General features: G+C 49.2%; 33 protein-coding genes (1 of these 33 running past the window's edge). 31 read left to right on the plus strand and 2 right to left on the minus strand.

The features are described from left to right. On the minus strand, positions 1 to 26 hold the 5' end (the start) of the coding sequence (locus tag ACYVF1_RS01860; protein WP_461075032.1) for a hypothetical protein. Its footprint begins 148 nt before the window's first position; 26 of the gene's 174 nt are visible here — the first part of the coding sequence; the start codon lies at positions 24 to 26; the stop codon falls past the left edge of the window. Positions 27 to 109: 83 nt separating this feature from the next. Here ACYVF1_RS01860 and ACYVF1_RS01865 point away from each other — a divergent pair, with 83 nt between their 5' ends. The 6 genes from ACYVF1_RS01865 (at position 110) to ACYVF1_RS01890 (ending at position 10,691) form a co-directional block, all read left to right on the plus strand. Then, on the plus strand, positions 110 to 1,471 hold the full coding sequence (locus tag ACYVF1_RS01865; protein WP_461075034.1) for an SWIM zinc finger family protein: 1,362 nt from the start codon (positions 110 to 112) through the stop codon (positions 1,469 to 1,471). Positions 1,472 to 1,482: 11 nt separating this feature from the next. Next, on the plus strand, positions 1,483 to 3,051 hold the full coding sequence (locus ACYVF1_RS01870; RefSeq protein WP_461075036.1) for a DUF5691 domain-containing protein: 1,569 nt from the start codon (positions 1,483 to 1,485) through the stop codon (positions 3,049 to 3,051). Positions 3,052 to 3,082: 31 nt separating this feature from the next. Continuing rightward, positions 3,083 to 4,162: an ATP-binding protein gene (locus ACYVF1_RS01875; protein ID WP_461075038.1), complete on the plus strand. Its 1,080-nt coding sequence runs from the start codon at positions 3,083 to 3,085 to the stop codon at positions 4,160 to 4,162. Continuing rightward, entirely contained in the window at positions 4,159 to 6,456 is a 2,298-nt protein-coding gene (locus ACYVF1_RS01880) for a DUF5682 family protein (protein ID WP_461075040.1), read from the plus strand. Before ACYVF1_RS01875 ends, ACYVF1_RS01880 begins: the two co-directional genes overlap by 4 nt. Before the next feature lie 78 nt (positions 6,457 to 6,534). After that, positions 6,535 to 9,513 (plus strand): DUF4132 domain-containing protein, encoded by a 2,979-nt coding sequence (locus ACYVF1_RS01885; protein WP_461075042.1) that lies wholly within the window; start codon positions 6,535 to 6,537, stop codon positions 9,511 to 9,513. Then, positions 9,510 to 10,691, plus strand: a complete 1,182-nt coding sequence (locus ACYVF1_RS01890; RefSeq protein ID WP_461075044.1) for a VWA domain-containing protein — start codon at positions 9,510 to 9,512, stop codon at positions 10,689 to 10,691. Before ACYVF1_RS01885 ends, ACYVF1_RS01890 begins: the two co-directional genes overlap by 4 nt. 126 nt (positions 10,692 to 10,817) lie before the next feature. Here the strand turns inward: ACYVF1_RS01890 and ACYVF1_RS01895 are convergent, their stop codons facing one another. Continuing rightward, positions 10,818 to 12,365, minus strand: coding sequence for an alpha-N-arabinofuranosidase (locus tag ACYVF1_RS01895; protein WP_461075046.1), 1,548 nt, complete (start codon positions 12,363 to 12,365; stop codon positions 10,818 to 10,820). 583 nt (positions 12,366 to 12,948) lie between these two features. Between ACYVF1_RS01895 and ACYVF1_RS01900 the strand changes: the two genes are divergently transcribed. From ACYVF1_RS01900 to ACYVF1_RS02020, 25 genes are all read left to right on the plus strand, one after another. Further along, complete coding sequence (locus ACYVF1_RS01900; protein ID WP_461075048.1) at positions 12,949 to 17,013, plus strand: hybrid sensor histidine kinase/response regulator transcription factor; 4,065 nt, start codon at positions 12,949 to 12,951, stop codon at positions 17,011 to 17,013. Between the two features lie 54 nt (positions 17,014 to 17,067). Then, on the plus strand, positions 17,068 to 19,524 hold the full coding sequence (locus ACYVF1_RS01905) for a glycoside hydrolase family 95 protein (RefSeq protein ID WP_461075050.1): 2,457 nt from the start codon (positions 17,068 to 17,070) through the stop codon (positions 19,522 to 19,524). 44 nt (positions 19,525 to 19,568) lie between these two features. Further along, positions 19,569 to 21,248, plus strand: coding sequence for a glycoside hydrolase family 43 protein (locus ACYVF1_RS01910; protein ID WP_461075052.1), 1,680 nt, complete (start codon positions 19,569 to 19,571; stop codon positions 21,246 to 21,248). Next, positions 21,245 to 23,527, plus strand: coding sequence for a glycoside hydrolase family 127 protein (locus ACYVF1_RS01915; RefSeq protein ID WP_461075054.1), 2,283 nt, complete (start codon positions 21,245 to 21,247; stop codon positions 23,525 to 23,527). Before ACYVF1_RS01910 ends, ACYVF1_RS01915 begins: the two co-directional genes overlap by 4 nt. Before the next feature lie 18 nt (positions 23,528 to 23,545). After that, complete coding sequence (locus ACYVF1_RS01920) at positions 23,546 to 24,079, plus strand: VOC family protein (RefSeq protein ID WP_461075056.1); 534 nt, start codon at positions 23,546 to 23,548, stop codon at positions 24,077 to 24,079. Between the two features lie 14 nt (positions 24,080 to 24,093). Then, positions 24,094 to 25,677, plus strand: coding sequence for a glycoside hydrolase family 43 protein (locus ACYVF1_RS01925; RefSeq protein WP_461075058.1), 1,584 nt, complete (start codon positions 24,094 to 24,096; stop codon positions 25,675 to 25,677). A 30-nt stretch (positions 25,678 to 25,707) separates the two neighbouring features. Then, positions 25,708 to 26,562, plus strand: a complete 855-nt coding sequence (locus ACYVF1_RS01930; protein WP_461075060.1) for a sialate O-acetylesterase — start codon at positions 25,708 to 25,710, stop codon at positions 26,560 to 26,562. 48 nt (positions 26,563 to 26,610) lie between these two features. Beyond that, positions 26,611 to 27,771 carry an alpha/beta hydrolase-fold protein gene (locus ACYVF1_RS01935; RefSeq protein WP_461075062.1) on the plus strand — a complete coding sequence of 387 codons (1,161 nt, stop codon included), beginning with the start codon at positions 26,611 to 26,613 and terminating at the stop codon, positions 27,769 to 27,771. A 12-nt stretch (positions 27,772 to 27,783) separates the two neighbouring features. Beyond that, complete coding sequence (locus ACYVF1_RS01940) at positions 27,784 to 28,863, plus strand: alpha/beta hydrolase (protein WP_461075064.1); 1,080 nt, start codon at positions 27,784 to 27,786, stop codon at positions 28,861 to 28,863. A 33-nt stretch (positions 28,864 to 28,896) separates the two neighbouring features. Next, a complete protein-coding gene (locus ACYVF1_RS01945) occupies positions 28,897 to 30,015 on the plus strand; it encodes an alpha/beta hydrolase-fold protein (RefSeq protein WP_461075066.1) in 1,119 nt (372 codons plus the stop codon). A 76-nt stretch (positions 30,016 to 30,091) separates the two neighbouring features. Beyond that, on the plus strand, positions 30,092 to 31,975 hold the full coding sequence (locus ACYVF1_RS01950) for an alpha/beta hydrolase-fold protein (RefSeq protein WP_461077785.1): 1,884 nt from the start codon (positions 30,092 to 30,094) through the stop codon (positions 31,973 to 31,975). 26 nt (positions 31,976 to 32,001) lie between these two features. After that, entirely contained in the window at positions 32,002 to 33,642 is a 1,641-nt protein-coding gene (locus tag ACYVF1_RS01955; RefSeq protein ID WP_461075068.1) for a sodium:solute symporter, read from the plus strand. A 21-nt stretch (positions 33,643 to 33,663) separates the two neighbouring features. Then, positions 33,664 to 34,716 (plus strand): glycoside hydrolase family 43 protein, encoded by a 1,053-nt coding sequence (locus ACYVF1_RS01960; RefSeq protein ID WP_461075070.1) that lies wholly within the window; start codon positions 33,664 to 33,666, stop codon positions 34,714 to 34,716. 23 nt (positions 34,717 to 34,739) lie between these two features. After that, on the plus strand, positions 34,740 to 35,801 hold the full coding sequence (locus ACYVF1_RS01965) for an endo-1,4-beta-xylanase (RefSeq protein ID WP_461075072.1): 1,062 nt from the start codon (positions 34,740 to 34,742) through the stop codon (positions 35,799 to 35,801). Between the two features lie 869 nt (positions 35,802 to 36,670). Next, positions 36,671 to 39,805, plus strand: a complete 3,135-nt coding sequence (locus ACYVF1_RS01970; RefSeq protein WP_461075074.1) for a SusC/RagA family TonB-linked outer membrane protein — start codon at positions 36,671 to 36,673, stop codon at positions 39,803 to 39,805. Between the two features lie 33 nt (positions 39,806 to 39,838). Continuing rightward, positions 39,839 to 41,377, plus strand: coding sequence for a RagB/SusD family nutrient uptake outer membrane protein (locus ACYVF1_RS01975; RefSeq protein ID WP_461075076.1), 1,539 nt, complete (start codon positions 39,839 to 39,841; stop codon positions 41,375 to 41,377). An 87-nt stretch (positions 41,378 to 41,464) separates the two neighbouring features. Beyond that, positions 41,465 to 44,908 (plus strand): VCBS repeat-containing protein, encoded by a 3,444-nt coding sequence (locus ACYVF1_RS01980; protein ID WP_461075078.1) that lies wholly within the window; start codon positions 41,465 to 41,467, stop codon positions 44,906 to 44,908. Positions 44,909 to 45,047: 139 nt separating this feature from the next. Then, positions 45,048 to 46,049, plus strand: coding sequence for an FHA domain-containing protein (locus ACYVF1_RS01985; RefSeq protein WP_461075080.1), 1,002 nt, complete (start codon positions 45,048 to 45,050; stop codon positions 46,047 to 46,049). Positions 46,050 to 46,195: 146 nt separating this feature from the next. Then, a complete protein-coding gene (locus ACYVF1_RS01990) occupies positions 46,196 to 47,641 on the plus strand; it encodes a PP2C family protein-serine/threonine phosphatase (protein WP_461075082.1) in 1,446 nt (481 codons plus the stop codon). Continuing rightward, entirely contained in the window at positions 47,641 to 49,194 is a 1,554-nt protein-coding gene (locus ACYVF1_RS01995; protein ID WP_461075084.1) for a serine/threonine protein kinase, read from the plus strand. The genes ACYVF1_RS01990 and ACYVF1_RS01995 overlap by 1 nt, the downstream gene beginning before the upstream one ends. 7 nt (positions 49,195 to 49,201) lie before the next feature. After that, positions 49,202 to 50,482 carry a serine/threonine-protein kinase gene (locus ACYVF1_RS02000; protein WP_461075086.1) on the plus strand — a complete coding sequence of 427 codons (1,281 nt, stop codon included), beginning with the start codon at positions 49,202 to 49,204 and terminating at the stop codon, positions 50,480 to 50,482. Positions 50,483 to 50,580: 98 nt separating this feature from the next. Next, entirely contained in the window at positions 50,581 to 54,561 is a 3,981-nt protein-coding gene (locus ACYVF1_RS02005) for an FtsW/RodA/SpoVE family cell cycle protein (protein ID WP_461075088.1), read from the plus strand. Positions 54,562 to 54,577: 16 nt separating this feature from the next. After that, positions 54,578 to 55,462 carry an FHA domain-containing protein gene (locus tag ACYVF1_RS02010; protein WP_461075090.1) on the plus strand — a complete coding sequence of 295 codons (885 nt, stop codon included), beginning with the start codon at positions 54,578 to 54,580 and terminating at the stop codon, positions 55,460 to 55,462. Positions 55,463 to 55,567: 105 nt separating this feature from the next. Further along, the gene (locus tag ACYVF1_RS02015; RefSeq protein ID WP_461075092.1) at positions 55,568 to 57,223 is read left to right on the plus strand and encodes an SMP-30/gluconolactonase/LRE family protein; all 1,656 of its coding nucleotides are present in this window, start codon (positions 55,568 to 55,570) and stop codon (positions 57,221 to 57,223) included. Positions 57,224 to 57,332: 109 nt separating this feature from the next. After that, complete coding sequence (locus ACYVF1_RS02020) at positions 57,333 to 57,557, plus strand: hypothetical protein (protein WP_461075094.1); 225 nt, start codon at positions 57,333 to 57,335, stop codon at positions 57,555 to 57,557. Positions 57,558 to 57,671: the final 114 nt, after the last annotated feature.

Here is a 57,671-nt window from a genome sequence, read left to right on the forward strand (position 1 = left end):
TTTCCCGTAAAGTTTTCGATACTCATACATTGCGCCTTTGATCATTTTTCTGTTGGCAGCAGCTCTCAATCGTGTAATTTTGTAGCACTTAGCGTAATCAGTACAATTCGTGGTTCATTTCACCGAAGAGCAAATTCAGTCGCTGGCTCCAGATGCGGCCTCGCTTAAGGCTGGTAAGGGTCTTGTCAATCCACGAAAATGGCCTACACGCGCTGTTTCTGACCGGGTGCTTTGGGGCGAAGTGCAGGGCAGCGGCAAAGACCCGTATCGCACACAGGTTGACCTTACCAACATTGCCTTTAAATGTTCCTGCCCCAGTCGTAAGTTTCCCTGCAAACATGGCCTGGGTTTATTACTGCTTTACACACACGAACCCGATTCGTTTACACAAACACCCTCCGAACCGACCTGGGTAAGCGAATGGATGGATAAGCGGGTCGTAAAAGGGAATAAGCTTGCTGAAACACCCAACGAAAATGATCCGGAAACCAAACTCGTTAAAACGAAAAGCCAGCAAAAGCGTGCCAGCGATCGACTAGAGAGCGTCAGGGCCGGTGTATCTGAATTAGCTCGCTGGACGGAAGATCTGATCAGAACCGGATTGTTGGGCCTTCCAGATAAAGGATCTGCGTTCTGGCAACAAACGGCGGCTCGCATGGTTGATGCCAAAGCCCCCGGGCTAGCTACGCGAGTAAAACAACTTGGCAGCCTTCCTTTTTTTGACGGTAACGGCTGGCAGGGCGAAGCGCTTCAGCAGTTTGGCCGGTTATACTTACTTATACAAGCCTTTACTCGACTCGATCAGTTACCGACCGATTTACAGGATGACGTAAAATCCTTAATTGGCGTCACTATCAATCAGAAAGAGTTGCTCGAATTAGCTGATGCAGATTCGGTAACGGATCGCTTTTGGGTGCTGGCGCGTCAAACTTCGGTTGAAGATGATTTGACCATCCAGCGGAATTATCTGTACGGGCAACGCTCCAGGCGGTTCGCATTCATCCTGAATTTTGCATTTAAAAATACACCAATGCAAACGATGCTTGCGCCAGGAACTGCTGTTGATGCAACTGTGGTCTTTTATCCTGGACGCTGGCCTTATCGTGCTGTATTGAAGGAGCAAAGCACTACCCAAAAAAGCACCGGCAATCAACTGCCGACCGAATACGCCAACTGGTCGATTGCTCAGCAGGTGCTAACGGACATCGTAAGCCAGTCTCCCTGGTTTGACGAGATTCCTCAAATCGTTGGGCCCCTGACGTTGTTAACCGACAATGGTCGCCATTATCTGCGAGATGTTAATGGCCTTAGCCAGCCAGTTAATCCCAACTGGCCCCAGGAGTCTTTCTACAAATGGTTGGCACTGAGTGGTGGGCATCCTGTATTAGCCTTTGTGTTGCGAACCAAAGTCTGTGTTCTGCCCCTGGGTATCTGGGTGAACGATTCCATTACTTCTTATTATACCCTTTAAAATAGACGGCCATGACAACTCCAGACTGGTGGCAAGCTTTGGTCGAAACGGCACTTCTGGGTACAGAACGAAAGTCTTTTGATCCGGCTCAGTTGCCGGTAGAATTACAATCCAGTAAGGCAACGTCCTCCCCCGAACAGGCACTGTTGCAGACGGCGGCTTTGGCAACCAATTACCTTTGGGCAGGCTATGAACCAGCGGATTTAGCCTTGCCGGATATGCCTATCTGTGAACCGGAAACGCATCCTTATGCGCCAAAAGAAGCCATGCAAATACTCGCCAAACTTGTGGACGAACCAGCCCCCAACCGGCGCTTATTGAAAAAATGGGTTGATAGGTGTCAGAATCGAAACTGGATTCTTCCCCCTGATTCGCTATGCAATCTATTGGCCAGACATAAAAACGGTACAATAGAAGTTGATCCAGATGCACTCTATCACATAATTGGTAATCGAGGTAAATGGCTCGGACAAATCAACACCGATTGGTCGTATGAAGCCCCTAAAACTCCAGAGGAAACATGGGAAGAGCAGAATGGCTCACAGGCTCTTGCGCTTTATGAAATACGATTGGCGCAGCCGACTAAAGCCCGAGTTTTACTGGAAGAAAAATGGGATCAGCAGCCTCTGAAAGAGAAGAAATTATTACTAAGTGCGCTAAATCCAGGGTTGTCGTTGGAAGATGAACCTTTCCTGGAAAAGCTTAGAATCGATTTACTGTCTGTTAAGAAGCCCAAAACTGTCCAGATTGAGCATTTTCAACTCGTAAGTGAACTGTTATTGGCTATACCCGGCAGTGCTTTATTTCAGGAAGTGGTTGGTCAACTAAGGCCCTACTTTAAGGCGAATAAAGGTATATTCCAACGCTTGGTTGGTAAGTCTGAAACGGCCCTGGTCTTACCAATCCACTTCGACGATTTCTTCAATGAAGCAAGTATGAAGAAACTGGGCGTTGAAATAAATGCTGACTTATCGGAGCAATTGCTCATTCTTAGTTGGTTTGCTACTCTTTTAATAAAAGTGCACCCCGACTGCTGGGCAATTATACTGAATGATAAAAAGCTACGTCCTGTCCCTTTTTTCATGCGACAATCCTGGCCTGAGGGCGAGCGAGATGCTATTGCCCAGGTGCTTGCCCAGATGGTTCGGAGATTTAAACGTACGGACTGGGTCGCTGATCTTCTCCCGCATAAATCAGCCATAACGGAGTGGCCTGCCTTGCTGGCACTACTATCGCCCGACGAACAACAACGACTTATTCCTATAGAATTCGATTTAACCAACGTATACGGTAACTATCAGTTTTTGACGGACGAAGAGGCTACTCAATGGTCTCTTGCCTTTAGCGAGTACGTATGGGAAGCCATTGTAAAAACGTGGATTAAAACTCCTTATCTGCAAGGTGCTGAACGGCAATTTGTTCGAGATGCGGTTGCCGTCATTCATCCCGATATATTGACAAATGCGCAAGCTGCTGCAGACCGATATCTCTCAGGGCATCAGCAATATACATTCAACGAACAAGTGCTTACGCCACTCAACCGGTGGCTCAACCTACGACGACGTATCAACGAATTGTAACCAAACCACTGACAACCCACAAATCGACCTTATGAACGTACTACGCCAACACGCTGAGCAACAATTCGCCGAGGAGCTAACCGAACTCGCCAAACAGGATAGCGCCCAGCGGCCACCCAACTGGCTTCTGTCGCCCAATGCGGTCGTTACGTATCTGGTGGGAGGTACCCTGAAAAACGGCTTTATTGTCTCACCGAAATATATTGGTAGCCGCCGTCTCATGGAGATTGCCGTGGCGACGCTGACAACCGATCGGGCCCTGTTGCTGTACGGGCTACCCGGTACGGCTAAATCGTGGGTTGCCGAACACCTGGCCGCTGCCATTTCGGGCAATTCTACGTTGCTGATTCAGGGAACGGCCGGCACCAGCGAAGAAGCCATTCGCTACGGTTGGAACTATGCCCGATTATTAGCCGAAGGTCCTTCGGAACGAGCGCTCGTCACAACGCCCATGATGACCGCCATGCAATCGGGTAAAATTGCACGAATCGAGGAATTAACGCGTATTTCGGCTGATGTACAGGATACGCTCATCACGATTTTGTCGGAGAAAGTATTACCTATTCCTGAACTGAATTCCGAAATCCAGGCCGTGAAAGGTTTTAATGTTATTGCCACGGCCAACAACCGCGACAAAGGCGTTAATGAATTATCAGGCGCGTTAAAACGCCGTTTCAACACAGTAATCCTGCCCGTTCCGTCAAGCATGGACGAAGAGGTCGATATTGTTCAACGACGGGTAACCAGTTTGGTCCGTACGCTGGAACTACCTGCCGAAGCGCCATCGGTACACGAACTTCGTCGGGTCGTCAGCATCTTCCGTGAATTAAGATCAGGTCTTACCAACGATGGGAAGACCAAGTTAAAAACGCCTTCTGGCACGATGAGCACAGCCGAGGCCATATCTGTCGTCAACAGCGGTCTGGCTCTGGCGGCTCATTTTGGCGATGGTCAATTACGGGCAGACGACGTAGCGGCTGGTTTGGTCGGCGCCATTGTTAAAGATCCTGTACAGGACAAAGTTGTCTGGAACGAATACCTGGAAACCGTCCTTAAAACCCGCGAAGACTGGCGCGACATGTACCGGGCCTGTAAGGAGATTAGTTTATGAAGCTGACCCTCCTCGGCATTCGTCATCATGGAGTAGGCTCGGCCCGCTACGTGCAGGAAGCGTTGAGTCAGATTCGGCCTGACCTTCTTCTCGTTGAAGGTCCACCAGAACTAGATACGGTACTGACTCATCTGGCTAGTAATGAGCTACAGCCGCCTGTCGCTGTTCTTGCTTATAATCCAGACGATCTGAAACAGGCGGTTTATTATCCCTTTGCTACGTTCTCCCCAGAATGGCAGGCGCTTACATGGGCTGTTCAGCAAGACGTACCGACTCGAATGATCGACTTGCCGGTAAGTCATTCGTTCGGAATCGAACAGCGAAAAAAGGCAGTTGCTGAAAATACTGAGGATCGAAAAGTAGGTGAAACGCCCGAAACAACAGAGACAACAACACTTGATGAACCTTCGGATAAATCGAGTCAAACTACGTCTTTGCTAAGTCTGGCCCAAGCCGATGGATATGATGATAGCGAAGCCTGGTGGGAGCAGCATGTGGAGCAACGATACGTTAAAGAGTATGCCCTCGACCATTTCGACGCCGTTCAACAGGCCATGACGGCCTTGCGGGAGTATGCAGCCCCCAACGCAGAGAATGATCTGCGGGAAGCGTATATGCGGCAGCTGATTAGACAGGCTGAAACCGATGGCTTTGGCAACGTAGTGGTTGTATGCGGAGCCTGGCACGTACCGGGGTTAACTACCTGGTCAACCACAAAAAAAGAAGATACTCGGTTGCTGAAAGGATTGCCTAAAACGACTGTCCGCGCCACCTGGATTCCGTGGACGTATGACCGATTGGGGTGGCGTAGCGGCTATGGGGCTGGTATTACGTCGCCCGGTTGGTACGACCACAACTGGAATCATCCCGACGATACCGGCATCCGTTGGCTGACCCACGTAGCGCGGTTGTTCCGTAAAAACAAAATGGATACGTCCACAGCCCACGTGATCGAAGCCTACCGATTAGCCGAAACGCTGGCTGGTTTACGTAATCTGCCGAGGGCTGGTCTGTCGGAATTAAATGAAGCTACGACAACCGTGCTTTGCTTCGGCGATAGCATTTTGCTGAAGCTGGTAGAAGAGGAATTGATTGTTGGTAAAAAGATGGGGCAAGTCCCCGCCGATACGCCTAAATTACCATTACAGGCCGATTTCGAGGAACTTACCCGAAAAATCCGGTTGCCACAAAGCGCCGAACGAAAGGACTACGAACTCGATTTACGGAAAGACCTTGACCTGAATCGGAGCCGGTTACTCCATCGTCTTACAATCCTTGAGGTCACCTGGGGCACACGGGGTGCTGCACGTACTAAAGGTACTTTTAAGGAAGTGTGGACATTAAGGTGGCAACCCGACATGGTGTTGCAGCTTATTGAAAAGGCGATTTTTGGTAATAACGTCGAGAATGCAGCTACGGCTTTCCTATTAGATAAAAGCGGGCGAACGAATCGCATCGGCGATCTGGCCCAATTGATGCAGCAGGCTATTCCGGCTGAACTGTTCGGTGCAATTGAGCAGCTACTGGCCCGCATTGGCGAACTTGCTACCGTTTCGGCCGACGTATTAGAATTGATGCAGGCTTTTACGCCACTGGTTGATGTGAGTCGATACGGTAACGTGCGCAACACCGACCTAACGGTTATTCACCAACTTATCGAAGGGCTCATAACGCGGGTGTGTATTGGCTTGCCCAATGCTTGTTATGGCCTCGATAACGACAGTGCAGCCTTAATGCTTAAGCAGATACGGCTCGTCAATGAGGCTACTCGCTTGCTCGAAAACGAATCGTTACGTATCCTGTGGAACACTACGCTGCATCAACTACTGCTCAAAGCAGAGCACTTGAATACTGATACGTCGGCACCGGGAATTAACCCACTGATTACGGGTGGACTTTGCCGTATCCTGTTCGATGGGCAGCTTCTTAGTCTATCCGAAACAACGACCGCTTTTGGGCTGGCACTCTCGGCAAGCCAACCCGCAACGGCCTCAGCAGCCTGGCTTGAAGGTTTTTTGTCGGGAAGCGGGCTGATTCTATTGTATGATCAGGTACTCTGGAACCTGCTTTATAAATGGGTTGCCGATCTGCCAGCGGAGCATTTTTCTGAATTGCTCCCCATCCTGCGCCGAACGTTCGCTCGTTTCGAACCCGCTGATCGCCGACAGCTCGGTACTAAAGCCCGTCAGGGAATTTCGGCATCGGTCGTTACATCCAGCAAGGAGGTCACTGCATTCAATACCGAGCGGGCCAGTCAGGTATTGGGCGTAATGAACGAATTATTAGGTCTATAAATCCAGATCGATATGGGGCTGAAACAAACGTTACTCAACTTATTCACAAACTCGGATTCTCAACCTGACAAACTTTCTATGCTAACGCCACCAATTGACCGCGAGCCATTGTTGCAGAAGTTTAGCGATGAAACCCGAAACCTCGCTTATTATGAAGCCCACAAAGCCGATTACAGCCAATTAATCGAATACTTACGCGATGGCCGTGTTGCCTATCCAGTTATTCAATTTGGTTTTTACGGCCATACCCTCTACGCTGCTTATTGGGCTATGCTTTCTCCGAATCCTCAGCAATGGGATGCATTTGATCTTCGACTGATAGCGTTTGCAGTAGGGCAGGGGACAAATCGCTACAATTATTTATACGAGGATTTCTACGAAAACTGGTTGGCCGAACGGGTCAACGGTTCGTTCGGTGCAGAAACGATTCATTCACTGGTTCAGCATATGGCCCGATATGGTGTATCAGAAGGGGATTTCTGGTTTGCCGTACTGAAATATATTGAGCTAGCTGATTCTGATTTTCCATTAATTCACTGGATGATAGCGCGGCTCGATCAGTATCATGCGTTATCCTGGCCCAACTTATACGGGCACCAGCGAATAAATTACCTGAAACTGATTTTAAAATGGAAGCCCGACTTTGTCAAAGCGCATGTGTCCGATTTCCTTCAGTTGGGCAGCTACAATGATCGGTTGGGATTAGATACTGACCTTGTTCATGAATTGTTGGCGTACGATGCTACGTATTTTGGTCCTTTTGTTGCCGACGTTCAGCGATACGTTACCGATCCGGGAACGTATCGTAGCCTACAGAAATTATTGGCGCAGTACGTACCGAATCAGTACGAGTCAGAAACGCTGTCCGCTGCATACGATTATCTGGAGTTAGTACGGCGCGAGATGACTGCTACGTCACCCAAAAACTATTTTCTCAGTAGCGAACGTACCGATCCAAAAGGGCCATATGAACTGAGTGTCAAGGTACTTTTCGACCGGATTTTCAGCCAGGAGGAACCAGCCAAAGCCAGAGAATACGTCTACAACTGGCTGCGGGTCTGTCCGGCACCGGATATACAATTGTTCGAATTTCTGTCTGGGCGACTTGGTCAGGAAAGTGTTCCCTTCCTGATTTTAGGCTTGCAGGTAGATTCCAAAGGCTTGTATTTCGATGAGATTCGACTAGCCAAGGATAGTTTAAAGCTCCTTGCACAGTATGATTACACTGACTATTATCCGCAAATCTGGGCGCTGACCCGTCATAAGTCGAAGCAAATGCGGGAAATAGCGGCTGTCACCCTCGCTAAACTTGGCGAAATAGCCATTCCCGAAGCTGAAAAATTACTCCGCCACAAAAAGGCCGATTTTCGGCAGACGGGCGCTTTACTCCTTTCGCTGATCCGTACTGACCGGGCGCAGTCGTTATTGATGGATGCGCTCAATACCGAAAAGAACGACGATACGCGCGATGTGATGCTGGAGAGTCTGGCCGGATTATTACCTGCTCCGACAACTCAGGATGAGGTTGCGGCCGTTGTAGAAAAAGCCCGCCAACGTAGTAAACTAGACGTTCCGGTAGCGCCTTATCTTGTTGAGACCAATTTGCCCGAACTCTATTGGCAGAGCTCGGGCGAACCATTAAACCAGGATACTATTCGGTTTTTGTTGTATCGGCAGAATCGCTCAAAAGATATCCGGCCCGATAGCGAAGCTCGACCACTCTACACGCTTATCGATCGGCAACGTAGTGGTCCGTTTGCTCACACGGTGCTGAAAGCTTATCTGGAAGCCGGGGCCGATCCGAAAGGAAAAGGCTGTCTGACCGTGGCGGCTATGCTGGGTAATGACGAGGAAGTTGATCTGCTAAAGACAAAAGTGAATCAGTGGGCCGAAGCCGGACGCGGCAAAATGGCCGAATATGCCGTACAGGCACTGGCACTCATTGGCTCTAATAAGGCGCTACGTGCCGTCGAATTTTACGCCCGAAAGTACAAGAACAAGAATAAAAATATCGGCGCTGCGGCCAACGAAGCCTTTACGATTGCCGCCGATACGCTTGGCATTTCGCCCTACGATTTGGCCGATTCCATTATTCCTGATTTTGGTTTCGAGGGTTTATTTCGACCGTTTGAAGCTGGCAATGAGACGTACCGGGCCTTCGTTGGAACCGATTTTAAATTGGCATTTCTCAACGAAGACAACAAACTGAGCAAGACATTACCTAAAGCGGCTTCCGCGGATTTAAAAGAAGAATTTAAGGAGATCAGTAAGGAAATTCGGGATATTGTGAAAGCCCAGTCGGGACGGCTGGAACAGTATTTGGTCATTCAGCGCAAATGGCCGAGCGATAATTGGCAACAGTTCTTTCTGGGCAATCCGGTTATGTTTGCTTATGCTATTCGATTGATCTGGGGCGTCTTCGATCACCAGCAAATCCTGCTTTTTACGTTCCAGTGCCAGGAAGATCAGACGTTGCTCAACGAAGCGGGCGACGAGATTGAACTACCCGATGATACGTTAATCGGAATGGTGCATCCGCTAGCCTTAACCGACGGACAACGTACTCACTGGTCGCAGCAACTCACTGATGCCAACATAGAACCAATCTTTCCGCAACTGGCTCGTCAGGTCGTTCCGCTTCCTGAGTCGGACTCCGATTTGACCATAGATCGGCAGTTTGAAGGCATCGAGTATGGCGGGTATGGTTTTGTCAGCAAAATGGAAAAATTAGGCTGGTTTCGGGGATCGGTGCAGGACGCCGGCTGGATTGCTAGTTACTACAAAGATTTCACGGATCTGAGTATCACGGCCATTCTGACTCAGCAGGGCAATATCTGTGTTGGCTATTACGATGAAAATGCGGCCTTAGGTGATATTATGTTTGCTCGTGCGCAGAGTGTCCGGTTCGGGAGTTACATGTACGATGAACCCAGTAAGGATACTGATCCGCGGCTAATTCGATTCGGGAACGTTCCTCCCATCGTTTATTCGGAAGTGATGGCCGACATGTTATTTTTTAAAGAGAACGACGCTCGTTCAAAAGACAATCCATTATGAGTGACCCACTAATTCGATGGCGGCTTATTCTCGGCGGCAATGAAGCCGATGGAACGGGTGCTACGTTGACCGGCCAGGACGCCCAGATTGATGCTGCGTTAGCGGCATTGTACGAATTTGAACGACGAGGCCAGTTTGATTACGGGTCTACCGATGCGTCTCGAAAAGGAGGTTCAGGGGCGTCGCAGCCGAACGTAGCGCGGTGGCTGGGCGATATCCGGCAGTTTTTTAAGCAGTCGGTGGTGCAGGTTATGCAGAACGATGCCCTGAAACAGGATGAATTGAAGCGAAAATTAATGTTTGAGCCAGAAATTCTGGAGCAGGCAACGCCCGATGTTCATTTAGTGGCCACACTGATGGAGCTAGGTAAACTGATACCCTCGAAAACCAAGGATACTGCCCGTCGCGTTGTGCAGAACGTAGTGGATGAGCTTCTGCAAAAAGTCGAACAAAAAACGATTCAGGCTATCACAGGAGCCATTAATCGTGCCGCTCGTAACCGGCGCCCGCGCCATAACGAAATGGACTGGAATTCGACCATTCGAAAAAACCTGAAACACTATCAGCCTGATTACAAAACGATTATTCCAGAGATACGGATTGGGTACGGGCGAAAATCGAAACGATCGCTGAAAGACATTGTCCTTTGCCTGGACCAAAGCGGTTCGATGGGGCAGTCGGTGGTTTATTCAGGGATTTTCGGTGCCGTAATGGCCAGCATACCGACGGTAACAACCCGGATGGTTGTATTTGATACGGAAGTAGCCGACCTGACTGAAGACCTTAAAGATCCGGTCGATTTGCTGTTTGGTGTTCAACTCGGCGGTGGAACCGACATTAACCGAGCCCTAACGTATTGTCAGCAACTGATTACCAAGCCCGACGACACCATTCTGGTACTGATTACTGATTTATACGAAGGAGGTAATTCAGAAAACATGCGTCGGCGAATGGCTGAGTTGGTCGCTTCTGGTGTTCAGTTGATTACATTGCTGGCTCTCGACGACAGCGGAGCCCCATCATTTGACCATCAGCATGCCCGTTATTTATCTGGATTGGGCGTACCCGTTTTTGCCTGTACACCTGACCTATTTCCAGATCTGATGGCAGCCGCCATCAACAAACAGGATTTAACCCAATGGGCCGGTGACAACGATGTAGTTTTGAAAGGAAGGTAATCGAAAACCACTCCAGAAAATACCATCATCAATCTGTATAATCAACTTCACTGATTCAACGAGAAGAATGAATCATTTACGTATTGCTGGCGCATGCTCTTCGACAGCCCATGCGCCAGAAGTGCGTTAATTGGTCAGCTCTAGAACCACTACGGATACGGGCGGCAACGTAACGGTCAGATTATCACCGTTCATTTTGGACCCCGTGAAAGGGACTGGTTTTACTTTCGTGGTATTTTCGAACGTATTGTGATCCTGTACTTTGGCCGAGGTAAGAATACGTCCCGTCATAGCAGCTGCTTTAAATCCCTTTACGTTTACCGTAACTTCCTGCGGCTTACCGGCATCAATATTGACCAGCGAAATGTGCGTTTTGCCCGCCTTGTCCCGCGACGCAGACACCGATACGGCCGGTAGCTTATAATCTCCCACTTTATAGTCTTCCGTTTTTACGTCAACGGGAAGCATGGTCGCATCCTGGTGTACATTGTACATTTCCAGAACGTGGTACGTAGGAGTCAGCAGCATCTTGTCGCCCTTGGTCAGAATCACAGCCTGGAGCACGTTAACAGCCTGCGCCAGATTCGCCATCCGGACCCGGTCGGCGTGGTTGTGGAAGATATTGAGCGTAGCACCCGCTAAAATAGCGTCTCGCATGGTGTTCTGCTGATACAGGAAGCCCGGGTTTGTATTTGGCTCTACTTCGTACCAGCCTCCCCATTCATCGACCACTAAAGCTATCTTCTTCTGCGGATCGTACTTGTCCATAATTTCCGAATGCTTTTGCACAAACTCATCCATTTTCAGGGCTTCGTTCATGGTATGGGCGTAGTCGGTTTCCGTAAATTCGGTGGCGGAACCTTTCTCCTTTGGTCCCCAGCCGAACACCGAATAATGGTGCAGGGCTACCCCTTCAACCATTTTGCCAGGAATGTTTTTCATAAGGGTTTCGGTCCAGTTGAAATCATTGGAACTGGCCCCTGATGCGATGCGGAAAATAGTTTCTTTCCCCACCTGTGGCGCCATAAACGTAGCATACTGGCGGTAGATGTTTGCGTAGTAATCAGCCGTCATATTCCCTCCGCAACCCCAGGCTTCGTTCCCAACGCCCCAATAACGTACGTTCCAGGGCGCTTGCCGACCGTTTTGCTGCCGAAGATTTGACATGGGGCTATTTTTAGGGAAATTAACGTATTGAACCCAATCGCTCAAGTCCTGTACCGTCCCGCTCCCTACATTTCCGGCCAGATACGGCTCAGTGTTCAGCAGCTCGCACATGTTCAGAAAATCGTGCGTGCCGAAGCTATTATCTTCCGTGACGCCCCCCCACCAGGTATTCACAATTTTGGGCCGTTTGGCTTTTGGGCCAATGCCATCTTTCCAGTGATACGTATCGGCGAAGCATCCTCCCGGCCAGCGCAGGTTCGGAATTTTCATTTTTTTCAGGGCTTCCACTACGTCCAGCCGAACGCCATTTTTATTCGGAATTTTGGTATTGCCTTCACCAACGTAGAACCCATCGTAAATACACCGGCCCAGGTGTTCCGCAAAATGACCATAAATGTGCCGGCTGATAATTGTTTTCCCTTGGTCAGCATTAATCGTAACCCGATTCTGAGCTATAGCGCCCAAACTGAACGTAGCGAGCAGAATTGGGGTAAGTTGTTTCTTCATAAATTTATGTTGCACTATTAGTAGTTTATAAAACAAGTCTAAGATGATAAATCTTTAACGTAGCACTTTTTACCAAGCTGGTAAAAACTCAAAATCATTAAGCCCAAACGGCTCCCAAGATCGAAAATTTTAGGCAGGATCGCCTTTCTCACGTAGTCTGAGTCGAAGAATCTGAAGGCTTTTATCGAGGCAACAGTAGCGGTCGTTAAAGAGAAATAGGTTTTCAGTTTCGCGACTCATTTTCATTTTATCAAAAGTATAGTCAAAAATGATTGGGCTATTTAAAATGTAACATAGCCAAAGAATCGTGTAACATATCTTGGTGACTTTTGGATTATGGCAATATACTTTTGCTCATAATTGCTATTACTCAATTTAACGTAGCAGAAAAGTTACTCGCGGTGAAAAAAATGTTACAGCCAATCTCAGAGAAGATAGATGTAAGTATGGCTGTTCACAACCAGGCTTTATTCCCTGACCGGACGTAACGTACCGGTGCGAAACTGCTCTGACAAAGCCAACTTAGTTGCTAAGCCTTTTAGTCGGTGAAGATGGGTTGGTGGCGAAGCAAAAAGTACAATAGATGAATTCCAGAATCGCTTTACTTATTTTTTTGCTGTGGTATCCTCTTACCGCGCGAACCCAATCCGGCAAATTGTTTACGGCCGAGAACGGTTTGTCGGGTAGCGTAGTCAGCGATATCCATCAGGATCGGAGTGGTTTTTTGTGGATTGCCACCGAAGACGGCTTGAACCGGTTTGATGGAATAACGTTTACCGTATACAGGCACGACAGAAAAAATGACACGGGAATTCTGAGTAATCTGCTTCAGGACTTGTATGAGGACAAGGCTGGTCGAATGTATGTCGGTTCAATCGAAGGATTACAGTATTACAATTCGGCCAGTGACTCCTTCCACAAAATACCCCTTAAACTAGACGATGGAACTGTTGTTAGTACGCGGGTAGTGAGTGTCTGTGAACGAAAAAACGGAGATATTCTGATCGGCACTTCAGGGCGCGGCTTGTTTAAACTAGTGAAAAAAGGCGGTCAGCTTTGGGGCCAAAAAATCCATTTGCCCGTTCCCAGTGAGTTGATTATCAGTCTTTTTGAGGATACCGATCAGAACTTATGGGTGTCTACAGAAGATAAAGGGCTGTTCCGACTAGACAGACACACCACCAAATCATTTTTTGATACTAAAAAAGTGCAGAATAATGTGGTGAGAAGTATCTGCCAGGATCGGTACGGACGTCTGTTTGTCGGCAACATGAATAGTGGATTGTTTCGATACGACCCTGTTAATCAAAGCTTTATTGCCATTCCCTATAATGGCCGGACTGACCTTCCGGTCGATGAACTACTGGTCAATCGGAACAACCAGATCCTGATGGCCACCAGTGGGAAAGGATTGAAATATTTCGATCCGGCTACCAACAAAATTCAGGATCTGAACACGAATGTGACCAGCTTTGACCTGTCTAAATCCAAGGTACATTCGGTTTTTGAAGACAAGGCTGGTAATATCTGGGTTGGCATTTTTCAGAAAGGGTTGCTGCTACTGGCCGGCAATCCAAATCGGTTCGGTTATATAGGCTATAAGTCAGTAAACAGCAATTTCATTGGCTCGAGCACCGTCATGTCATTGTTTCAGGATTCGGATAAAACAGTCTGGGTCGGCACCGACAATGACGGATTATATGCGCTTTCGCCGGGCGCTGCCAGCGGTGTCCACTACAAGCCCGACACTGAACATGGACCGGTGCCATCCAATATCATGACTATTTATGAGGATTCAAGAAAAAACATCTGGCTTGGGTCCTATTTAAGTGGTCTGGTTCAATTCGATCCGAAAACGGGAAGAACCAGCGCTAGCAGTAAGATTATCGACAAAAACGGGGACAACGTTCAGCGGGTGTTCAGTATCAAAGAGGATTCCAGCCAGAGGCTCTGGGTTGCTACGATGGGTTCTGGCTTATTCTCACTGGACCTTCGTTCGGGAGCCGTCAAAAATTTTGAAGCGCCACCCAGTAAACTAAATCGACTCACCAACAACCTTATTCCCAATAACTGGATTAACTGTCTGCTCATTTCTAAAGACAACAAGCTATTTATTGGTACGTTCGACGGACTGGCCTGTCTGGACCTGGAAACGGAAAATTTCGTCTCCACTTTGGGCAGAAATAGCCTTCTGAGCGGCATCGTAATCTACGCGCTATTTGACGATAACAAAGGCAATCTATGGCTGGGGACCTCTCAGGGACTGAAAAAATTGAATCGTTCGACTAAAGCGATTACTTCGTTTGATACAGACAATGGCCTGCCAAGTAGTATGATCAGCGCCATCCGGGGCGATAACGACGGGCATCTATGGATAAGTACCAACCGGGGTTTGTCGAGGATGGATCTGGAAACCAATACGTTTGTCAATTTCTATTCGGCCGATGGGCTCCAGGGCAATGAATTTAGCCAGGGAGCCGCCATAGAAGCTGACAACGGCGAGTTGTATTTCGGCGGAGTAAACGGCATCACTCATTTTAAACCCGATGCGATACGTATTGCCAGTAAACGGCTGGCGGTACAAATTGTCGACCTGTATATTCACGATAAGCCGGTCAGAAAGGGGACAACATCTGGTACGTATCAAGTTGTCGATACAACCGTCAATAGTGCCCGGGAATTTAACTTGTCTCATCAGGATAACTCATTCACGCTGGAGTTTTCGACGATGGATTTTATTGATGCCGAGCGGGTTTCCTATTTGTATTCCATCAATGACAACAACTGGGTTGAATTGCGTCCGGGTTCTAACCGATTAACCTTCGATAACCTGGCTCCTGGTACCTACACATTTCGCTTAAAGGCAAAAGCCAACAAAGCCATTTCCGACCAGCATCAGGTAACCATCTTCATACACCCGGCCTGGTACTTATCGCTTTGGGCGAAGCTTATTTATGGCTTATTAATCCTGATTCTGTCGGGTCTGGTTTACAGAACGATCCGGAATCGGCGACGTATCAAAGAGGAACGGCTGGCTCACCAACGGCTGGAAGAGGTAAATGAAGCCAAACTCCAGTTTTTTATCAACATTGCCCATGAGATACGTACCCCTCTAACGTTGGTTGTCAGTCCGTTACAAAAGCTGATTAGTCACGATCAGGATAAAGAGCGCCGGCACCTGTACAACATCATGGGCCGGAACACAAAACGTTTACTGGATCTGGTTAATCAGTTGATGGACATCCGCAAAATTGAAAAAGGGCAGATGGCCTTGCAGTTGGCCCGAGTCGATATGGTGCAGTTTACGGGCGAAATCTGTCAGTTATTTGAAGAGCAGGTCCACGCCAAACAGATTCACTTTGTCATGGATTTTCCGGCGGATCGTGTCTTTGCCCGCATCGACCCGTTGAATTTCGATAAAGTGCTCATCAATATCCTTTCCAACGCATTCAAATTCACGCCCAACGGCGGAACAATTCGGGTAGCTCTGACCCTAAAACCTTCTGGCCTGACATCGGATCGGAACCAGCAGGATTTAGTGATAACGATTGAAGATTCCGGCCAGTTTATTAACGAGAACGAGACAGAACGGATATTCGAATGCTTTTATCAATCGCCCGACCACCGCGATTATAACCAATATGGCACAGGCATCGGTCTTCATTTGGTAAAACAACTGGTAGAACTGCACAACGGCACCATAAAAGTAGAAAATAAGGATTCTATCGGCTGCTGCTTTTCCATAACGCTGGCCGTCGATGAAGTTATTTCCGCTGAAACCCCGGCAATAGTGCCAGTAACACTTGCCACCCAGCGTTTACCAGAACCCGAAGAGCCCTCAAAAACACGACTCAAGCGAAAATCGAGGTGTGTCGTTATTGTTGACGATGACCGGGAGATATGCGACTACCTTGTTGACGAATTATCGGACGAATACAGTGTGTTTGCCTATGCCAATGGCGAAGAGGCTTATAAAGGGATCGTGAAAGAGAAACCTGATCTGGTTGTCAGCGATGTTATGATGCCCGTGATGGATGGCATGGCGCTTTGCCGTAAACTGAGAGCCAACCCTCTGGTGAACCATATACCGATCGTTTTATTGACGGCCAAAACCGAAGAATCGACTAATGTTCAGGCGCTTGAGCTGGGCGCCGACGCTTACATCACCAAACCATTCAACATCGACATCTTGTTGAAAACCGTTGATGGCCTGATCAAAAACAGACAACTCCTGAAAAATAATGAGCACGAACAGCAATATCAGGATGAGTTCATTTCGAAAATCAGCCTCAAAGCGGCTGAGGAAAGATTGCTGGAAAAAGTTCACCTGGTAATCAATCAGAACCTGTCCAATCCCGAGTTAAGCGTCGAGATGATTGCGGGCGAAATTGGTATCAGTCGCGTGCATCTGCATCGTAAATTAAAAGAGCTGACCAACGTAACAACCCGAGATCTTATCCGAACGATACGAATGAAACAGGCCGCGAATCTGCTAACAACCAAAGGGTTAAGCGTTTCAGAGGTATCGTTTGCGGTAGGCTATCCGAACGTAAACAATTTTTCGGTTGCCTTTAAGGAATTATACGGCGTGTCGCCCACGGGCTATTCGGCGCAACACATGACAAAAGTTAAGCCAGTGCCCTTGTAAAACAACAGTTTACCCCATTTGTAGCCTTTACTAGTTGACGATTCGCTTACACTGATGAGACTATTTTATTGCCTGTTTTTATTAATCGTTTCGACGGTTTGTTTTTCCCAGAACAAACCTGCATTGAAACTCTGGTACAACAGACCTTCCGGCCAAACCTGGGAAAATGCTCTGCCCGTCGGAAATGGTCGGCTGGGGGCGATGGTGTACGGAAACGTAGCAAAGGAAATTATTCAACTCAATGAACATACGGTCTGGAGCGGCAGCCCGAACCGAAACGACAACCCAGATGCGCTGGCCGCCCTGCCCGAAATCCGGCAGTTGATTTTCGACGGTAAACAGAAAGAGGCTGAGCAGCTTGCCAATAAATCCATCATTACCAAAAAATCGCATGGGCAGATGTTTCAGCCCGTGGGCAACCTGCACCTTGCTTTCGACGGTTCCGACAACGTAACGAATTATTACCGCGAACTGGACATAGAACGAGCCGTTGCGAAAACATCCTACACCATCGGCGACGTAACGTACACGCGGGAAATTCTGGCCTCTTTTCCCGACAACGTAGTGGTCATGCATTTAACCGCCAGCAAGCCTGGCAAGCTGTCGTTTTCCGCTTCTTTTTCCACCCAGCACAAATCATTCGAACGTAACACCACACCAGCCAACGAACTCACGCTGTCTGGCACTACAGCCGATCATGAAGGTGTAAAAGGCATGGTGAAATTCAAAACCATTGCCCGAATCAAAACAGCGGGCGGTACAGTTGCGGCCAACGATACGTCGCTCATCGTAAAAGGGGCGAACGTAGCAACGATTTACGTAGCGATTGCCACCAATTTTAACAATTACAAAGACATCAGCGGAGATGAAAACGCCCGTGCTACGTCATTTTTGAACAAGGCTTATCCAAAGTCTTTCCCGGCCATCCTGAATCCGCATGTTGCTACGTATCAGAAGCTTTTCAACCGTGTTAAGCTTGATTTAGGCATTACGGAGGCTGGAAAATTGCCCACCGACGAACGGCTAAGCAATTTTCGCTCGGTCAACGACCCGCAACTTGTTACGTTGTATTATCAATACGGGCGTTATTTGCTGATTTCTTCTTCGCAGCCCGGAAGTCAACCCGCCAATTTACAGGGTATCTGGAACAACAAAATGCGTCCGCCCTGGGACAGCAAATACACCATCAACATCAACGCCCAGATGAATTACTGGCCAGCCGAAAAAACCAATCTCGCCGAGCTTCATGAGCCGTTTTTACGAATGGTTCGGGAACTGGCCGAAACGGGGCAGGAAACGGCTAAGGTTATGTACGGCGCTGGTGGCTGGATGGCGCATCACAACACGGATATCTGGCGGATCAACGGGCCGGTAGATGGGGCGTTTTGGGGCATGTGGGTAGCCGGTGGCGGATGGACCAGCCAGCATTTGTGGGAACATTATCTCTACAATGGCGATCAGGCATATCTGGCATCGATTTACCCAGTATTGAAGGGGGCTGCCCAGTTTTATGCCGACTTCCTAGTTGAACATCCGAAGTATCACTGGCTCGTAGTCAATCCCGGTACCTCGCCCGAAAACGCACCGAAAGCGCATGGCGGCTCATCGCTGGATGCCGGTACGACGATGGACAATCAGATTGTGTTCGACGTATTCAGTACGGCGATACGTGCTGCCGAGCTGCTGAAAAAAGATTCGGATTTCGTCGCGCTGCTGAAACAGAAACGTAGCAAACTGCCGCCCATGCACATCGGGCAATATGGTCAGTTGCAGGAATGGCTCGACGACGTTGATGACCCTAACGACAAGCATCGGCACGTATCACATTTATATGGCCTGTTTCCGTCCAATCAAATTTCGGCCTACCGCACACCTGACCTGTTCAGTGCCGCTAAAACGACGTTGACGCATCGGGGCGACGTATCGACCGGCTGGAGCATGGGCTGGAAAGTGAACTGGTGGGCCAAACTTCAGGACGGCAACCATGCTTACGCGCTGATTCAGAATCAACTGACCCCGTTAGGCGTCACCAAAGATGGGGGCGGTACTTACAACAACCTGTTCGATGCGCACCCGCCATTTCAGATCGATGGCAATTTTGGCTGTACGTCGGGCATCACCGAAATGCTCATGCAAAGCAGTGATGGCAGCCTACAATTACTGCCCGCCCTGCCTGATGTGTGGCCAACGGGTAGCATTAGCGGCCTACGGGCGCGCGGTGGGTTTGAGGTCGTGAGTCTGGATTGGAAAGACGGTAAAGTCACGAAAGTAGCCGTAAAGTCGAATCTGGGCGGGAACCTTCGTCTGCGGGCGCCGAACGCGATGAAGGCAAATGGTGCTACGTTGGCGAAAGCATCAGGCACAAATACGAATCCGTTTTACCTGATGGAAGAAACTCCGGCAGCAATCAAATCTCCCCAGGCCAACGTAACGTCTTTATCACTAAAAGAAACGCTTGTGTATGATTTGCCAACTCAGCGTGGGAAAGTATATACGCTGGTAATGGAATAGTAAATAAGCTAATAACAAGGAATTCTCTAATAAGTAACTTATTCATGAAAAACCGCCTTTTTTCGGTTCTTTTTATAGTACTTGGTTTGGTGTTGAGCCAACTGGTTTCGGCCCAAACCACGTTGGTCAACCCAATTCTGACAGGGTTTTATCCTGATCCGAGCATCGTGAAAGTTGGGCCGGATTATTACCTGGTTAACTCGACGTTTTCGTACTTCCCCGGCCTTCCAATCATGCACAGCAAAGACCTGAAAAACTGGAAGCAAATTGGCAACGTCATCGACCGGCCTGAACAAATGGATTTCATGGGCGAACGGCTGACGCGCGGCCTTTTCGCACCCGGTATTAGTTATAATAAAGGAACATACTATGTTACCTGTACCGATATCGACCACGACGGCAACTTTGTTGTGACGGCCAAAAATCCGGCTGGTCCCTGGAGCAATCCTGTTAAAATTCCGCAGGTACGCGGCATCGACCCATCCATTTATTTTGATGAAAGTACCGACAAAGCCTACATCATCTACAACAGTGATGCGCCCGATCGTAAGCCGCTGTATTCCGGTCACCGGACGATACGTATGTACGAGTTTGATCCGGTGAATCTGAAAGTTGTCGGCGAAGAAAAGCAGCTTGTCAACGGTGGGGTGGATTTATCGAGAAAGCCGGTCTGGATTGAAGGACCGCACATTTTGAAACGTAACGGCTGGTATTACCTCTACGCGGCCGAGGGTGGTACGTCGGTCAATCACTCCGAAGTGGTGCTACGTAGCAAAGATGTCTGGGGACCATACGTACCGTTTGAAGGAAATCCAATCCTGACGCAGCGCGAGTTGCCAGCCGATCGGAAAGACGCCATTACGTCGGCCGGGCACGCGCAATTTGTGGAAGGGCCGGATGGCCAATGGTATTCAATTTTTCTGGCGGTACGTCCTTACGAAGGCGATTATTACAACACCGGTCGCGAAACCTTCATTGCGCCGTTGTCCTGGAAAGACGACTGGCCGATGATCGAACACGGCGAAAAGGTCATCGCTTATAGTTATCCAGTTAACTACAAAGAAGTTAAGCAAAAGGGAACCCCGCCCCAATCAGGCAATTTTGCGTACACAATCTCTTTTGACAAAGAACTTGATCCATCGCTTTTATTTCTGCGGACTCATGATAAAAGTTCCTACTCCCTGTCGAAAAAGGAAGGGCTGACGCTGAAACTTAAGCCCGAAACGGTGATGGAAATGGGTAATCCTGCCTTCATCGGAAAACGCCAGCAACACCTTTACAGCACTGCTGAAACTGAGCTGACGTTTATGCCAAAATCAGACAAAGAAAAAGCCGGTCTGACCATTTTACAGGATGAGAGCCATTTTTATTTCCTGTGTAAATCCCAGTCGCAGGGTAAGGATGTCCTTCAACTCTACAAAGGCGTTCCCCGGTCAAAGGAGATGGAACTGCTGACGGAAACGCCACTGAATTCGAAAGTCGAAAAAGTCGGGCTACGCATTACGTCGCAAGGCGATACGTATAGTTTCTACACCTCAACCGATGCCAAAAACTGGACGTTGATGAAAGATAAAGTTGACGGTAAATTTCTGAGTACAAAAGTTTCCGGTGGCTTCATTGGTTGTGTGTATGGCCTGTACGCTACGTCGTCGGGTGAGCCAACGACGAATACCGCTTCGTTCCAGTTTCTGAAATACAAAGGAGACGACCCAATGTATAAATGAAAACCAACGTATTACATATCGCTATCTTGTTGATGGTCAGCGTTTCGGCGCTGGCGCAAATTCAATCCTTTGCTTTGCAGGACGTGAAGCTGACGGGGGGTGCATTCAAGAATGCGCAGGATATTGACCTCAAATATATGTTGGCGCTCGACCCTGATAAACTTCTGGCGCCTTACCAGATCGACGCTGGTTTGCCGCTGAAAGCGCAACGTTATGGGAATTGGGAAAGCTCGGGTTTAGATGGACATATTGGTGGGCATTATTTGTCGGCCTTAGCCATGATGTATGCCTCCACAGGCAATACTGAACTGAAAAAACGGCTCGACTACATGGTTGCCGAACTGGCCCGCTGTCAGGCAAAAAATGGGAATGGCTACGTGGGTGGTATTCCGCAGGGAAAACTATTCTGGGAACGGATTCATAAAGGCGATATCGACGGGAGCAGCTTCGGACTGAATAATACGTGGGTGCCGCTCTACAACATCCACAAGTTGTTTGCAGGCTTGTACGATTCTTATCAATATGCTGATAGTCAGCAGGCTAAGGTCGTATTGATTGGCCTGGGTGATTGGTTTATCGAACTCATTAAACCGCTTTCCGATGATCAGATTCAGCAGGTGCTACGTACCGAGCATGGCGGCATTAACGAATCATTCGCCGACCTGTACATCCTGACCAAGGACAAAAGATACCTCGAAACCGCTCAGCGAATTTCACATCGTGCGCTGCTGAATCCATTGCTGGAAAAACAGGATAAGCTGACAGGGCTGCACGCCAACACCCAGATTCCGAAAGTGATTGGATACGAGAAAATTGCCATGCTGACGAACAAGGCGGACTGGTCGGATGCGGCTCAGTTTTTCTGGCAGGATGTTTCTCAGACACGTAGCGTCGCCTTTGGTGGAAACAGTGTACGAGAGCATTTCAACCCCACAACCGATTTCAGCCAGATGGTGAAATCGAATCAGGGCCCCGAAACCTGCAATTCCTATAATATGCTGCGGCTGAGTAAAGCGTTGTTTCTGGACAAGGCCGATCCCAGCTACCTGGATTTCTACGAGCGGGCGCTCTACAACCATATTCTGTCGAGCCAACATCCCACTAAAGGTGGATTTGTCTATTTCACGCCCATCCGCCCCAATCACTACCGTGTGTATTCGCAACCCGAAACCAGTATGTGGTGCTGCGTAGGATCGGGGCTGGAAAACCACACGAAATACGGGGAGCTGATCTACAGCCATTCGGGACAGGATCTGTTTGTTAATCTGTTGATTCCATCCGAATTAAATTGGCCGGAAAAGGGACTCAAGCTTAGTCAAACTACTACGTTCCCGTACAAAAACGAATCGGAACTGGCTCTGCAACTGACGAAACCGCAGGTTTTTGCCGTAAATATCCGCTACCCGAAGTGGGCTGAGAATCTGGAGGTTCTGGTCAATGGCAAGGCGCAGAAAACTGACGGACAGCCTTCGCGCTACGTAGCCATCAACCGAAAATGGCAAAAGGGTGATGTAATTACTGTACACTTCAAAACGACTACGAAGCTGGAGTATCTGCCCGATGGGTCTAACTGGGGGGCTTTCGTACACGGTCCTGTCGTATTGGCCGCAAAAACGTCTACAGAAGACCTGGCGGGTCTTTTCGCCGACGATAGCCGCATGGGGCATGAAACAAAAGGTAAGTTATATCCGATCACCAATGCGTACGCGCTCGTCGGTAATCCAGACCAGTACGTTTCCCGAGTAAAAGCTATTGGAAATCTGAAGTTTAGTCTGGATTCGTTGACGCTGCAACCGTTTTACGAAATACACAATGCACGGTATCAGATGTATTTCCAGACATTTTCCCAGTCGGCCTTTGACGAGCAGAAAGCGAAGCTAAAACAACAGGAGATCGAAGCGCTTGCACTGGAAGCAAAAACGGTCGATAAAGTGAATTGTGGTGAACAACAGCCCGAGGTAGACCACGCTTTCAAAGGCGAAAAGACGCAGGCAGGGTATGACGATGAGCGTTTCTGGCGCAATACTCGCTCGTATATTTCGTATGAGTTGCAGAATAAAAATCGAGAATCTAAAGTGCTTATTATAAATGCTTTGGATTCTATAAAGACAGACGACGTCAGTTTCCTTCTTAATGACAAACCTGCCGAAATAACTTCTGGCGAGGATAAAACTGTCCGAATAAAAGCAATTGACGATGAAGTCATTACGCTGAAAATCATAGCCAAAAACGGCAAAAGCACACCTCGCTTCAATCAAATCAGAATTTTAACAAAATAACAAATGATTTTTTTCAACATGAATAGAAAGGCGGTGATTGTTCGTAAATGTGTCAAAACAACACTATTGGTGTTTGGGTGTGTACTGAGTTCCTTCGCCCAATCCAACTTCACCAGTAAAGTCATTGGCGTAGGGGTAGTGGTGGCGGATCTGGATCGCTCGCTGGACTTTTATGTAAATGGCATTGGCATGGTCAAAACGGGCAGTTTTACGATCAATGAAGATTTCGGCAAACGCTCGGGCCTGACGAATGGCGTGTCGGTAGGGGTTACCATCCTGAAACTCGAAAACAGCCCCGAAGCCACCGATTGGAAACTGATGAGCTTTGGTAAAAAAGCCGGCCATTCAAAGCCCAAATTCATTCAGGATGATACAGGTATGCAGTATATCACTATCCAAGTAAAAGCCCTGAAGCCCATCATTGACCGACTGACCCGTATGAACGTACCGTTTCTGGGAAGCACTCCGACGGTCCTGAATGAGAAATCGCACTTTGTCTTCGTACAAGACCCCGACGGTACGTTCATTGAGCTAATTGGCCCGATGCAGTAAGCCTGAAAATCGACATGGAAAACAGGATATTCCGCTACGTTCTGCTGACAACTGGTTTGTTGATCGGGTACGTAGCAGCGGTGGCGCAAAACGCCCAGAACCCGATCATCTTCGCTGACGTACCTGACTTGAGCATGATTCGGGTGGGTACTACGTACTACATGAGCAGTACGACTATGCACCTAAGTCCAGGACTGCCCATTATGAAGTCGACCGATTTGGTGAACTGGCAATTAGTCGGGTATGCGTACGATACGTTGGCGAGTATGGACGCCCTGAATCTGACGAATGGAAAAAGCACCTATGGACGAGGTTCGTGGGCTAGTAGCCTGCGTTATCAAAAGGGCACTTACTACGTTACCACCTTCGCACAGACCACCGGTAAAACGTATATCTACACCACAAAAAATATTGAGAAAGGTCCCTGGAAAGAAACTTCGTTCAAACCTTCCTACCACGATCACAGCTTATTTTTCGATGACGACGGCCGAACGTATCTGATTTATGGCGCGGGAAAACTCAAAATACTTGAGCTCAACGCCGATGCTTCCGGGGTAAAACCGGGTACTACAGAGCAAACATTAATTGAAAACGCAAGTACGCCGTCGGGAACAGGCGGAGGTTTACCGGCCGAAGGTTCTCAACTGTTTAAAGTGAACGGAAAATACTATCTGTTCAACATTACGTGGCCACGTGGGGGCATGCGTACCGTAGTGATTCATCGGGCCGATAAACTAACGGGTCCCTGGGAGGGAAAAGTAGCCTTGCAGGATTTAGGCGTTGCGCAGGGCGGACTTATCGATACACCCGATGGAAAATGGTACGCCTATCTATTCCGCGATTTTGGTGGCGTTGGCCGTATTCCGTATCTGGTGCCGGTCAAGTGGGAAGATGGCTGGCCTGTATTGGGTGTTGATGGCAAAGTACCCCAAACGCTTGATTTGCCCGCCAACAAAAGTCTGGTTCCGGGAATTGTAGCTTCCGACGAATTTACCCGCAAAAAAGGCGAACCGGCCTTGCCGCTAGTCTGGCAGTGGAACCATAATCCCGACAACACACTCTGGTCGGTCAATACCCGAAACGGCTATTTGCGACTGAAAACGGGACGTATCGATACGTCGTTTGTAATGGTCCGAAATACGCTTACCCAACGTACCATTGGCCCGGAGTGCAGCGGGTCAACTGCTCTCGACGTATCAAATCTGAAAGACGGTGACTTTGCGGGATTATGTCTGTTACAGAAGAATTACGGACTGGTTGGGGTGAAGCGGGAGAATGGGCAGAATGCTATCGTCATGGTGAGTGTAGCTTCAAGTAAACCGGTTGAAATACAACGGGTTCCATTATCCCGAAAAACGGTTTACCTGAAAGCGGAGTGTGATTTCAAAGACCGTAAAGACACGGCGAATTTCTTTTACAGCCTGGATGGCAAAACGTGGACGCGCATCGGAGAGTCGCTGAAAATGCCTTATACCATCCCACACTTTATGGGCTATCGGTTCGGCCTGTTCAATTACGCAACCCAGCAAACGGGTGGCTATGCCGATTTCGATTATTTCCGAATCACCAACACGATAGCGCAGCCAACAAAAAACTAACGCTCAACCCAATCCTTTATCCGGCTCCTCATGAAAAAGACGTTTTCAACTGCTACGCTTCTCTTGGGCTTTCTGTTTATGAGCTTGAACGGTTTCGCTCAGGATAAGAACTTTTACATTTTTCTGTGTTTCGGGCAATCCAATATGGAGGGAAACGCCAAAATAGAACCGCAGGATACGGTCAATGTAGACAGCCGCTTTCAGGTGCTGGAGGCCGTAGACTGTCCAAGTCTGAACCGGAAAATGGGCCAATGGTATACCGCCGTTCCGCCCCTGTGCCGCTGCCGAACCGGGCTTACACCCGCCGATTATTTTGGCCGGGAGCTATTGGCAAATCTGCCTGAAAAAGCGCGCGTAGGGGTCATCAACGTAGCGGTAGGCGGCTGCAAAATTGAATTGTTCGATAAAGATCAGTACGAATCGTACGTCACGACGGTGCCGGGCTGGATGAAAAATTTCATTCAGGAATACGGAGGCAATCCATACGGCCGACTGGTCGAGATGGCGAAACTGGCCCAGAAAGATGGTGTTATCAAGGGTATTTTGCTGCATCAGGGCGAGTCGAATACCAACGATTCGCTGTGGACGAAAAAAGTTAAAGTCGTTTACGATAACCTGATGCACGACCTGAAGCTGAAACCCAGAAAAGTACCGCTGCTGGCGGGCGAAACGGTCAATGCAGATCAGGGCGGCATTTGTGCCAGTATGAACCGAATTATTGCTACGCTCCCGCAAACGATCAAAAACGCCCACGTAATTTCCTCAGCTGGCTGTACCGACGCAGCTGATAACCTGCACTTTAATGCCGCTGGCTACCGGGAGTTAGGAAAACGCTACGCCCGACAAATGCTGTCGTTACTGGGCTATACAATGAAAGTAGAGTAATATCCCGTTCTGTTCAATCGTCCTCAAAACCCTTAAATTAACAAGAAGATGCGTCAACCCTTAACCCTTCATTTTCGTCTCCTGTGGACCTTTCTCTGCCTTTCTGGTCTGGCTTTGGGCCAGCCGCCCAGGGGACCATTGGTCGTGTCTCCGCAGGTGAACGCCGACAAATCCGTTACGTTCCGTTATCTCGCTCCACAGGCAAAGGAGGTCAGGCTAAGTGCGCAGTTTGAGAAGGCGCCCGTCGCCATGACCAAAGGCGAGCAGGGCATCTGGAGCGTAACGACTAGCCCCATCAAACCCGACATTTATCCCTACAGCTTCCAAGTTGATGGCGTAACGGTGATGGACCCGGCCAACGTAGCGTTTTTCCCGAACGAGCGGTTCAAAGCTAGTCTGGTGGACGTACCGGGTGATACGCCCCTGATTCACGCCATGCGGGACGTACCACATGGCTCGGTTAATTACGAATACTACCCGTCTGCTGAAGGGACTACTGGTTCGCTGGTTGTGTACACACCGCCGGGTTACGATAAAAATACGTCGCAAAAATACCCGGTTTATTACCTCATCAGCGGCACGACCGATACCGAAGAAACCTTTTTTAAAGTGGGCAAAACCAATTGGATTCTGGACAATCTGATTGCCGAAGGAAAAGCCAAACCGATGATTATCGTCATGCCGTACGGGAACATTGCGGCACGTATCACGGAGCAAAAAGGAGGAGCTAAACCCGCCGACCCGACAGTGCGTGATGGTGACGATGCCGTAAAACGGGCCAATGCGTTCGGTGACGATCTAGTCGGTAACGTAATTCCCTACGTCGAGAAAAATTACCGCACGATCAGCAACCGGGAAAATCGGGCTATCGGTGGGTTCTCGCGCGGGGGTGGGCAAACGCTCCGAACGGGTTTCGGCCATATGGACAAGTTTGCGTGGGTGTGTGCCTACAGTTCGTATCTGTCGCCCCAGGAAATGGAAAGAAGCTTTCCGCAGATAATCAGTAAGCCCAATGACACTAACAAACAATTGAAACTGCTCTGGGTGAGCGTGGGGAGCGACGATTTTCTCTACAAAGGCACCGTCGAATTTATGGATTACCTAAAGGCGAAGCAGGTGAACTTCAAAAGCCTGATCACCGACGGCGGCCACACCTGGATGAATGTCAAACACTACGTTGCCGAAACCACCCCTTTATTATTCCGCTAACCCCCTGTCTTCATGAAACGCATTTTCTATTTATTTCAACTTCTGCTGGTTGTGTCGGTAACGGTTTTCGCCCAGCAGCGGCCCCCGTCGATCAGCTCGCCTGACGTACATCCTGACCATAGCATTACGTTCCGGTATTTCTCGAAAAAAGCCAGCAAAGTAATGGTGAGCGGTGAGTTTCTGAAAGCGCCCGTCGCCCTGACCAAAGATACGTCCGGCATCTGGAGCGTAACGGTTCCGCCTGTCAAGCCTGATATTTACCCGTACAGTTTCACTGTCGATAGTGTGCAGCTTGCTGATCCAAACAATACGTACATTTTTGCTAATGAGCGCTTCAAACGTAGCATTGTCGACGTACCGGGCGATCAGCCGTTGATTCATTCGCTACAGAACGTACCGCACGGAAAGATCAGCTATCGGTATTACAAATCGGGTACGTTGAGAACGACCCGGCAGTTGCTGGTCTATACCCCACCCGGCTTCAATCCGAACGGAAAGACCAAATATCCAGTCCTGTACCTGATTCACGGTGGTTCCGACACCGAAGAAACCTGGACCAAAGTGGGCCGCGCCAACCTGATTGCCGACAACCTGATTGCGCAGGGCAAAGCCAAACCCATGCTAATTGTGATGCCCTACGGAAATGTTCGTCCCGCGCCCATGCCTGACTTTACCAAAGACATGGTAGCTGACATCGTTCCATTTGTGGAGGCTAACTACCCGGTCGACAAAGACAGCAAAAGCCGGGCGGTGGCTGGGTTTTCGGTCGGTGGTGGACAAACGCTGAACATCGGCCTGACCAATACCGATAAGTTCGCCTATATCTGTTCGTATGCACCGTACACGGCCACCGAAGAATTTCAGAAAAACTTTGCCAACTGGTCGCCCGACGCGAATAAAATCAACAGTCAGTTGAAATTATTTACCGTCAGCGTAGGCACCGAGGATTTTCTCTACGAGCCGGTGAAAAAGAACATTGCCATGTTCGAAGAGAAAAAAATCCGGACGAAAAGCTACATCGTTCCCGGCGGTCATACCTGGATGAACTGTAAACAATACCTGGCTACTACGTTGCAAGAGCTGTTTAAATAACCTATACATTTTATTTCTTAAACCAACAAACCAATGATACGTATCTCGTTAGCTACTTTGTTTGCCGTGGCCGTAGCCAGTACAAACAGTTTTGCCCAGACAGGCCAATCGGCCATCGCTGAGGATTTCAAACCTTCCACCCTGAACCAGCCGGGGCAGGAATACCCACAAGTGAACTCGCAGGGTTACGCCCGATTCAAGATCAAGGCTCCTAAAGCCGATAGTGTTCGGGTGAGCTTGGGGTTAGGGGGAAAAGGCGGTACTATTCTCGCTAAAGGCGAAGACGGCTTCTGGACCGGCACGACGGCAGGGCCGTTGGATGAGGGATTCCATTATTATAACGTAACGATCGACGGCGGAAAATTTAACGACCCCGGCGCGTTGAATTATTACGGTTCGGTCCGGTGGGAGAGCGGCATTGAGATTCCCGCTCATGATCAGGCCTTTTACGCCCTGAAGGATGTCCCTCATGGAAATGTACAGCAGGTCCTTTTTCCTTCTAAAAGCACCAATACGTCGCGTAGGGCTTTCGTCTATACGCCACCGGGCTATGAGAAAGAAAAATCGAAAAAATATCCAGTGCTGTACCTGCAACATGGCTGGGGAGAAGACGAAACGGCCTGGAGTAATCAGGGACACGCCAATCTGATTATGGACAATCTGATCGCCGAAGGTAAAAGCAAGCCATTCATCATCGTGATGACCTACGGCATGACCAACGAAGTAAAGTTTGGGAAGATCAGAGAGTTCAAAATCGACCCATTTCAGACTGTCTTGGTTGATGAATTGATTCCGTATGTAGATGCGAACTTTCGTACCCTCAGCAACCGCGACAATCGGGCGATGGCGGGCTTGTCGATGGGTGGTATGGAAACCAAAATGATTACGCTCAATAAGCCAGAGATGTTTGGGTATTACGGCCTGCTTAGTGGGGGCGTCTATGCACCCGAAGACCTCAAAGACAAGGCGAAACCAAAGCTTGTTTTTATTAGCTGCGGCAGCAAGGAACGGCCCGACGGCGTAACAAAATCGGTAACGGATCTGAAAGGGGCGGGGTATAACGCCGTTTCGTATATCTCCGACAAAACGGCCCACGAATTTCTGACGTGGCGTCGGAGCCTGCACGAGCTTGCCCCGTTGCTGTTTAACTAGTACGTTCGGCTTATCTACCTAAACCATGAAAACTACTTTATTGCTGAAAAGGACGTACTTGGTCATTGCTACGTTAATGGGATCAGCGGCCTACTCGCAAACCATCGAAAAAGAAGCGCCCAAAGGCTTTGACCAGTTACGAACTGGCATCGCTACGGGCAAAATCGATACGATTCAATACGTATCAAAAACGGTAGGAACTTCTCGCAAAGCGTTGGTTTACACCCCGCCCGGCTACAATAAAAAGACGAAATATCCGGTGCTGTATCTCCTGCACGGCATTGGTGGGGATGAGAAAGAATGGCTTCGGGGCGGCACACCGCAAATTGTTCTCGACAATTTGTACGCAGACAATAAACTCCAGCCCATGATTGTGGTGATGCCCAACGGACGCGCCATGAAAGACGACCGGGCGGTTGGGAATATTTTCGACAAAGACAAAGTCGAAGCGTTTGCTACGTTCGAAAAAGATTTGCTGACCGATCTGATTCCGTTTATCGAGAAAAAATACCCGACCCTGACCGACCGCGAACACCGGGCTATTGCCGGGCTCTCGATGGGGGGCGGCCAATCGCTGAATTTCGGTCTGGGTAATCTGGATAAGTTTGCCTGGGTGGGCGGATTTTCGTCGGCCCCGAACACAAAACCTCCTCAGGAGTTGGTGCCAAATCCGGCAGAAGCCAAGAAGAAACTGAAGCTGCTCTGGATTTCGTGCGGTGATAATGATGGGCTTATTACGTTCAGCAAACGCACCCACGACTACCTCTACCAGAACGACGTACCGCACATCTACTACGTTGAACCGGGCGTCCATGATTTTAAAGTCTGGAAAAACGGCCTATATATGTTCTCCCAGTTTCTGTTCAAACCGGTCGATACGTCCACGTTTACGAAATATACCGTTTTAGGATCACCAGCGTCTACCAATACCCGCTCTGCTAAATACCCGCAGATTTTGCCTGATAATCGCGTCGTGTTTCGGGTGAAAGCGCCGGATGCGAAGAAAGTGCAGATCGATCTGGGCAAAAAATACGACATGGTGAAAGATACCGCTGGATTCTGGAACATAACGACCGATTCCATCAGCCGGGGCTTTCATTATTATTCGCTGCTGGTCGATGGATTACCCGTCGCCGATCCGGCCAGTGAATCTTTTTATGGCATGAGCCGTATGGCCAGTGGCATCGAAATTCCAGATAGAGACGGCGGTTTTTATGCTATGAAAGACGTAGCGCACGGCGACATACGTATCAAACGCTACCTGTCAAAAGCTACGAATTCCTGGCGCGAAATGTACGTCTATACCCCACCCGGCTATGACAAATCGAGTGAAAAATACCCGGTATTGTATCTCCTGCACGGAGGGGGCGAAGATCAGCGCGGATGGGCTACGCAGGGCAAAACGGACTTGATTCTGGACAATCTGATTGCCGAAGGAAAGGCCAAATCGATGCTGATCGTGATGCTCGACGGCAACGTGAGTAACGCTGGTCTGGCGGGCTTCAACGAGAACGTATTACGGGCATTTGAAAACGAACTGAAGCAGGGAGCAATTCCATTCGTCGAAAGTAATTACCGGGTAGAGACTGACGCGAAAAACCGGGCGTTGGCGGGCTTGTCGATGGGCGGTTTGCAGACGTTGTACGCGGGCATTAAAAACACCAATCTGTTTTCGTCGCTCGGTGTCTTTAGTTCGGGCTGGTTTGCTAATAATCCGAAACTGTCTGATCCTCAGTATGAATTCATGAAGGATAATGCTAGCGCCATCAACAGCAATCTGAAAAATCTGTGGATTTCGATGGGTGGCAAAGAAGACATCGCTTACCAGAACTGCCAGGTTATGATGAAAAAGTTCGATGAAATGGGCGTCAAATATACATACAGCGAATACGCGGGCGGACACACGTGGCCTGTCTGGCGGCACGATCTGTTTATGTTTGCACCCCTGTTATTTAAGTAATCGACTAATCTTTAAAACTAACCCAAATGAGTTTAGATTTTAGCTTGCTTGATTACAGCATTATTGGGGCCTATTTCCTGATTGTCTTTGCGATTGGCTACTATTTTTCCCGGCAGGAACGTAGCAGCACCGAATACTTTCTGGCGGGGCGACATGTCGGCTGGTTTGCTGTTGGTGCTTCATTATTTGCCTCTAACATTTCGACCGAGCACTTCATCGGATTGTCGGGAACGGGCTATATGTCGGGGCTGGCCACAGGAAATTTCGAATGGTCGGCTTCGATTTGTCTGCTCATTCTGGGCTGGGTGTTCGTGCCATTCTACCTTAAATCGGGCGTGTTTACCATGCCGGAGTTTCTGGAACGGCGCTATAGCTCGGCCAGCCGCTGGTATCTCAGTTCGGTGTCAATCATTGCCTATATTCTGACCAAGATTTCGGTTCACCTGTTTGCCGCCGGGATTTTGCTCAAACAGGTGATGGGATGGGATATTTATACCTCTTCCATTCTGTTGGTGGTTGTTACTGGCATTTACACTATTGCCGGAGGAATGGCCGCTGTGATCTATACTGAACTGATTCAGACGTTTATCCTGCTGGCTGGAGCGATTGCTCTGACCTGGATTGGCCTCGACAAAGTCGGTGGATGGAATGAGCTGGTGGCGAACGTACCAACCGGCCACATGGATATGTTTCGCCCGATGAGTGACCCAGAGTTTCCCTGGACGGGCGTTATTCTGGGGCCGTATATCGTTGGTATCTGGTACTGGTGTACCGATCAGAGTATTGTTCAGCGCGTACTGGCTGCCAAAAACATCGACCACGCTAAATCGGGCACCATCATGGCTGGTTTTCTGAAAATTCTGCCCGTATTCATTCTCGTCCTTCCCGGTCTGATTGCTTACGCCCTTCACCAGAAAGGCCTGCTGTTGCCGGGCCAGAAGCTCAGCCCAAACGACGTATATCCAGTGATGGTGAAGGAGCTGTTGCCAAGCGGTTTTCGGGGGCTGGTCGTTGCTTCGCTGCTGGCGGCTTTGATGGCATCACTGGCAGCTTGTTTCAATTCGGCTTCAACGCTGATGACCATCGACGTATACCAGAAATTCCGTCCGCAAGCTTCTGAAAAGCAACTAGTCAATTTCGGACGTATTTCAACGGTGGTACTGGTAGCCGTGAGTTTGTTGTGGGTGCCGCTGGTTACGGTGCTGTCCGATCAATTATACGTGTATCTGCAATCAGTACAGAGTTACATCAGTCCGCCCATTGCTTGTGTGTTTCTGGTAGGTTTGTTATGGCCACGCGCCAACGCGACCGGTTCGAAAGTCGTGCTTTGGACGGGCCTGGCCCTGGGAATGCTGCGGTTTGTACTGGAAGTTATTCATAAGAATTCGCCGTTCTCCAATCCGGTGCTGAAACCTCTGATTGAGATGAACTTCATGCACTTCGCCATTCTCTTGTTTATCATTTCCGTATTACTGCTCATCGTCGTTAGTCTGGCTACCCCCGCACCTGCACAGGACAAGCTGAATGGCCTTACGTTCCGATACGCTGGTGAGGTTAAACTGGACGAAGACTATAAAATCGAAAATCCCGTCCGCCGTCGGCAGAATGTTACGGCTTCCATTATTCTACTAGTCATGTTGCTGGTACTGTGGATCTTATTCTTTTAACTGTATAGAAATTAAAATCGAATGCAACGAATTTTCGCTACATCGGCCCTGATCGCCTTAATCGGGTGCTCACTGACCGCCCTTGCGCAGAATAACGGAAACAAAACTCCGAAAGACGCGCCCCTGGTGTCCCACATTTACACCGCCGACCCTTCGGTCCACGTTTTTAACGGCAAAATTTACATTTATCCTTCGCACGACATTGATGCCAAAGATGTCAAAGAGGATGATGAAGGGGGCCATTTCGCCATGCGCGACTACCACGTTCTGTCGATGGATAAGATCGGCGGTCCGGTGAAAGACAACGGGGTAGCTCTCGATATTAAGGACATTCCGTGGGCGGGGCGTCAACTGTGGGCACCCGATGCTACGTATAAAAACGGTACGTACTACCTCTATTTCCCGGTGAAGGATAAACAGGATGTGTTCCGAATCGGCGTAGCAACTAGCAAGAGTCCCACAGGGCCGTTCAAACCAGAAGCGGAACCCATCAAAGGCAGTTACAGCATCGATCCCACTGTTTTTCAGGACGCTGATGGTAAGGCGTATCTCTACTTTGGAGGCATCTGGGGTGGGCAGTTGCAGCGCTGGGAGGGTAACAACTATGATCCAAAAGGGGCTTTAAAGCAGAAAGACGAAGTGGCCTACCTCCCACGAGTTGCCCGGCTAAGTGCCGACATGAAATCCTTCGCCGAGCCGGTTCGGGAGGTGCAATTGCTCGATAAGAACGGAAAACCGTTTCTGGAAAAAGATAACGACAAACGCTTTTTCGAAGCGGCCTGGCTTCACAAATACAACGGGAAATATTACTTCTCCTATTCTACCGGCGATACCCACAACCTCTGTTACGCCATCGGCGACAATCCATACGGACCGTTTACGTACCAGGGCGTAGTTCTTAAACCTGTTCTCGGCTGGACGAATCACCATTCTATCGTACAGATCGGACAAAAATGGTATCTATTCTACCACGACGTCCAGCTTTCGGGCAAGACCCACCTGCGTAACGTGAAAGTAACTGAGTTGACTTACAATCCAGACGGTACGATTAAAACCATTGATGCCTATAAATAATACGTATCTAAACACTCTTCATTATGCATAAACTCAGCTCCTACGCCCTGATAGCCCTGACCGTCGCTTTTGTAGCGCCCGAAAAAGGACTGAAAGATTATTACAAAGATTACTTTCCCATTGGCGTGGCCGTAAACCCACGCATGGTACAGCCCGGCCCGGACGCCGAACTGATCAAAGCCCAGTTTAACAGCATGACGCCCGAAAATGCCATGAAAATGGGGCCGATTCATCCAGAAGAGAACCGTTATAACTGGAAAGATGCCGACGCCATTGCCGATTTTGCCCAGCAGAACAATATTAAGTTACGTGGTCACACGCTTTGCTGGCACAATCAGACTCCACGCTGGCTTTTCACCGATTCTACTGGTAAAACCGTGAGCCGGGACGTACTACTCGCCCGCCTGAAGCAGCATATTACTGACGTAATGGGTCGGTATAAAGGTAAAATCTACGCCTGGGACGTAGTGAATGAAGCTGTTCCGGATACAGGAACGAGCCTTTACCGCAAATCGAAATTTTACGAAATTATTGGCGAGGATTATATCGAAAAAGCATTTCAGTATGCACACGAAGTTGACCCGTCTGCGCAACTGTTCTATAACGATTATAACACAGAAAATGCCTCAAAGCGGGAACGTATCTTCCAACTGCTCAAGAAGTTGAAGGACAAAAAAGTGCCTGTCAATGGAGTTGGTCTACAGGCGCATTGGTCTATTTACGAACCTACGAAGCAGGAACTGGAAGAGTCGATCAACAAATTCGCTGGTCTGGGGCTCAAGGTGCAGTTTACAGAGGTGGACGTATCAGTGTATCCCAAAGAGCACGAGCGTCGGCAGCGTCGCGATACGGATAAGAGTGAGTTTACTCCAGAGATGGCCGACAAACAGGCGGCTCATTACAAAATGTTATTCGAGGTATTCCGTAAGCACCGCGACAAAATCACTGGTGTTACGTTTTGGAATCTGACAGATCGCTATTCCTGGCTGGATAATTTTCCTGTTCCGGGCCGCAAAGATTATCCCTTATTATTCGATCAGAATGGTCAGCCTAAAAAGGCCTATGAGAGCGTAGTGAAATTCTAAAAAGCTGTTTCAGATAACTTAAGTGACAGCTCAGCTAACGTATTGCTGCCACCAAGGGTTTCGATAGGCTCAGCCGGACAAACAAGCTTGAGTCAAAATTCAGCTGACTGCTAGGCTGAGCCTGTCGAAATCCGTAGCAACAGCCACAAATAGCTAACGGGTTAGTTCATTGATGAACAATTCATAACTCGCGTTGAATAGGTTTAATAACGTAGTAAAAAAAGAGTTGAGCTTGTGCTGTTTAAAAATGCCCACTCAAATCCGGTTATAATACTTGTTCCTGAAACATTCATTTACTGGTATTACAAGAATGATCCGGTCAATTAGTTACGTTCAGGTTTATTTTTCAAGAATGTAACATAGCCAAAGAATTGTGTAACATATTTATGGCGTATCTTGCACTATATCAATATAATTTTGTTTCCAACGGATATTGATTGATTCGTTTTAAAACGAAAAGAAACAAACGGTCACAAGTTGTTGCCGGAATTTTATAGAAAACCGATATGAAGTTTTTGGCTACTTACTTAATGGATAATTCGAGTAGAACATATGTTGGCAAGACTTCTCCATAAGAAATATAAGTTGACTGGTAAGGAATTTTAGATAACATGGTTGATCGTAAAAAAATTAAGCTGTAAGCCCGCCAAACCAAAAGTAAGTATTCTTTTAAGTAAACGGATTATTAAATGTATGATTACTAAAACTCCTCATGTAGCCTATGCATAGACAAGCATACATACAATAAAAAAGTCAGTAATGCGCCAACATTACTGACTGGTAAGTACCCCCATTTTTCGGCGAGAAAAATCATCCAAATTGGATGCAGGGATTTTTTTGTCTTTGTGAAAAAACAAACCCTTAAAATTATGATAAATCAATTACAAATTCATGCTTTATCGCTAAAACACATACGGCCGTGGCTCAACCTGCTTCTGGTGTTTTATTGCCTGATCACAACTGCCAGGGCTAACGTTGCCGATCAATCTGTTACAGGTACAGTGCTGGATGAAAAAGGAACCCCACTAGTAGGCGTAAATATTCAAATTAAAGGTACCACCAGAGGCACTGCCAGTGACGCAAAGGGATCCTACCGAATTGACGTACCGAATGGTACTTCCGTGTTGGTGTTCAGTTATATTGGTTACAGAAGACAGGAAATTACGGTGGGCAATCAGTCGATTATCAACGTATCGATGGAGGCTGATGCCGGAGCGCTGGAAGAAGTTGTTGTGGTTGGATATGGTACTCAAAAACGATCCTCGTTAACAGGCGCTGTATCGACCGTTACACCCAAAGAAATAACGGCGCTTCCGGTGCCGAACGTAGCATCGGCGCTTCAGGGGCGCGTTCCAGGGGTATCAGTAGTAAATAACGGCGGCCCAGGTTCATCACCCATCGTGCAGATACGTGGAATTGGGTCAATTAGCTATGGATCAGGACCATTGTATGTTATTGACGGTGTGCCAACCGGCGATCTGAACAGCTTTAATACCAATGATATTGAATCACTAGAGGTGCTGAAAGATGCCAGTTCGGCCGCTATTTATGGCTCACGGGCAGCTAATGGGGTTATTCTGATTACGACCAAAAAAGGGGGGCGGAATAATAAAATTCAGGTAACCCTCGATTCGTACGTTGGTACGCAGAGCGCTACTCATAAAATCGATGTATTAAATCGCGATCAATACGTCCAATATGCTAAAGCGCTGACTTCTAATGCGGGTATTGCGTTGCCCTCGCGTTTAAGCAACCTCAATACGCCCATTTATGACGGGGCGACACAAACTTTTGCGCAGACCGAAACCAACTGGCAGAATGAGCTTTTCCACAACGCGCCTATCGCTCAGCACCAGCTTTCATTGTCGGGTGGAAATACCGTGTCCCGGTTTTTTGCCTCGGGCAGCTATTTCAAACAGGATGGTATTATGCGGGGAACGGATTTCGAACGGGGCTCGCTACGTATAAACTCAGATCACCAGGTCGCAAAATTTCTGTCGGTTGGGCAGACGCTGACAGCAGCGTACAGCAACCAGCGAGGTGAAACAACGGGCGACCGATCACAGCTGATGCACGCCATCCGGATGATGCCGTACTGGCCAACTATGGACCCGACGAAAGTGGGTGGATTCAGTGCCCCGACAGCCGCCGACGGGTCTGATCCGGAGAACCCGCTACGTGCTCCGGCAATGGACGTAACACGAACGAAGTTTCTAAAAGCTTTTGCTACGGTTTACGCCGATGTTCGATTGACCAGTTACCTGAAATACCGCTTCAATTACGGAGTTGATCTGGGCTTTTCGAACGGTAGTACGTTTAATCCGATTTACAACGATGGTTACGTACAGCGCAGTTCAGCCACTGTTTCCCAGACACGTAACACCAACATTGCGCAGACCATAACAAACCAACTGTCGTTCGATAAGTCGTTTGGCAAGCACAATCTGAGCGTATTGGCCGTCGCCGAAACCCAAAAAGTTCTCTCAACGGGATTGACCGGATCAGGAACCCGGCCTAACAACGATCTGGACGTGATTCAGGGAGTAAGCAACCCGGCGATCACCAGCACCCGTGGCGAAACGGATCTGATCTCTTACGTCGGTCGTATCAATTATGATTTCGACGGGAAGTATCTGTTAAGTGCCTCGATTCGGCGGGATGGTTCATCATTATTTGCGCCGGGTAATAAGTGGGGTAACTTCCCATCGGCATCGGTGGGCTGGCGTATCAACCAGGAAAGTTTCATGAAAGGGTTGCCAAATATTTCTGAACTGAAACTGCGGGCCAGCTACGGGAAGACGGGCTTTAACGGAATAGCCAACTACGCCTGGCAATCGCTTGTGTCGGCAGATGCGACGGCCTACCCATTCGGGTCGGCCAATAGCCTGGGTTCGTATTTTAACTCGCTGGGAAACACCGAGCTGAAGTGGGAAACTACAGACATGGTTAATGGAGGCATTGATCTTGGTCTGTTTAATAACAAAATCACGTTTACGGCCGAAGTTTATAACCGGTTTACCGACGGCCTGATTCTGGGGGTTCCCATTCCTAATTCGATCGGTTACAGTAATGCGCCCGTTGCCAACATCGGCAGTATGAAAAACTGGGGTTATGAATTCCAGGCGGGGTATAATTACGCAAAAGGCGATTTTCGGTGGAATCTCTCGGCCAACGTCGGTATTACGCGTAACCGGGTCCTGAGTCTGGCCACACCTACGGCTTCGATCTATGCCGGTTCAAATGCGGATTATGGCGGGGCCGACATCACCAAAACCGAAACGGGTCAACCGATTCAGTCGTTCTATGGCTACGTAGTGGAGGGCATTTTTAAGTCAGTTGACGAAGTATACAGCGCTCCTGTTCAAAACCGCCCCGCAACGCGTGACGCCGATAATCCCGCCAAAAACACGTCGGCTGGCGATATTCGCTTCAAAGACCTGAATGGCGATGGTAAGATTGATGCCAATGACCGGACGTACCTCGGAAGCTACCTGCCGAAATTTAATTATGGCGCCAATTTTAGCGGCAGCTACAAAAATTTCGACTTTACCCTGTATTTGCAGGGCACCTATGGTAACAAAATTTACAATGGTACAAAAGTGGTTACGCAAGGTATGCTACGTCTGTTTAATGCTGGCCCCGCCGTGCTAAATGCCTGGACGCCAACCAATATGAATACCGATGTGCCACGGGCAATTGCGGGCGATCCGAACAATAACAGCCGTACGTCAGACCGTTTTATCGAAGATGGATCGTACATGCGTGTTAAAAACCTGACCATCGGCTATTCAATCCCGACCAAAGTGCTGGGTGGATTGACCAATAACGTAGTGAATAAAGTACGGGTATACGTATCGAGCCAGAACTTGCTGACTTTGACCAAATACACGGGCTATGATCCGGAAATTGGTTCTCGCAACGGAACGCTGCTCCGGAGTGGAATCGATTACGCCAACTATCCACAGGCACGCACGTTACTAGCTGGTCTTCAGATTACGTTCTAATTGACTTTAACGAACCTAAAAGCATACTTTTTTATGAAAAGGCACTATTTCTCAACTGGCGTTCTGCTGCTTGGCCTGGCCGTTGGGTGTAACGAAAAAGCCCTCGATCAACTGAACCCAAACGCGGTTACCACCGACAGCTATTTTCAAACCGATATACAGATCAAGAGCGCAATTAATGGAGTTTATGCGGCTCTTCAGTCTACGAACCTGGTTGCCCGCGAGTGGTTCTTTACGCACGATCTGCGTTCTGACGACGTAGCGGCCGGTGGCGGACAACTGGAAACACCCCGAAATCAGCTATTACTGGGCGTTCATAGTACAGATAATGGGCTGGTCAGCTCTGTCTGGACCGGCGCTTATCGGGTTATTCACCGCGCCAACGTAGTGATCGACAAGGCATCGGCTTCCAAATCCTTGTCGACGGCAGTGGCGACCCAGTCCGTTGGCGAAGCCAAGTTTTTACGAGCCTGGTCCTATTTCGAATTGGTGAGTATGTGGGGCGGTGTTCCGCTCTACAAAACCTACGTTACGTCGGTAGCCGGGTCGTTACCTCGCTCGTCCGAAGCCGATGTGTATGCCTTTATTGTTGCCGATCTGAAAGCGGCTCAGGATGCGCTTCCTGCTACGTATGATGCGGCTAATCAAGGCCGTGCTACCAAAGGAGCGGCTCAGATGCTGCTGGCTCGTGTCTATCTGCAACAGGGTGATTATGCTAATGCGAAGACAGAACTTCAGAAAATTATCAGCTCTGGAAATTATGCTCTGGTAGATGAATACAACGATAATTTCATCGAAGAGACCGAGTTCAATAAGGAGTCGATCTGGGAAGTTAACTTTTTGCCGTCGGGTGGTACGTTCAACTGGAATGGTGATGCCGATGGCGCGTCGGCGGGAGAAGAAACGGTTCGGACGCAGGAGTACTCGGGTATTGGCTGGCGGAACATTATTCCCTCGAACAGTTTATTAGCTGAGTTTGAGAAGACCAGTAAAGGCGATGCCAAGACCGATCCCCGGTATGCAAAATCGTTTTATACGACCGGCGATAAATACAATAAGGACCAAACCGTACTGACCGACGAGGTGCAGAACGGCAATAGCTCAACTGTGGATGGCAAAGTGCAGAAAGTAAGCTGGCGGAAGTTTACCCTGATGTACAAAGCGGGTGTGTCGACCACGGGCGGCATTAACCAACGCATCATGCGTTACGCCGAAACGCTGCTGTCTATGGCCGAATGCGAAAACGAACTGGGTAACCTCGCCAGTGCCGTTACGTATCTGAACATGATTCGCAATCGGCCCAGCGTAGCGATGCCGACGTACCCAACGACCAAATATCCAGTGTCGACAAAAGATCAGGTATTTGATGCGATCGTACACGAGCGCCGGGTTGAGTTGAATGGCGAAGAGATTCGCAATCGGGATATCCTGCGCTGGCGGAAGCTGGGTAAGCTAAAAACGGAACCGCTTTCGTATTTTCAGAAAGGAAAACACGAGCTATTGCCTATACCGCAGCAGGAAATTGACAATAATCCGAACGTCGGCGTAAAAGGACAGAATCCTGGGTATTAAGTAGTTTAAACGTGTGATTTTCTCAGGCAATGACACCGGAGTTTCCGGTGTCATTGTTCTATTACTGGATAGTAACAGACGATTTCTATGAGACGGTTATGGTCAGGCATGATCTGGATGGGTTTGATAACAAGCCTGTTGATGGGTTGTCAACAGACAGGGTCAACCCGGTTTGAGCGCCTTTCCAGCGACCATACGCACGTAACGTTCAACAATGCCTTAACACCCACCGAAGGATTAAATGGCTTTACGTTCACCAATTTTTACAACGGTGGGGGTGTGGGCGTTGGTGATGTCAACAACGATGGCTTAACCGATCTGTTTTTTACGGGGAATCAGGTGAGTTGCCGGCTTTACCTGAATCGGGGTGGACAAGATAAGGACGCCTTTCAATTTGAGGACATAACCCAATCGGCCGGGCTAACCACTGATCGTTGGTGCTCAGGTGTTACGTTGGTCGATGTTAATCAGGACGGTTGGCTGGATATCTATCTGTCGGTGGCGAGTCACCCTGCCTTGAAGCATACTGAAAATCTGCTGTTTATCAATCAGGGCGTAAAAACCGGTAAGCCTGTTTTTAAAGAGATGGCGACCGAGTACGGTTTGGCCGATCCTGCCTTCACGACCCAATCCGCCTTTTTTGATTACGATCTGGACGGTGATCTGGACGTGTTTTTGCTGAACACGGCTCCTGATTTTCAGAATCCCGCGCACGTTCGTCCAGTCGTGTCAGATGGATCACACCCCAGTACGGGTAAACTGTATCGAAACGAGGGAACTGGCCCAAAAGGGCATCCTGTTTTTAAAGATGTATCAAAAGAGGCCGGAATCACCTACGACGAGTTGGGTTTAGGATTGGTCATCAGCGATTTCAATAAAGACGGGTATCCAGACATATATTGCTCCAATGACTTCAATAGCAGCGACATTCTCTACCTGAATAATGGAAAAGGTCATTTCACCAATGCCATTAAGCAGGCAATGGCGCACACCAGCATGTACGGAATGGGCGTCGATGCCGCCGACCTGAACAACGATGGCTTGCCCGATCTGATGCAGCTGGATATGCTGCCCAAAGAAAATAACCGACTCAAAATGATGCTGGCTGGTCAGGATTATGACCGGAAGCAAATGAGTGTTTCGCCCCAGTTCGGGCATCAGATGCAGTATATGCGTAACTGCCTACAGATGAATCTGGGGGTAGTGGGCAGTAAAAATATCCATCAAGCTAGCACAACCGCCAACTCTTCTGCTCCTATCTCGGAGCCCCATGCTCCACTTTTCTCCGAAGTTGGTCTGATGGCGGGCGTGGCGCAAACGGACTGGAGTTGGGCGACTCTACTCGCTGATTTCGACAACGATGGCTGGAAGGATATGTACATTACCAACGGCTATCGAAAAAACGTAACCGACCGGGATTTTATCACGTTTACCGAAGACTTCTCTGGCTTTGGTACCACTGAGTATAACACCAAAAAACGCCTGGAACTGCTTGATAAAGTGCCCGAGATCTCATTGGCTCATTACGCGTTTCGGAATAAAGGGGATGGCTCATTCGATGACATTTCTCAAAATTGGGGACTTCATGAAGAATCGTACGCAAATGGGGCCGCTTACGCCGATTTCGACAACGATGGAGACCTGGATTTAGCCGTCAATAACATTGATGGCGAGGCTTTTGTGTATCGGAATCAGAGCCGGGAGCAGGACCCATCCCAGCACTATGTATCGGTTAACTTACAAGGTGATTCCCTAAATCGTCAGGGGTTCGGAGCAGCAGTAACACTCTGGTCAGGTGGCCTCATGCAATACAGTGAATTGTCGGTTGTTCGTGGGTATTTATCATCGATCGAACCCAGGCTGCATTTTGGGTTAGGTACTCAGCGTAAAATTGATTCGCTACGTATCCGGTGGCCCGATGGACGCGTGGAAGTCAAGCGTAACGTAGTGGCCGATCAGCGCATTACGCTCTCCTATGCACAAGCCAGGAGCAGTGCTACGTCTATTCAACCGGTTACGGCTCAGCCGTTATTTACCGACGTAACAGCAGACTATCCGGTCGATTTCGTTCATGCCGAATCGGATTTTGTCGATTTCAAACAGACGGCGGCAATGCATAAAATGCTGTCTAGGTCGGGTTTTGCAATGGCGGTTGGCGATGTAAACGGCGACGGTCTGGACGATTGCTTTCTGGGTAGCTCGTATCGGGGAAGTCCGGCAAGTCTTTTCTGGCAAACGGCATCCGGGAATTTTACGAAACGACCCTTCCCGGCCTTAACCAATCAGGAAGCGACGAACGCTTTGTTTTTTGATGCTGACGGAGATAAAGACCTGGATCTGTACGTAGTGTATGGGAGCAACGAGCGCCCCGTTACCGAAAAATCGTTCTATCAGGATCAGCTATATTTTAACAATGGGAAAGGTGATTTCAGTCTGGCACCCGCTGGCACATTGCCCGATGTTTCTGGTAGTGGCTCCTGCGTTGTAGCTACCGATTTTGACAAGGATGGCGATCTGGATTTGTTTGTCGGGGGGCGGCAGATACCTGGCAGCTATCCACTGCCAGCCAGGAGTTATCTGCTTCGAAATGATCGATCAGCGCAGGGAAACCGCTTTGTTGATGTCACCCGTCAGCTAAGTCCCCAGCTAATGCAGGTCGGCATGGTATGTTCAGCGCTCTGGTCGGATTATGACCGCGACGGCTGGGACGATCTGGTAGTGGCTGGTGAATGGATGCCGCTAACCATCTTTAAAAACACCAAAGGTTCATTCCAGCCTACTTCTTCAATCCAAATTCCCAATTCGTCGGGTTGGTGGAATTGCCTCGCTCAGGGCGATTTCGATCAGGATGGTGATCTGGATTATATAGCTGGAAATGAAGGATTGAATACCCTATACCGGGCGTCGGAAAAAGAGCCGGTTAAACTGATTGCGCGCGATTTCAATAATGACGGTACGCTTGATCCGCTCATGGGGTATTATATCGATGGCGTATGTTATCCGGCCATACCGCGCGATGCATTGAATCAGCAGGTTATTCAATTCCGTCGGAAATACCAGCGATTTGCCGATTATGCAGCGGTGACCTTCGATGACTTGCTTTCAGAAGATGACCGGAAAGGGGCATACCATACGCAGGCAACGTATCTGGAAAGCGCGTACATCGAAAATCTGGGTCAGGGAAAATTTGCGATTCATGCCTTACCCCGGCTCGCTCAAGTGGCGCCTGTATATGGTATTGTCGTTAACGATTTCAACCAGGATGGCCACCTGGACGTAGTGCTGACCGGTAATTTCTACCCGAACGAAGTCAATATGGGCCGCGAAGATGCCTCCGTAGGAGTAGTATTGTTGGGTGATGGGCATGGTCATTGGAAGCCGCTTGGCCCTAGGGAAAGTGGTTTATTAATTCGGGGAGACGCCCGCTCGTCGGCTTTACTGACTGGCCCAGATCAAAAAAAACTTCTGCTTACGGCTATCAACTCACAGGGCCTGACGTTGAACCGCTGTATGGAGCTAAAACGACGTTAATAAGGCTTTAGCAAGCTTAGCCAGATTGCCATAGTGCCGCATCAATAGTTCAGACAATTCCAGCAACTTGACGACCGGCAAAAGAAAATGATAAGCAATAGCGTTTAAGGGGGTAGCAAGCACCTATTCGCGTTCACCCATGGCAGATCAGCCCAACTGGCTTCATAAATTAGGCAATCTACTCGTGCCCCCCAGCCAGAGCCAACCTACTTCTACCGCTACAGTAACCAATAAACGGATTCTGGCTGAGTTGGTGTCTTCGTTTGAGGATTCCATTGGTCGGGAGTCTGTTGGAACGAGTATGCTGTTCAATGCGCACTTCCTCATTATCCTACATCCAGATACCTACGAAGAACGCCAGAATGCGTTTCCGGTTATTGTCGATGAGGCAGTTAAGTCCTTTAAAGCCGTAATTGCCGCGCATAAAGGGGAATATGAACGAGTATCGCCCGTGGCCTCCAGCTGGTTTTTTAAATTCGGGGGTGGCCGCGAGTTTGGTGGAGAAACCGTCTCGCCAACAGATGTTTACGTAGTGGGCGCGCTGACAGGAATTTTGCCCGGTAATGAAGCTCGCCCGTCTTCGGATAAGCTGCACGTAACGCGCCGGATCAAACAAACCAACCGCTACGAAAAAGTAGATGTAGATCTAAATACGTTTCAGCATATTGACTTTCGTGAGCCGGGGGCTTTTGTGGTAAAGTTTAAATTTGATCCGTCGCCCACCCCAAACGAACGGGCTGCAACGCCGGGATCGGCTACTCGGAACGTACCAAACTTACCACGTAGCCTAGCCGCCGGACTGGCCGAGATAACGTATTACATTGCCGAATTAAACAAAGAGGATACGTACCTAATGCGAGACCGGGAAATTGTAGTCGCCCGAAAGGAGCCTGATAACCAGCATTTTCCGAATTATCTGCTTCTCGAATCGGCCTACGTATCGAATCCGCATGCCCGCATTCGGTACGACGACGCAACCCAAGCCTTTCAACTCGCATCGTTCAGCCGAAACGAAACCCGTGTGAACGAACAGCTCATTCCACGTAGCGAACCCGCTAATCCGCAGTGGTACTCCTTACCTGACAAAGCTCAGATTCTGCTTAATAGCATGGTTACGCTACACTTCCAACGCACTACGTAAGCATGATTGATGCGCTACTTGTTTTCGGGTTACTCCTGTTCGTTGGATTCCTGGTCTTGAAACATTTTCAGGATTTACCTCGATAAATAAAGTAACGCGGCCGGACTGAAGTTACAGCAGGCCCCGAATTACTGAATCTCTACTGAATGAATTCACTAGAATTTGCCGGCAAGACCGACGTAGGTCAGCGCCGAACCGATAATCAGGATGCTTTTATCTGCTCAACGATTTGGGCGGAAACTACGGCCTTATTGACGGTTATCGACGGTGTCGGTGGGTATGCCGGGGGCGACCGGGCTGCGGCTATTGCAAAGGAGTCGATTGAACAATACATGGCCAAGCCAAACGGCGATCCGTTGTCGATGCTGCGCGAAGCGGTTGTGTTTGCCAATAATCAAATCAATAACGAGCGACATCAGGAGCCCCGGTTAGCACAAATGTGTTGCGTGCTGAGCTCAGCCGTGGCTGATACTCAGTCGGGTAAGCTGTATTACGTTCATGTGGGCGATACGCGTTTGTACCGCTATCGGCAAGGTGTGCTCGAAAAACTAACGTACGATCATTCGCTGGTTGGCGTTCGGGAAGATGCGAACGAACTCACCGAAGCCGAAGCGATGGCGCACCCCCGCCGGAACGAAATCCTGCGAGACGTTGGCTCAGAAGAACATCGGGTTGACGATCCTAATTTTCTGGAATCGGGCGAAACCGATTTTCTACCGGGCGATACGTTGCTACTCTGTAGCGACGGCCTGACGGATATGATCACACAAGCGCAAATCAGGGCGATTCTAGAGCAAAAGCCAACCCTTGACCAGCAGACAATCGAATTGATTCGGTTAGCTAATCAGCAAGGCGGTAAAGACAACATCACAGTCGTTCTGGCTAAAAACAATGCGTTGGCCGCCGGACCTTCGACAAGCCCAGCAAAGGCTGTCGACGTACCAGCGCCTATCGTACCACAAACGGCTCCCATTGCTCAGGAAGTGACATCTACTAAGTCAAAGCCAGCAAAAAAGCGTTCAACGGGGCTATTGGCGTTGTTTGGATTGTTAACCATCGGACTGATTGCGGCCATTATGTGGTATCAATATCAACCATCCGGCCAATCTGATGTAGCACAGGTCGATAGCCTGGCAACTACTGGTAGTCAACCGAATACAATGTCGGCGACAGCAGGAGCAACGTCCAGATTTGATTCATTGCTGCAAACCGCCTACCGCAGTAAAGATCATCGTCTGATTTTGCCGGCTGATACGTTTCGGCTTGCGAATACTTTACTGGTAACCGACTCTTTACAACGTATCACCGGCGATAACCGACTAACCGTTCTGATGCCCGCTGACTCCGCCCAAACGCAGGTAGCACTACGTATCGACCGGGCAGGAACAGCGCAGGTAGAGAATATGATAATCAGCGGATTTAAGACCGGTATTGAAACAACCCGCGATACGAAATTGCAGCTCTCAAACGTGTATTTTAAAAACGTGGGATTGCCCATTAGCGCAGCGGTTCGGCAGGATACGTTCCGCAAAGTCGTTGTTAGTATGTCTGTACAAAATGGTCCCGATTCAACCAAAACAAAACGCCGTTAATGTCCACGATTCGATTTGATACGCGGTTTCCCGGTTACGAAGTGCTAAGCGAATTGGGACGTAGTAACGCGCGCATCCTCAAAGCGCGTCACCTGGCGACGGGCGATCTGGTGGCGATTAAACACTTTGCGCTTAATACGGATGCCGAAACGCTACGTCGGTTTGAGCGCGAATCGGCTATTATGACCAGTATCGCTCATCCCAATATCGTAAAAGTGCGTGAGGTTCGGCTGGATGCGGAATTGCCTTACCTGGTCATGGAACTGATCGAGGGCGGAAGTCTAAAGCAACTCATTGATAATCAGGGAGCTCTGGACGTATCGACAGTCAGTCGGTTGGCATTGCAAATGGCGAGCGCGTTCAAAGCGATTCATCCGCAGGGCATCGTTCATCGCGACATTAAACCTGAGAATATTTTGTATCGCCCGCTGCCTAGCGGTGAGCTGCATTTTCTGCTGACCGATTTCGGGGTAGCTCGCTTGCACGAACAATCGAATACACTGACGGGGCAGTCGCTGATGACGTATGAATATGCGTCGCCCGAACAGTTTAACGATCCCAAAGGGGTTGGCGTCGCGACGGATTATTATTCCCTGGGCGTAGTGCTGTATGAGTGTCTGCATGGTAACGTACCGTTTGCGTTAGACGATCATACGGGAATTGTTACGTTCATGAATAAGGTATTGACGGAAGCGCCACCTGCCCTGACGGTTTCTAAAAACGACCAGACGCTTAGCCCGTTTGTGGACGTACTGCGGGGGTTGTTGCAAAAGAAACCGGCTGATCGGCTAAGCGATCCTGACGAGCTAACCTGGATGATCAAACAGGCCGAACTTGCTTATTTACAGGCTAATCGAAGTACTGCTCCGCGATCTTCTACCCCAGAGCCAGTAAAGCCCGCAGTTATCAGCGAACCAGAAAAAAAGGCGGTGGAAGTAGTGAATGCTACGCCAATAGAAGCCAGGCCGGTACAGGCGCGTCCTCCTCTCAAGCCACAAACAGGTAGCCTGAAATGGGCTGCTATAGCGCTGGCTGTTTTTTTAGGGATCGTCGGTCTATACTTTGCCGTTCTGAAACCAAAAGCCAGCCCTCAAACAACGGCTGTCGATACGCCGATTACCAAAACGGATAATTCTGGAGAATCAAATTCAACCGAAGAAACCGCACGTCTCCAACGAGAAGAAGAGGAGGCCGCACGACAGGAGCAACTCAGACAGGAAGCTTTGGCTGCGGTTAAAGGCCTGACCGTGAAGGCGAATGATTACCGGGTAGGCTTATTCGGCGGGATCAAAAATGTACAACTTCAGCTGAGCAACCCGAGTCAGGTCACTTTTTCGTCGGTTGGGGTAAAGGTGAATTATTTCAAAGATGGCGGTGGATTGTATAAATCCGAGAAGGTGTATTTTACTAACGTCGGCCCCAATTCGTCGCTCATCGAGACGGCACCGAACAGCGACCGGGGCACTAAAATCACCTACAAAATTATCGATCATCAGTTTGCTCCTCCGCTGGACTCACTGATGACGACCGCTTCATCAGACTCGCTAAATTGATTGACTAATGCCAACCGTAGGTGTCAATACGCATTTTCCGGGCTACGAGATTATCGGCGAATTAGGACGTAGCAACGCCCGTGTGCTGAAAGCGCGTCATCTGGCAACGGGCGATTTAGTGGCGATTAAACACTTCACTGTCAACACGGATGCCGATACGTTACGTCGGTTTCGGCTCGAATCGCAGTTGATGACCGACATCCAGCATCCGAACGTAGTGCGTGTGCGCGAAGTGCAGTTGGACATGCCGATGCCATTTATTGTGATGGAATGGGTGGAGGGCGGAAACCTGCGTACACTGCTCGGCGAACAGGGGTATCTGGACGTATCTAATACCATTCGGCTGGGGCTACAAATGGCCGAAGCGTTTAAGGTGATTCATGCGCGCGGTATTATCCACCGCGACATCAAACCCGAAAACATTCTTTTTCGGCCCTTGCCCAGTGGCGAAATTCATTTTCTACTGACCGATTTTGGCGTTGCCCGCTTGCACGAACAATCGCAAACGATGACGGGCCAATCGCTGATGACCTACGAATACGCGTCGCCGGAGCAGTTCGATAATCCACGGGGCGTTACTAAGGCTACGGATTACTATTCGCTGGGTGTGGTTTTATATGAATGTCTGTCGGGAAAGGTGCCGTTTTCGATGAGCGATGGTGCAGGCATCGCTACGTTCATGGGGCATGTTTTGCGTACACCGCCCCCGACTTTACTGATGCCTTCGGGGCAGAATATCCCCCCCAGTCTGGATGCAATACTGGATGAGATATTAGTCAAAAATCCATCCAACCGACTTAGCGATGTCGATGAATTCATATTTCTGCTGCGGCAAGCCAATGTTGAGCAGTTGCAGGATAACCGGCCTGCGGATCGTCGGATACCGGCTACGTCACGCACGATGTCGGCTCCGGTACAAGTGCCTCCATACGGAGCGCCGGCCACACCAATCTACGATGATGAACCTGAGCGCCGGTCAAATGGATGGGCGGTTGGATTGGCTTTTTTTGTCGTTACGCTGCTGATCGGCTTGGCTGTTTTGTATAAAATTCGCCAGGATGAAGCCAATAACAAGCCTCGCATTGTCGCCGATACGACACGAGTAGTGCCCGATTCTACCGAAACCGACACGATGACGGAGGATACAACGGATGCCTCATCAGGCTATTTAATCGAGAGCCCAACGGATTCAACTACGACCGAAAGTAATTCAGAGACTGTACCTGAAACGCCAGCCGCAGCACCCGATTCATCGCAAACGGTTGTCGATTCAACGCGGACAAATTAAATAGTAAAAGCTTTTTACCCCTAAATCCCCTGAAGGGGACTTTGCTCATGCTTAGAAAAAGTCCCCCTTCAGGGGATTTAGGGGTTGACCACCAAAACATGAATGTATCCTCTAGCCCGTCCGGGCGGCCGTATTTGCTGGGAGCATCGATTGTGCTACTACTGCTATTTGGGCGGCTGTATATGAACCTGTCTCCGGCACTGAATCAGGCTAAAGATGCCTTGGTCAGCGGACAGGCGTTGACACTAGAATCGGGGCTGAAATCGGCCTCGATCCAGCGGATTCTCAACACGGGCAATTATTATAGCGACTCGAAAGACCGAGTTTTGATTGGTGATACGCTGGCTGCTAAACTTCGGCAAAACGGTTCGCCGGATAATCTGGGTGCTCTGAACAAACGGTTGTTTTCAGTAGTGGTCCCGGTGGCCTGGCGTAGTCGGATTGGCGGTACGGATTTTCAGAGTCGGTTGCGGATATCTCGTCAGCAAATGGGCTTTGATTCGGTGCTGTACGTTCGCGAACTGAACAACCCTAAATCGTATCCCGCGACTGTTAGTGCCGGAACTGGAACAAAGGAAATCGCCGGACGAGTGATACGCGACGACGTTCCAATGGCGAGCGTATTAGTGCAGTTAAAGCGTCATCCGGCCACGGCCCAACCCGATACGTTACCTGATCGGTTTACTTATGCTCGAACAGACGCCGATGGGAAGTTTTCCTTTACGGGGTTGACAGATGGCTCTGGCTACAGCGTTGTTCCGCTTAAGCCTGGATTTGAGTTTGGTAGTCGCCGGGGGACGAGTCATCTGACCAGCGATCAGTCGTATAGCTTCACCGCTCGTCGGCATCAACTGCGCTTGATTGGTTCAACAGTTTATGGGCAACTCAAGATCGATCATGCGTTTACCGTCCGCACGCCAACTGCCTTTACGGCGCAATTCTGGGCCATTGTTGTGCTTTTCATACTGGCCTTCTGGCTTGTGCAAGGCTTTTGGGATATCCGGCGCTTTCAACCCGATCCGCTGTTATTGCCCATTCTGATGCTATTAACAGGCATATCCGTACTGACACTTTTAGCCATTCAGGACCCTTTGCAGGACATCCTTTACGCCTGGCAAACGTTGCAGGGTGTTGCGATTGGTATGATTTGTATGACGATTTTATCGCAACTCAATATTGGTCGGTTTTACGCGGATTGGCGCTACGACTGGCTTGTTACGTTCCGAAATCGGGATTCAGTACGTCTGTCGGGCTGGACTTGGCTGGTGCTTGCTGTTGGTCTGGCAACGTTGACGTTGCTGGTTGGTTCAGGGCCGGAGGGAAGTGGTGTACGAGTAAACTTGTCCATACTGGGACTGACGTTTCAACCCAGCGAGATTACGAAATACCTGCTGCTGATCTTCTTTGCGGGTTTCTTTGCTGCCCATGAGCAACAGATTCGGCAACTGCCCGATTTGCGCTGGCGGTTTCAGGTAAGTTTGGGTGCATTGGCCGGAGCGGGGCTGCTCATGTTGCTATACCTCCTGTTAGGCGATATGGGTCCGGCCTTGGTCGTCTGCTTTACGTTCCTGTTATTTTATAGCATTGCCCGCGGAAATCTGCCGCTGACACTGGCAACGGGTTTTGGCTATGGTGTAACGCTCTGGCTGCTACCCGGTTGGATTGCTACGTTGCTCAGCTTCGTTGTGCTAATCGGGTATATGTACTGGCGGGGGGAAGCGCGTTCGCGGACAAAATTAGGCTGGGCCGCTTTGCTCACCGAAGCGCCCGTTTTACTTCTTTTAGTGATGGCGATGTTCGCATTTGGCGATCAACTGCCGTTTGTGGGAAGTCGCCTTGCCGACCGGAAGGCCATGTGGCTCAATCCCTGGAATAACGACGTGTATGGAGGTGACCATTTAGCGCATAGTTTCTGGGCCTTATCAGCCGGTGGCTGGACGGGGCAGGGATTAGGAAAAGGATTTGCGAGTGCCATGCCAGCCGCCCATACCGATATGATTCTGCCAAGCGTGGGCGAAGAACTGGGTGGTTTGGGCGTAGTCGCGGTGTTTCTGCTAATGGGAATATTATTGCACCGGATTTTACTGCATTCCCGACGAGCTGGTCAGCCGTTTAGTTTCTTTCTGGTGGCTGGTATAGCGATTGCCACAGGGGTTCAGTTTTTGATTATCGCAAGTGGCTCGATTGGGTTGCTACCTCTGACGGGAATTAGTGTACCGTTCCTGAGTTACGGCAAGATTTCGCTGATTATCAATTTGATGGCAATGGGTGTCGTGTTTAGCGTAGCGCATCGTCCGGGGCAGTTGGAGCAACGTCAATACCTGGAGAAGCATTACGACGTAGTACTGATGACGGGTATTGCCGGGTTTCTAATTGGTGTTCTGGTACTGATTGGTCGCTTGTTGCCCATTATCGGCTGGCGGGGTAGCGAGTACATTGTACGTCCGGCTCGCGTAGTGACTCGCAATGGCGATCCTGTATATAGCTACAACCCCCGAATTGAGCGGCTAACCCGTGTACTGGCAGCAGGAACAGTTTATGATCGGAATGGTTTGGTACTGGCAACCAGCTCGCCCGGACAGGTTACGCAGCAATCGACGCGATTGCGGGAAAGTGGCCTGAAATCAGAACAGCTTCAAACACTTACGCAAAAACGACTGCAACGGTATTACCCGTTCGGCGAACATCTGTTTTTTTGGACTGGCGATTTGAATACGCAACTGTTTTGGGGGCAAAGCAATGGGTATTATGCCGAGGCAACCCATTTCAGCGAATTACGGGGATTCAACAGTCGTCCGCGCAAAACGACCCTTGTTGCGACCGACTACCAGGCCGACCGATTCAGCCCGACGGTTCAGCAAACGCGCACCCTTACCGCCTACGATTACAGCGAGCTGGCTCCAGCCTTACGAGCCGGAATCGACAGCCGTGAAGTGGCCGAACGGAAAGCCAAAAACCGCGACATACATCTGAGTATCAATGCCGAATTACAGGTCGCGTTACAGAAAGCGTTGGCCCAATCGGAATACAACAACAAACGTCTTTCGGTAGTCGTATTGGACGCTCGTTCTGGCGATGTCCTGGCCTCGGCGGTTCACCCATTACCCAACCTCAAAACGCCCGAAGTCATGCTGTTGGCCGATCGGGATCGGCTGAAACTCCCCTATCTGGTGACTGAACGCGATTTGGGTATGACGTACGCAACCGCTCCCGGTTCCACCGCTAAAATTCTGACGGCGATGGCTGCCTTTAATAAATTGGGTTCGTCGGCGTCGGCAGTTAGCTACCCGATTTCGTGTCAGGAGATTATCCGTCGGGGTACGCGGGAATCGGAACCCTGCGGAGAGGAGGTCGATATGCGGAAGGCCATTGTTCGGTCGAGCAACGTCTATTTTATCCGAACCGCAAACGATAATGCGCTGGATAACGAAATGGCCGATCTCTATTTAGCCACCGGCATGAACGTCGATCTGATTGGCGGCTACTCCTTCTCGGATACGCACACCGACGACGAACGTAGTCAGATTAGGAAACATTGGCGCGACTCCTCGTTTGTGGTACGTCGGAAATTGTATCAAAGTACACAATATCCAAGACGCTACCGGAGTGAGTTTTCGGGCCTGGCCTGGGGGCAAGGACAATTGACGGCAACGCCCGCATCAATGGCCCGAATGGCGGGTGCCATTGCGAATCAGGGCATCTTGCAGCCATCACGCTACGTACTGGATCGGGCGGGAAAACCGGATGCTATTGGCGCCGGAAAGCCCGTAGCTCGTCGCCCAGATTATGCAGAGCAGTTAGAGGAATTCATGATTGAACAGTCGAATCCATCGGAGGGACGTAGCAAAATTAACGTAGCGCGGGTGGCGGGTAAAACCGGTACGCCCGAACGGATCGTGCAGGGTGTTCAGCGTAATGATGGCTGGTACGTATTTTTCGCCCCCACACCCGACGGTCGATCGCACACAGTGGTTACAGTACGTATCGAGTTGGGCGAATCCTCCGCCGATGCGGTCAATCTAACGAATACCGTGGTCGCACCCATTTTGAAACAACGTAACTATTTAGGAAGCTTTTAACGTAGCAGCAACTACCATGAGTCTATCAGAGAAAATAAAAAATCTGTTTGGGTTTACCCCAGCGGAACAGCAGTCCACAGCGCCCAAAGAGCCAAGTGAATCGCTTCCCGTTACGTCAAATTCAAATCCCACTGGACCTCCGCCAGCCGCTCAGTTACGCGAGCAGGTCATGCGATTTGTCGTCGGTAAACTTCGGGCCTACCAGAATGAACCGGATACAGCTCCAGTTGGGCTTCGCTTGTCTGTTTTATGCGCAACTCCTGAAGATGAAGAGTTATATCGGGTTGCCTTGTGGACAAATCAGCCGGGAAAATTTCAGGCTGAACTATCTCGCCAATTGGCTGACAATTACATTACGTTACCCAAAAACTGGCAGTTTGACTATACCTTTTATAGGAATGAATTGCCTGAAACTACGTATCGGGAAGGAAATTTAGGCTTGTTCGTCGTTGATAAATCGAAACCAGATAACGCACCACTCCTGGCCAGAGTAACGGCTCTAGTAGGTCAGCTGGAACAGCTCAAGTATGTTCTTGATCCAGCTAAAAACACCACGTTCTGTATCGGGCGCGGACGTAGCACGCAAACGGCATCTGGTCGTGTCCGTACCAATGACATTGTTCTCTTAAACGACGATGATCCGGGTTTCGATCCTCAGAAAGGCGCTGGCAACGGAGCGGTTAGTCGCGCACATGCGACGATACGTTATGATCAGATTCAAAAACGATACGTTCTTCTTGTCGATCCGGGTGGGCTACCTTCGGGAGGAAATAAAACGAAACTTATGCACCCGAACGATTCAATGGAGCGGGCCGATATTGCCGGAATGAGTTACCCCCTTCAAAGCGGAGATCAGATTGAATTGGGGGGCGAAATTATGCTTTTATTCGAGCTTCTGTAATCTTAGCAAAAGTTAGAAATAGGCTTCAGTAAATCCCTGTAGGTGAACTCTTTTGGTAGTTTTAATCGAAAGTCAAATTTCGTTAAATGCCTAGGTTTTACATACATGAAAAATCTTTCTCTGCTTTGCCTTTTCTTCCTTGCTCCGTTAGTACTCCTGGCTCAGGTAACAGAAAATTATCCGGTTCACCCCGATGCTCAACCACAGGAAGGCGTTCCTAAAGGCGAAGTCCTTAAATTCACGTTTGAAAAATCCAAAATCTTTCCGGGTACATGGCGCGAGTACTGGTTGTATGTACCCGCTCAATATCAACCTTCTCAACCCGCCTGCGTCTATGTAAATCAAGACGGTGTTCAGTGGCAGGCCCCCGCCGTTTTTGACAACCTGATTCACAAGAAAGAAATGCCCGTTACCATTGGCGTTTTCGTCATGCACGGACGGGTTAAAGCAGCTAAGCCCGATGATGCGCTGGATCGTTTCAATCGGAGTTATGAGTATGATGGACTAGGAGATAATTACGTCCGATTCCTGCTGGAAGAACTGCTTCCCGACGTAGAAACCAAAAAAACGTCGGATGGGCGGGCGATACGTCTTTCTCAAAAAGGGAATGACCGAGCCATTGGTGGGTCGAGCAGTGGGGCGGTTTGTGCCTTTACGGCGGCTTGGGAACGTCCCGATGCGTTTAGTCGGGTATTTAGTACGATTGGTACGTATGTGGGTTTACGCGGGGCCGATCGCTATCCGACACTAATCCGGAAATTTGAACCAAAACCGCTACGTGTCTTTTTGCAGGACGGCGCCAACGACCACAACATCTACGCGGGCGACTGGTTTATGGCCAATCAAATGATGGAACGGGCGCTAACCTTTGCGGGCTACGAAGTGCAGCACATCTGGGGCGAAGGGGCGCATAATGGTAAACATGGTACCGCGATTTTCCCCGATGCCATGCGGTATCTCTGGAAAGGCTGGCCCGAACCGATCAAAACGGGAACTTCAAAGAATCAGATGCTTACCGAAATATTAGTGCCCAGCGAAGGCTGGCAACTGGTTGGCGAAGGGTATCGATCGGCAGACGGACTTAGCGCAAATGACAAAGGGGAAATATTCTTTACGGATGACCCGGCTGGAAAAGGCTGGAAAGTAGACGTAGACAATAAACTAAGTCAGGTGGGTGGTAAAACCGTTCCAACCAATAATGGACTTAAAGGGAATTTTAGTGTCATGGCCGCTAATGGAAACGGTTACGTCACCAGCTCGTCGATGAATACCAGCGGGTTGAGTGAAGTATGGCTGGTTCGGCCCGGTGGAAAAAGGGTTAAGGTCGATACCGGACTTCTGACGGCTAGTGGTATAACGCTTTCGCCAGATCAAACGCTGTTGTATGTAGCTGATAAGCAATCACATTGGGTATACAGTTTTTCAATTCAGCCCGACGGGACATTGGCTAATAAGCAAAAATATTACTGGCTTCATTCGCCCGATGCGGCCGAGGATGCAGGGGCGGAAGGACTCAAAACGGATCGCGACGGGCGGCTATATGTGGCTTCACGCATGGGGATTCAAGTATGCGATCAGGCGGGCCGCGTTAATGTTATCCTGCCTACCCCCAACGGAAAAGTCTCCAATGTCTGTTTTGGGGGAAGCAACTTCGATGTGCTTTACGCTACGTGTGGCGATAAAGTGTACAGACGAAAACTAAATGTTAAAGGAGCTAATACGTGGGACAAACCCATCAAGCCTACCGCACCGAGGTTATAAGCTGATTGTAAACGGGTTTAACTAGCAATTCAGTTGATTCAATGCAATCTCCTGGGGTATATTCGCTTGTTCGTAACTATGTACAATTAATAACCATTTCACGACAAACATGAAACTACTTTTAGCGCTCTGGGAAGGCATCCTGATAAACATATCGCTCTACGCTCAGCCAAAATTTCCAACCGGGACCGAGTCAGACTTTACTATCCAGAACTTCAGATTTGCAACCGGCGATGTTCTTCCTCAACTCAATATTCATTACACAACCATCGGTCAGCCAGTAAAAGACAGAAATGGAACGGTGACCAATGCTGTCTTAATCAACTGTCGCTGACAGCTAAAGAATGAATTACACTATGCGACATCTGCTCACCTGATAAAAGCTGTAAGGTTACGCACGCTCAGTAATTATGAGGCTAAGATGAGTCCTACTACGTTTGGTTTGCCA

Source organism: Spirosoma flavus (assembly GCF_054778555.1).

What these genes read in the sequence shown, in the direction of transcription:
- ACYVF1_RS01955 (WP_461075068.1), top strand. Translation starts at nt 32,002, where the DNA reads ATGAGTTTAGATTTTAGCTTGCTTGATTACAGCATTATTGGGGCCTAT.
- ACYVF1_RS02005 (WP_461075088.1), top strand. Translation starts at nt 50,581, where the DNA reads ATGAATGTATCCTCTAGCCCGTCCGGGCGGCCGTATTTGCTGGGAGCA.
- ACYVF1_RS01950 (WP_461077785.1), top strand. Translation starts at nt 30,092, where the DNA reads ATGGGATCAGCGGCCTACTCGCAAACCATCGAAAAAGAAGCGCCCAAA.
- ACYVF1_RS01925 (WP_461075058.1), top strand. Translation starts at nt 24,094, where the DNA reads ATGGAAAACAGGATATTCCGCTACGTTCTGCTGACAACTGGTTTGTTG.
- ACYVF1_RS01985 (WP_461075080.1), top strand. Translation starts at nt 45,048, where the DNA reads ATGGCAGATCAGCCCAACTGGCTTCATAAATTAGGCAATCTACTCGTG.
- ACYVF1_RS01905 (WP_461075050.1), top strand. Translation starts at nt 17,068, where the DNA reads ATGAGACTATTTTATTGCCTGTTTTTATTAATCGTTTCGACGGTTTGT.
- ACYVF1_RS01920 (WP_461075056.1), top strand. Translation starts at nt 23,546, where the DNA reads ATGAATAGAAAGGCGGTGATTGTTCGTAAATGTGTCAAAACAACACTA.
- ACYVF1_RS01875 (WP_461075038.1), top strand. Translation starts at nt 3,083, where the DNA reads ATGAACGTACTACGCCAACACGCTGAGCAACAATTCGCCGAGGAGCTA.
- ACYVF1_RS01970 (WP_461075074.1), top strand. Translation starts at nt 36,671, where the DNA reads ATGATAAATCAATTACAAATTCATGCTTTATCGCTAAAACACATACGG.
- ACYVF1_RS02000 (WP_461075086.1), top strand. Translation starts at nt 49,202, where the DNA reads ATGCCAACCGTAGGTGTCAATACGCATTTTCCGGGCTACGAGATTATC.
- ACYVF1_RS01870 (WP_461075036.1), top strand. Translation starts at nt 1,483, where the DNA reads ATGACAACTCCAGACTGGTGGCAAGCTTTGGTCGAAACGGCACTTCTG.
- ACYVF1_RS01965 (WP_461075072.1), top strand. Translation starts at nt 34,740, where the DNA reads ATGCATAAACTCAGCTCCTACGCCCTGATAGCCCTGACCGTCGCTTTT.
- ACYVF1_RS01910 (WP_461075052.1), top strand. Translation starts at nt 19,569, where the DNA reads ATGAAAAACCGCCTTTTTTCGGTTCTTTTTATAGTACTTGGTTTGGTG.
- ACYVF1_RS02020 (WP_461075094.1), top strand. Translation starts at nt 57,333, where the DNA reads ATGAAACTACTTTTAGCGCTCTGGGAAGGCATCCTGATAAACATATCG.
- ACYVF1_RS01940 (WP_461075064.1), top strand. Translation starts at nt 27,784, where the DNA reads ATGAAACGCATTTTCTATTTATTTCAACTTCTGCTGGTTGTGTCGGTA.
- ACYVF1_RS01980 (WP_461075078.1), top strand. Translation starts at nt 41,465, where the DNA reads ATGAGACGGTTATGGTCAGGCATGATCTGGATGGGTTTGATAACAAGC.
- ACYVF1_RS01995 (WP_461075084.1), top strand. Translation starts at nt 47,641, where the DNA reads ATGTCCACGATTCGATTTGATACGCGGTTTCCCGGTTACGAAGTGCTA.
- ACYVF1_RS01960 (WP_461075070.1), top strand. Translation starts at nt 33,664, where the DNA reads ATGCAACGAATTTTCGCTACATCGGCCCTGATCGCCTTAATCGGGTGC.
- ACYVF1_RS01915 (WP_461075054.1), top strand. Translation starts at nt 21,245, where the DNA reads ATGAAAACCAACGTATTACATATCGCTATCTTGTTGATGGTCAGCGTT.
- ACYVF1_RS01930 (WP_461075060.1), top strand. Translation starts at nt 25,708, where the DNA reads ATGAAAAAGACGTTTTCAACTGCTACGCTTCTCTTGGGCTTTCTGTTT.
- ACYVF1_RS01880 (WP_461075040.1), top strand. Translation starts at nt 4,159, where the DNA reads ATGAAGCTGACCCTCCTCGGCATTCGTCATCATGGAGTAGGCTCGGCC.
- ACYVF1_RS02010 (WP_461075090.1), top strand. Translation starts at nt 54,578, where the DNA reads ATGAGTCTATCAGAGAAAATAAAAAATCTGTTTGGGTTTACCCCAGCG.
- ACYVF1_RS01885 (WP_461075042.1), top strand. Translation starts at nt 6,535, where the DNA reads ATGCTAACGCCACCAATTGACCGCGAGCCATTGTTGCAGAAGTTTAGC.
- ACYVF1_RS02015 (WP_461075092.1), top strand. Translation starts at nt 55,568, where the DNA reads ATGAAAAATCTTTCTCTGCTTTGCCTTTTCTTCCTTGCTCCGTTAGTA.
- ACYVF1_RS01895 (WP_461075046.1), bottom strand. Translation starts at nt 12,365, where the DNA reads ATGAAGAAACAACTTACCCCAATTCTGCTCGCTACGTTCAGTTTGGGC.
- ACYVF1_RS01890 (WP_461075044.1), top strand. Translation starts at nt 9,510, where the DNA reads ATGAGTGACCCACTAATTCGATGGCGGCTTATTCTCGGCGGCAATGAA.
- ACYVF1_RS01900 (WP_461075048.1), top strand. Translation starts at nt 12,949, where the DNA reads ATGAATTCCAGAATCGCTTTACTTATTTTTTTGCTGTGGTATCCTCTT.
- ACYVF1_RS01945 (WP_461075066.1), top strand. Translation starts at nt 28,897, where the DNA reads ATGATACGTATCTCGTTAGCTACTTTGTTTGCCGTGGCCGTAGCCAGT.
- ACYVF1_RS01935 (WP_461075062.1), top strand. Translation starts at nt 26,611, where the DNA reads ATGCGTCAACCCTTAACCCTTCATTTTCGTCTCCTGTGGACCTTTCTC.
- ACYVF1_RS01990 (WP_461075082.1), top strand. Translation starts at nt 46,196, where the DNA reads ATGAATTCACTAGAATTTGCCGGCAAGACCGACGTAGGTCAGCGCCGA.
- ACYVF1_RS01975 (WP_461075076.1), top strand. Translation starts at nt 39,839, where the DNA reads ATGAAAAGGCACTATTTCTCAACTGGCGTTCTGCTGCTTGGCCTGGCC.